General features: G+C 53.2%; 57 protein-coding genes and 1 tRNA gene (2 of these 58 cut by a window edge). 25 read left to right on the plus strand and 33 right to left on the minus strand.

The features are described 5' to 3' along the window. Together CODIS_RS06685 and CODIS_RS06690 are read right to left on the minus strand one after the other, a co-directional pair. A protein-coding gene (locus CODIS_RS06685) for a hypothetical protein (protein ID WP_154723035.1) crosses the window boundary here: on the minus strand, positions 1-625 show its 5' portion. The gene continues 32 nt to the left of window position 1, outside the view; only the first 625 of its 657 coding nucleotides appear in the window; its start codon is at positions 623-625; its stop codon lies beyond the left edge, outside the window. A 212-nt stretch (positions 626-837) separates the two neighbouring features. Next, positions 838-1,341, minus strand: a complete 504-nt coding sequence (locus CODIS_RS06690; RefSeq protein ID WP_069122623.1) for a pilin — start codon at positions 1,339-1,341, stop codon at positions 838-840. Positions 1,342-1,864: 523 nt separating this feature from the next. Between CODIS_RS06690 and CODIS_RS21700 the strand changes: the two genes are divergently transcribed. Next, positions 1,865-2,071, plus strand: a complete 207-nt coding sequence (locus CODIS_RS21700; RefSeq protein WP_162420152.1) for a transposase — start codon at positions 1,865-1,867, stop codon at positions 2,069-2,071. A gap of 58 nt (positions 2,072-2,129) precedes the next feature. On the opposite strand, the gene CODIS_RS06695 is transcribed toward CODIS_RS21700, so the two are convergent. From CODIS_RS06695 to CODIS_RS06705, 3 genes are read right to left on the minus strand one after another with little or no spacing between them, the layout of a single operon-like run. Continuing rightward, positions 2,130-3,485, minus strand: coding sequence for a sigma-54-dependent transcriptional regulator (locus CODIS_RS06695; RefSeq protein WP_069122625.1), 1,356 nt, complete (start codon positions 3,483-3,485; stop codon positions 2,130-2,132). Beyond that, entirely contained in the window at positions 3,482-5,128 is a 1,647-nt protein-coding gene (locus tag CODIS_RS06700; protein WP_083220593.1) for a sensor histidine kinase, read from the minus strand. The genes CODIS_RS06695 and CODIS_RS06700 overlap by 4 nt, the downstream gene beginning before the upstream one ends. A 5-nt stretch (positions 5,129-5,133) precedes the next feature. Next, positions 5,134-5,370: a PP0621 family protein gene (locus CODIS_RS06705; RefSeq protein WP_069122628.1), complete on the minus strand. Its 237-nt coding sequence runs from the start codon at positions 5,368-5,370 to the stop codon at positions 5,134-5,136. 225 nt (positions 5,371-5,595) lie between these two features. Here CODIS_RS06705 and CODIS_RS06710 point away from each other — a divergent pair, with 225 nt between their 5' ends. Both CODIS_RS06710 and CODIS_RS06715 read left to right on the plus strand, forming a co-directional pair. After that, positions 5,596-7,212, plus strand: coding sequence for an NAD+ synthase (locus CODIS_RS06710; protein WP_083220594.1), 1,617 nt, complete (start codon positions 5,596-5,598; stop codon positions 7,210-7,212). 344 nt (positions 7,213-7,556) lie between these two features. Next, positions 7,557-7,895 (plus strand): P-II family nitrogen regulator, encoded by a 339-nt coding sequence (locus CODIS_RS06715; RefSeq protein WP_069122638.1) that lies wholly within the window; start codon positions 7,557-7,559, stop codon positions 7,893-7,895. 23 nt (positions 7,896-7,918) lie between these two features. Here the strand turns inward: CODIS_RS06715 and CODIS_RS06720 are convergent, their stop codons facing one another. Further along, the gene (locus CODIS_RS06720) at positions 7,919-8,716 is read right to left on the minus strand and encodes an outer membrane protein assembly factor BamD (RefSeq protein ID WP_069122645.1); all 798 of its coding nucleotides are present in this window, start codon (positions 8,714-8,716) and stop codon (positions 7,919-7,921) included. A gap of 160 nt (positions 8,717-8,876) precedes the next feature. Here CODIS_RS06720 and rluD point away from each other — a divergent pair, with 160 nt between their 5' ends. The 8 genes from rluD to CODIS_RS06765 all read left to right on the plus strand — a co-directional run bounded on the left by rluD (position 8,877) and on the right by CODIS_RS06765 (position 16,996). Beyond that, complete coding sequence (rluD, locus tag CODIS_RS06725; RefSeq protein WP_069122648.1) at positions 8,877-9,848, plus strand: 23S rRNA pseudouridine(1911/1915/1917) synthase RluD; 972 nt, start codon at positions 8,877-8,879, stop codon at positions 9,846-9,848. Continuing rightward, positions 9,845-10,576, plus strand: coding sequence for a peptidoglycan editing factor PgeF (pgeF, locus tag CODIS_RS06730; protein ID WP_069122651.1), 732 nt, complete (start codon positions 9,845-9,847; stop codon positions 10,574-10,576). The genes rluD and pgeF overlap by 4 nt, the downstream gene beginning before the upstream one ends. 98 nt (positions 10,577-10,674) lie before the next feature. Then, positions 10,675-11,193 (plus strand): glycine cleavage system transcriptional repressor, encoded by a 519-nt coding sequence (locus CODIS_RS06735; protein ID WP_069122655.1) that lies wholly within the window; start codon positions 10,675-10,677, stop codon positions 11,191-11,193. A gap of 4 nt (positions 11,194-11,197) precedes the next feature. Next, a complete protein-coding gene (def, locus tag CODIS_RS06740) occupies positions 11,198-11,716 on the plus strand; it encodes a peptide deformylase (RefSeq protein WP_069122658.1) in 519 nt (172 codons plus the stop codon). 347 nt (positions 11,717-12,063) lie between these two features. Next, positions 12,064-12,750 carry a lysophospholipid acyltransferase family protein gene (locus CODIS_RS06750; protein ID WP_235615149.1) on the plus strand — a complete coding sequence of 229 codons (687 nt, stop codon included), beginning with the start codon at positions 12,064-12,066 and terminating at the stop codon, positions 12,748-12,750. A 74-nt stretch (positions 12,751-12,824) separates the two neighbouring features. Then, positions 12,825-14,150, plus strand: coding sequence for a UDP-glucose dehydrogenase family protein (locus CODIS_RS06755; protein WP_069122665.1), 1,326 nt, complete (start codon positions 12,825-12,827; stop codon positions 14,148-14,150). Between the two features lie 474 nt (positions 14,151-14,624). Further along, positions 14,625-15,914 carry an HD-GYP domain-containing protein gene (locus CODIS_RS06760; protein WP_069122668.1) on the plus strand — a complete coding sequence of 430 codons (1,290 nt, stop codon included), beginning with the start codon at positions 14,625-14,627 and terminating at the stop codon, positions 15,912-15,914. 152 nt (positions 15,915-16,066) lie between these two features. Beyond that, a complete protein-coding gene (locus tag CODIS_RS06765) occupies positions 16,067-16,996 on the plus strand; it encodes a VanZ family protein (protein WP_069122671.1) in 930 nt (309 codons plus the stop codon). Positions 16,997-17,112: 116 nt separating this feature from the next. Here CODIS_RS06765 and CODIS_RS06770 read toward each other — a convergent pair. Further along, positions 17,113-17,189: transfer RNA gene (locus tag CODIS_RS06770), tRNA-Pro, on the minus strand. 186 nt (positions 17,190-17,375) lie between these two features. Between CODIS_RS06770 and CODIS_RS06775 the strand changes: the two genes are divergently transcribed. Beyond that, a complete protein-coding gene (locus tag CODIS_RS06775) occupies positions 17,376-17,939 on the plus strand; it encodes a hypothetical protein (protein ID WP_069122674.1) in 564 nt (187 codons plus the stop codon). Positions 17,940-18,136: 197 nt separating this feature from the next. On the opposite strand, the gene CODIS_RS06780 is transcribed toward CODIS_RS06775, so the two are convergent. The 11 genes from CODIS_RS06780 to CODIS_RS21505 form a co-directional block, all read right to left on the minus strand. Continuing rightward, on the minus strand, positions 18,137-18,460 hold the full coding sequence (locus tag CODIS_RS06780) for a thiosulfate oxidation carrier complex protein SoxZ (RefSeq protein WP_069122677.1): 324 nt from the start codon (positions 18,458-18,460) through the stop codon (positions 18,137-18,139). Continuing rightward, a complete protein-coding gene (locus CODIS_RS06785) occupies positions 18,460-18,918 on the minus strand; it encodes a thiosulfate oxidation carrier protein SoxY (protein WP_069122679.1) in 459 nt (152 codons plus the stop codon). The genes CODIS_RS06780 and CODIS_RS06785 overlap by 1 nt, the downstream gene beginning before the upstream one ends. A gap of 27 nt (positions 18,919-18,945) precedes the next feature. After that, positions 18,946-21,156, minus strand: coding sequence for a tetrathionate reductase family octaheme c-type cytochrome (locus tag CODIS_RS21650; RefSeq protein WP_069122681.1), 2,211 nt, complete (start codon positions 21,154-21,156; stop codon positions 18,946-18,948). An 84-nt stretch (positions 21,157-21,240) separates the two neighbouring features. Next, positions 21,241-22,368: a rhodanese-like domain-containing protein gene (locus CODIS_RS06795; protein WP_069122682.1), complete on the minus strand. Its 1,128-nt coding sequence runs from the start codon at positions 22,366-22,368 to the stop codon at positions 21,241-21,243. Between the two features lie 437 nt (positions 22,369-22,805). After that, positions 22,806-23,774 carry a polyprenyl synthetase family protein gene (locus CODIS_RS06800; RefSeq protein WP_069122685.1) on the minus strand — a complete coding sequence of 323 codons (969 nt, stop codon included), beginning with the start codon at positions 23,772-23,774 and terminating at the stop codon, positions 22,806-22,808. A gap of 75 nt (positions 23,775-23,849) precedes the next feature. After that, on the minus strand, positions 23,850-24,665 hold the full coding sequence (gene mutM, locus CODIS_RS06805; RefSeq protein ID WP_069122687.1) for a bifunctional DNA-formamidopyrimidine glycosylase/DNA-(apurinic or apyrimidinic site) lyase: 816 nt from the start codon (positions 24,663-24,665) through the stop codon (positions 23,850-23,852). Between the two features lie 33 nt (positions 24,666-24,698). Next, positions 24,699-25,178 (minus strand): DUF4340 domain-containing protein, encoded by a 480-nt coding sequence (locus CODIS_RS06810; protein WP_069122690.1) that lies wholly within the window; start codon positions 25,176-25,178, stop codon positions 24,699-24,701. A gap of 2 nt (positions 25,179-25,180) precedes the next feature. Next, a complete protein-coding gene (locus CODIS_RS06815; protein ID WP_069122692.1) occupies positions 25,181-26,515 on the minus strand; it encodes a GldG family protein in 1,335 nt (444 codons plus the stop codon). Beyond that, positions 26,512-27,237 (minus strand): ABC transporter permease subunit, encoded by a 726-nt coding sequence (locus tag CODIS_RS06820; RefSeq protein WP_069122695.1) that lies wholly within the window; start codon positions 27,235-27,237, stop codon positions 26,512-26,514. Before CODIS_RS06820 ends, CODIS_RS06815 begins: the two co-directional genes overlap by 4 nt. Then, positions 27,234-27,866 (minus strand): AAA family ATPase, encoded by a 633-nt coding sequence (locus CODIS_RS06825; RefSeq protein WP_268805696.1) that lies wholly within the window; start codon positions 27,864-27,866, stop codon positions 27,234-27,236. The genes CODIS_RS06820 and CODIS_RS06825 overlap by 4 nt, the downstream gene beginning before the upstream one ends. A 7-nt stretch (positions 27,867-27,873) precedes the next feature. After that, a complete protein-coding gene (locus CODIS_RS21505; RefSeq protein WP_268805697.1) occupies positions 27,874-28,146 on the minus strand; it encodes an ATP-binding cassette domain-containing protein in 273 nt (90 codons plus the stop codon). A gap of 286 nt (positions 28,147-28,432) precedes the next feature. Here CODIS_RS21505 and CODIS_RS06830 point away from each other — a divergent pair, with 286 nt between their 5' ends. Then, on the plus strand, positions 28,433-30,430 hold the full coding sequence (locus CODIS_RS06830; RefSeq protein WP_069122697.1) for a hydantoinase/oxoprolinase family protein: 1,998 nt from the start codon (positions 28,433-28,435) through the stop codon (positions 30,428-30,430). A 112-nt stretch (positions 30,431-30,542) separates the two neighbouring features. On the opposite strand, the gene rpmG is transcribed toward CODIS_RS06830, so the two are convergent. The 6 genes from rpmG to purM all read right to left on the minus strand — a co-directional run bounded on the left by rpmG (position 30,543) and on the right by purM (position 34,282). Beyond that, positions 30,543-30,698, minus strand: coding sequence for a 50S ribosomal protein L33 (gene rpmG / locus CODIS_RS06835; RefSeq protein WP_068990016.1), 156 nt, complete (start codon positions 30,696-30,698; stop codon positions 30,543-30,545). A gap of 17 nt (positions 30,699-30,715) precedes the next feature. After that, a complete protein-coding gene (gene rpmB, locus CODIS_RS06840; RefSeq protein ID WP_069122699.1) occupies positions 30,716-30,952 on the minus strand; it encodes a 50S ribosomal protein L28 in 237 nt (78 codons plus the stop codon). A 99-nt stretch (positions 30,953-31,051) separates the two neighbouring features. Then, positions 31,052-31,726 carry a RadC family protein gene (gene radC, locus CODIS_RS06845; protein WP_069122703.1) on the minus strand — a complete coding sequence of 225 codons (675 nt, stop codon included), beginning with the start codon at positions 31,724-31,726 and terminating at the stop codon, positions 31,052-31,054. Positions 31,727-31,801: 75 nt separating this feature from the next. Further along, positions 31,802-32,539, minus strand: a complete 738-nt coding sequence (locus CODIS_RS06850; RefSeq protein WP_083220595.1) for a DUF3108 domain-containing protein — start codon at positions 32,537-32,539, stop codon at positions 31,802-31,804. A 7-nt stretch (positions 32,540-32,546) separates the two neighbouring features. Then, positions 32,547-33,215 (minus strand): phosphoribosylglycinamide formyltransferase, encoded by a 669-nt coding sequence (purN, locus tag CODIS_RS06855; RefSeq protein WP_069122708.1) that lies wholly within the window; start codon positions 33,213-33,215, stop codon positions 32,547-32,549. Next, a complete protein-coding gene (gene purM / locus CODIS_RS06860) occupies positions 33,212-34,282 on the minus strand; it encodes a phosphoribosylformylglycinamidine cyclo-ligase (RefSeq protein WP_069122710.1) in 1,071 nt (356 codons plus the stop codon). The genes purN and purM overlap by 4 nt, the downstream gene beginning before the upstream one ends. A 250-nt stretch (positions 34,283-34,532) precedes the next feature. On the opposite strand from purM, the gene CODIS_RS06865 reads away from it, so the two are divergent. The 3 genes from CODIS_RS06865 to CODIS_RS06875 all read left to right on the plus strand — a co-directional run bounded on the left by CODIS_RS06865 (position 34,533) and on the right by CODIS_RS06875 (position 37,095). Beyond that, on the plus strand, positions 34,533-35,651 hold the full coding sequence (locus CODIS_RS06865; RefSeq protein WP_069122712.1) for a DUF2066 domain-containing protein: 1,119 nt from the start codon (positions 34,533-34,535) through the stop codon (positions 35,649-35,651). Between the two features lie 183 nt (positions 35,652-35,834). After that, the gene (locus CODIS_RS06870; RefSeq protein WP_069122715.1) at positions 35,835-36,389 is read left to right on the plus strand and encodes a CDP-alcohol phosphatidyltransferase family protein; all 555 of its coding nucleotides are present in this window, start codon (positions 35,835-35,837) and stop codon (positions 36,387-36,389) included. A 154-nt stretch (positions 36,390-36,543) separates the two neighbouring features. After that, complete coding sequence (locus tag CODIS_RS06875) at positions 36,544-37,095, plus strand: porin family protein (protein ID WP_069122717.1); 552 nt, start codon at positions 36,544-36,546, stop codon at positions 37,093-37,095. A 38-nt stretch (positions 37,096-37,133) separates the two neighbouring features. Here the strand turns inward: CODIS_RS06875 and CODIS_RS06880 are convergent, their stop codons facing one another. From CODIS_RS06880 to gshB, 8 genes are read right to left on the minus strand one after another with little or no spacing between them, the layout of a single operon-like run. Further along, positions 37,134-38,006, minus strand: a complete 873-nt coding sequence (locus CODIS_RS06880) for a dihydroorotate dehydrogenase electron transfer subunit (RefSeq protein WP_069122720.1) — start codon at positions 38,004-38,006, stop codon at positions 37,134-37,136. Further along, entirely contained in the window at positions 37,987-39,297 is a 1,311-nt protein-coding gene (locus CODIS_RS06885) for a dihydroorotase (RefSeq protein WP_069122725.1), read from the minus strand. Before CODIS_RS06885 ends, CODIS_RS06880 begins: the two co-directional genes overlap by 20 nt. After that, on the minus strand, positions 39,294-40,283 hold the full coding sequence (locus CODIS_RS06890; RefSeq protein WP_069122728.1) for an aspartate carbamoyltransferase catalytic subunit: 990 nt from the start codon (positions 40,281-40,283) through the stop codon (positions 39,294-39,296). The genes CODIS_RS06885 and CODIS_RS06890 overlap by 4 nt, the downstream gene beginning before the upstream one ends. Before the next feature lie 6 nt (positions 40,284-40,289). Then, a complete protein-coding gene (pyrR, locus tag CODIS_RS06895) occupies positions 40,290-40,844 on the minus strand; it encodes a bifunctional pyr operon transcriptional regulator/uracil phosphoribosyltransferase PyrR (RefSeq protein WP_069122731.1) in 555 nt (184 codons plus the stop codon). After that, a complete protein-coding gene (gene ruvX / locus CODIS_RS06900) occupies positions 40,834-41,232 on the minus strand; it encodes a Holliday junction resolvase RuvX (protein ID WP_069122732.1) in 399 nt (132 codons plus the stop codon). The genes pyrR and ruvX overlap by 11 nt, the downstream gene beginning before the upstream one ends. 13 nt (positions 41,233-41,245) lie before the next feature. Continuing rightward, positions 41,246-41,809, minus strand: a complete 564-nt coding sequence (locus CODIS_RS06905) for a YqgE/AlgH family protein (RefSeq protein ID WP_069122734.1) — start codon at positions 41,807-41,809, stop codon at positions 41,246-41,248. A gap of 39 nt (positions 41,810-41,848) precedes the next feature. Further along, positions 41,849-42,709, minus strand: coding sequence for an energy transducer TonB (locus tag CODIS_RS06910; RefSeq protein WP_083220596.1), 861 nt, complete (start codon positions 42,707-42,709; stop codon positions 41,849-41,851). Beyond that, entirely contained in the window at positions 42,706-43,656 is a 951-nt protein-coding gene (gshB, locus tag CODIS_RS06915) for a glutathione synthase (protein WP_069122738.1), read from the minus strand. The genes CODIS_RS06910 and gshB overlap by 4 nt, the downstream gene beginning before the upstream one ends. 273 nt (positions 43,657-43,929) lie before the next feature. Between gshB and CODIS_RS06920 the strand changes: the two genes are divergently transcribed. The 9 genes from CODIS_RS06920 (at position 43,930) to zapE (ending at position 57,565) form a co-directional block, all read left to right on the plus strand. Then, positions 43,930-44,310, plus strand: coding sequence for a hypothetical protein (locus CODIS_RS06920; RefSeq protein ID WP_069122741.1), 381 nt, complete (start codon positions 43,930-43,932; stop codon positions 44,308-44,310). A 75-nt stretch (positions 44,311-44,385) separates the two neighbouring features. Beyond that, positions 44,386-45,108 carry a rhodanese-like domain-containing protein gene (locus CODIS_RS06925; protein WP_069122750.1) on the plus strand — a complete coding sequence of 241 codons (723 nt, stop codon included), beginning with the start codon at positions 44,386-44,388 and terminating at the stop codon, positions 45,106-45,108. A 115-nt stretch (positions 45,109-45,223) separates the two neighbouring features. Beyond that, on the plus strand, positions 45,224-45,607 hold the full coding sequence (pilG, locus tag CODIS_RS06930) for a twitching motility response regulator PilG (RefSeq protein ID WP_069122973.1): 384 nt from the start codon (positions 45,224-45,226) through the stop codon (positions 45,605-45,607). Positions 45,608-45,671: 64 nt separating this feature from the next. Continuing rightward, positions 45,672-46,106: a response regulator gene (locus tag CODIS_RS06935; RefSeq protein ID WP_417903654.1), complete on the plus strand. Its 435-nt coding sequence runs from the start codon at positions 45,672-45,674 to the stop codon at positions 46,104-46,106. Beyond that, positions 46,099-46,671 (plus strand): chemotaxis protein CheW, encoded by a 573-nt coding sequence (locus tag CODIS_RS06940; protein WP_069122753.1) that lies wholly within the window; start codon positions 46,099-46,101, stop codon positions 46,669-46,671. Before CODIS_RS06935 ends, CODIS_RS06940 begins: the two co-directional genes overlap by 8 nt. 55 nt (positions 46,672-46,726) lie before the next feature. Further along, positions 46,727-48,766: a methyl-accepting chemotaxis protein gene (locus tag CODIS_RS06945; protein WP_069122756.1), complete on the plus strand. Its 2,040-nt coding sequence runs from the start codon at positions 46,727-46,729 to the stop codon at positions 48,764-48,766. Between the two features lie 84 nt (positions 48,767-48,850). Next, positions 48,851-56,005, plus strand: a complete 7,155-nt coding sequence (locus CODIS_RS06950; RefSeq protein WP_069122759.1) for a hybrid sensor histidine kinase/response regulator — start codon at positions 48,851-48,853, stop codon at positions 56,003-56,005. Beyond that, entirely contained in the window at positions 56,002-56,469 is a 468-nt protein-coding gene (locus CODIS_RS06955; RefSeq protein WP_069122762.1) for a chemotaxis protein CheW, read from the plus strand. The genes CODIS_RS06950 and CODIS_RS06955 overlap by 4 nt, the downstream gene beginning before the upstream one ends. Positions 56,470-56,491: 22 nt before the next feature. Then, the gene (zapE, locus tag CODIS_RS06960; protein ID WP_069122766.1) at positions 56,492-57,565 is read left to right on the plus strand and encodes a cell division protein ZapE; all 1,074 of its coding nucleotides are present in this window, start codon (positions 56,492-56,494) and stop codon (positions 57,563-57,565) included. 4 nt (positions 57,566-57,569) lie between these two features. On the opposite strand, the gene CODIS_RS06965 is transcribed toward zapE, so the two are convergent. Further along, positions 57,570-57,671, minus strand: the end of a protein-coding gene (locus CODIS_RS06965) for a 16S rRNA (uracil(1498)-N(3))-methyltransferase (RefSeq protein WP_069122768.1). Its footprint extends 633 nt past the window's final position; only the last 102 of its 735 coding nucleotides appear in the window; its start codon lies beyond the right edge, outside the window — the gene reads right to left on this strand; its stop codon occupies positions 57,570-57,572.

A 57,671-nucleotide genomic window follows, 5' to 3' on the forward strand; every position in this document is an offset into this window, starting at 1 on the left:
TTATTTTGTTGGTTATCAATTTGCCTTTGCTGTTACTGTTTATTAATAAGTAAAAAAGTAAGTTATTACTACCATATTTGAGTGCAAGTTGTTCAAGTTGGAAGGAATCATCATTATGGCTAGGTAAAATCTTGTCAAATGTCATGCCTTGTGCATTGACAGTATCCTGATAATTACTAAGCAATCTATATAGCTCAGGTTTGTATGCAGGCTGACCTATACTGCCAGATAGCCAGTCTTTTACTAACTCAATTTGTTTTTTTGCATCCTCGGGGAGTTCTACATAGACGCTGATCGGTCCCTGGAAAATACTGGGCATTGCCACATCATGGCTTTCGTTATTGTTAGCGATTATGTCAGACTGAGTAACTACGTAAAAAATACCCGTGTCGAAAGCCAAATAAATCGGGCGGCCGAGGTAGATTGTTCTAACACCACCCACCAATCCAATGGTTTGAATAAGTATGATGATGAAGATATCCCGAGCAAATTGATGCCTGGGTTTACGTGGATTGGCAATAATAGCTGTCATTGAGGGGCCAAGAGTCAAATACACAAACACCAGTACCCAGAAAATTTTCCAAACTGGCATCATGTTGGTAAACGGCTTAGGATACCAGGTCATGAAGGTTAATATGAAAAAAACCGACAGAATGATTAGACTTGCAAGTAAATGAATACTAAATGATTTGAAACGAAAACTATACAAATATAAACTTCTGATTTTCATTAAAGAATGTTTTGTAGATACTGCAATGTACATTCATCCTGACGCATAAAAAGAGAAAGGGGCATAACCCCTTTCTCTTATGTATCAATAGGCTTGTTTTTTAAACCTTACTGACGGCAATTTGCCGGTAGAAATTTATCATCGATAGTTGTGGCTGAAGCGATTTTACCTGCCGGAGGATTGGCGCTACAAATCCATTCAATCGTTCCCTGTGAGTTATCATCAGCAATGTTAGTGCTGTCAATCTGTGGCATGTATGCCAAGACATTGTTTGCAGCCAATTGGGCGATACCGCCAAGCGTGATCCTGATTTGCCCCATTTCTGCGGCGACATTGTCAATATCAACATCTGTAATGAGGGAGGTTAAAATGTTACCTGCGGTAACTTCAGCATCAATAACAGTTTGATATGCGGTTATACCAGCTGTTCCTCTATCAGCAAACATATCTACCACACCTGCTTTCAAGGCGCTTGAAGCAATTGCACCCTCGGAGACTTTTGCACGAACGGTGTAGTCCTGGTAAGCGGGAATTGCAATAGCGGCCAATATTCCGATTATCGCAACGACAATCATTAGTTCGATAAGGGTAAAACCTAGATGATTTTTCATGGGTATAAAGCTCCATTCATTTGAGTTTGTTTCTAAAGTATCGGCGATCCGTATGAAATCTTTAATTCGTAGTTCACACCGGATTGCTATTTATTCCGCAGAAATCGTGCCATTATCCTTTGGTTTATTATAATATGCATGATATGTGTCTGTTTTAAATGACAAAATGTATTTATTGACTAGTCTATTTGACTGAAACTACATTAGGTGCCGCTTAATAGATAGAACGTAATAATGCGCATGTTATTGTTCGAAAGTGACAAAAAATGTCATTTATAAAATCAAATATAGGAAATACGTCTGCCTGCAACTTATGGCAGTTAACTAATTAAATCTGGGTAAACCGCCGCCTCTGGCGGTGAGGAATGAAAGGGCTCTGCCGTTCCGGCATACAGAATTATATAACATTCTTGCAGATGCCTCGTTGTTTTATTCCGAAATTCAGAATAAGCAATCTATGGAACGCTAAGGTCAGGGAATAAGGTTGATATTTAGATAGTTAAGTTACCAAGTAGGGATTGAGTTGTTAGACAGTTTTGCGATACGAAACCATATCCATATGTTGTTGAGGATTCTGTCTGGGCACAGCGTAACGCACATGTTAGGTTTTCTGAAAGGTAAGTCAGCAATATGGATAATCGGAGATTATCTGCAAGTGAAGAGGAATTTTTACCAGACGTCACTTCTGTGTCCGAAGCTGTTGTGTCAGAACAACACTAGGATTAGATGAGGATGATCTAAGATTACAGCAATGCAAGTTGTCTGCTAACCGTATATTTAGGTTGGTCTTAGTTAATACCAAATTTTTCAAGTCGATAGCGTAGGGACCTGAGTGTCATGCCAAGTTTTTTTGCAGCCGCTGTTCGGTTCCAGCGTGTCTCTTCTAGGGCCTGTATGATGGCCTCCCGCTCTACCTGTTCCATTTTATCGCCTAATGGTCGTTCGTGTGAATCGGCTGCCTGGACAATCTTTGTCTGGTGGTACTCGGGCAAATGGAGATCCTCTTCAAGCAGCTCCGATCCCTCGAGCAGAGTGAGGGAGCGTTCGAGGATGTTTTCCAGCTCGCGGATATTCCCCGGAAAGCTGTACTCCTTCAGTTTTCTCAAGGCGGGTAGGGACAGCTTTGACTTTTTTGTTCCAGTTTCACGGGCCATGCGAGTGAGGAAGTGTTGGGCCAACAGGGGGATGTCTTCACTTCTCTCACGTAAAGGCGGTAGCGGAAGCTCAATTACATTGATGCGATAGAAGAGATCCTGCCTGAATTCACCGTTTTCCACCAGTTCGGTTAGATCCTTGTGGGTGGCGCTGATGATGCGTACATCCACGGGGATCTCTTGTTGGCCGCCCACCGGCCGGACCTGTTTCTCCTGAATTGCCCGCAGCAGTTTGACCTGCATGTGCAGGGGCAGGTCTGCGATCTCATCCAGGAACAGGGTCCCTCCGTCCGCGTTGAGAAACAATCCCAGATGATCGCCGGTGGCGCCGGTGAAACTGCCCTTCTTATGGCCGAAAAGCTCGCTCTCCATGAGTTCCCGGGGGATGGCGCCGCAGTTGACGGCAACGAAAGGGTGATCGGCGCGCGGGCCCAGTTGATGAACCTGCCGGGCGGCTAATTCCTTTCCGGTGCCCGACTCGCCGCTGATGTAGACGGGGGCCTGGCTGCGGGCAAGCTTTTTGATGAGTTCACGTACCCGCTTCATGGGCGGCGAGTTCCCCAGCATAGGGGATTGTTCACCTCTTGGTGGTCTATCGGGTTCTGGGCTTTGGGTTTTCTGTTTACCCAGCTTAATCGCCTGCTGTACCAGTTTGCGCAGCATTTCAAGGTCGACGGGCTTGGAGACGAAGTCGAATGCTCCCGCCTTAAGGGCCTCGATGGCTGATTCCATGTTACCGTGGGCGGTGATCATGGCCACGGGCAGCTGCGGATAGGTTTCGCTAATATGCCGAACTAATTCGATGCCGTTGCCGTCGGGCAGTCGCATGTCGGAGAGGCAGAGGTCGAAGGTTTGCTCGGTGAGTATTTTTCGTGCCCCGGCCAGGTCGAAAACCGAGTGGGCATCTATGCCCATGCGGATCAAGGTGATTTCCAGCAATTCACAGATGTCCGGTTCATCATCAACGATCAGTGCTATCGGCTGGGTCATGCGGATCGGCTCCCGGATTGCCATTGGTCAAAATGGAGGCGAAAGCAGCTGCCGCCTGTCGGTCCTGGAATGTATTCCAGGCGGATACGATTTGTTTCGCTTAACTCTTTGGCTATATATAGCCCAAGTCCTGTACCTGTATTGCGGGTGGTGAAAAAAGGCTCAAAAATCTGTTTGGCCACCTTGGGTGCGATGCCGGGGCCATTGTCTATGACATCCACCACGGGGTGATCAAACTCCTGCAGGATTCCACCGATGATCTGTACACTAAGGTTGTCTTTCGGACCATGCTCCCTTGCATTGTTGCAGAGATTGGTCACGATCTGTCTGAGTTGTTCAGGATCGGTAGTTATCGCTGTGTCTTCAGGCTCGATCTGCAGCAGTACCTCGGATCTCTTGAATCCTTGATGCTTTATCAGATCGTTTCTGACCTTTTTCAACCAGGATTTAAGTTGGATCTTCTCCGGACTGCCCGGGTCTCGTCGGGAGAGTTGCAATACATTCTCGATGACTTGATTCACTCTGGCGGTATTGGTCTTGATGATCTCCGTCAGCCTTTGGTCCGCCGGATTCATGTTGGGGGATTCATCGAAGAGTTGACTGGCGTGACTGATCGCTCCCAGGGGATTACGGATCTCGTGGGCGATGCTGGCCGTCAGTCTACCCAACGAGGCCAATTTCATCTGTTGTGCCTCTCGGGTGATCTGGGAGGTGTCCTCAAGAAATATCAACATATCCCCTTTCTCCTCACCGCCTAACGGATTGAAATGGGCCCTCAATTCGGGCCCCTGGCGTTGAGATCGGAAATTGTAGTAACGCCGTTTCGAGCCAGAGTGGTGTTTTCTCAACATATGAGCGAGTTCCGGCGAGGCCTTGACCAGTTGATTCCCGCTGGTGGTGGTCGGCATGCCGAGCAGGTGCCAGGCGGGATCATTCATCATGATGATGGTGCCGGAGGTATCGATTACCAGTACCCCGGTGCGCATGTGCTGGATGACATAGGCATTGATTTTTGCCAGGTGGTTCAACTCATTGGCCCTGTCCTGCGCCAGTTTTTCGCTGGCCCGCACACGGCCGCTCAGCACCAGGGTAAGCAGGGCGGTGGCGAAAAAAACGGCGCCAAGGAACCCGGCCTGAACGAAGCGGGGAGATATGAAAGTCTTGCTCAGGGAGATATATATTTGATCCGTGATCACCGCCAGTGCCGCCAGGGCGGCAAACAGCAGTGCGGCGCGGCCATCTATAATCAGCGCGCCGGCAATGATTGACACGGCGATCAGCATGCCCATGCCGGTCTGAACACCGCCACTGGCATGGGTCAGCAGGAGAATGGCGCTGATGTCCACGAACAGGGCCAGGTAGGTTTGCTGCACGGGATTAGGGGAACGCCAGAGAAAAAACAGCACGGAAACGAAGGTCAAAGCGGTATAAAGTGTGCCGGTGATCGCAAACAGCTCGGGCACCACTGATCCTAAAAATGTAGGTCCGCTGCCTGAATAGAAAAAGAACATCAGGGTAAGTGAAAGGGTGATTCGATAGAGCAGATAGAGGCTGAGGGAACGCCAATGAGTATGGTCAGCTCCTTTGTCGGCTTGGCCGCTGTTTTTCAGGGTATCATCGAGTGAGTCAAGCCAGTTCAGCATGATGTTCAGGATTTCTGTTTCTCAGCCGCCTTCTGATGGGCTTTACTGCAATAATACACATCGCCGCTACAGACCGCTTCGGTTTTGGGTAGATGTAGACCGCAATAGGCGCACTGGACGCTGTCTACCGATTTAATCTGTTGCGACTTGTTGTTTTTTAGCTGGTTTTGTCGCCAGAAATGGCGGCCGATGAGGAAAACGCCCCACAGTGCCAATGCGATAAAAATATACCTGAGTCCCATCCGGTTGATTCTTTATTATGTGTGGATAGGAGTCAATCGTGATGAATGGGTCTTGCAACATCCGCGGCAATAGTCTGCAATGCTTCTGGAAAACAGCGTCTGTTTCGATTTGATCACATGCAGATTGATGGCTGACGCATGACTCGGATTGTTGTTGATTGGGCTTTCAATGGTGATCTGCTCGAATGAACCCATGGTTTCAGGTGATAGATTAGGAGTTGGCCCTTGAAGTTAAAGATAGTACTCGCCCAGCTCAATTTCCTGGTCGGCGATATAGAAGGCAATGCTCAACGCATAATCGATGAGGCCATGGCTCATGTCGGTAAGGCGGATGCCATTGTATTTCCCGAGTTGGCGATCACCGGTTATCCACCGGAAGATCTGTTGTTGCGTGATCACTTTATCCAGCGGGTGGAGCTGGCGGTTGCACATATTGTTTCGCGGGTGCGGGGTATCCACCTGGTTGTGGGCTATCCAAGACGCAGGGATGGGGAGCTCTACAATGTGGCGGGGGTCTGGCGTGACGGCGAGATCCTGGCCGAATATGAGAAGCACAAGCTGCCCAACTACAGTGTATTCGACGAAATGCGCTATTTTTCACCTGGCAGGGAGGCGGTAACCTTTGAGTTGCAGGGCGTGCGCATCGGGCTGACGGTATGTGAAGATATTTGGGAAGTGGAACCCGCCGCCATGAGTCGGGCCGCAGGAGCCCAGCTGCTGCTCAATATCAATGCCTCTCCTTTTCATATCGGTAAGGCGCCGGAGCGTGAAGAGCTGGTGCAAAACCGTGCTCGGGAGAACAGTTTTCCCATCGTCTATGTCAATCTGGTCGGTGGACAGGATGAACTGGTATTCGATGGCGGTTCATTTGTGGTGAATGCCGAAGGCCAGCTCATACAGCGCCTCGATTTCTTTACGGAGACCAGCGTTTGTGTCGATCTCTCCATGGAGGAGGACCCTACGCAACCGTCGACCGGGATGATCGCACCGCTTGTGTCGGAGGAGGAGCGGGTCTATCAGGCGCTTGTCACAGGGGTGAAGGATTATGTGCTCAAGAATGGATTCAACGGGGCCATTATAGGCCTTTCGGGCGGTGTCGACTCCGCCCTGACGCTGGCAATTGCGGCAGATGCCCTCGGACCGGATCAGGTGGAGGTGGTGATGATGCCATCCCGATACACCGCGGAGATGAGTAACCAGGATGCCGTTGCCGAAGCCGAGTTGCTGGGAGTGGAGTATCGCACCATATCAATCGAGCCCGCCTTCAATGCCTTTCTGGAGATGCTGGCGGATGAATTTGCAGGCAGAGCCGTCGATGTGACGGAAGAGAATATCCAGGCGCGCTGCCGCGGGATAATACTCATGGCGATCAGTAACAAAAAAGGACGCATCCTGCTCACAACGGGAAACAAGAGTGAGATGTCGGTGGGTTACGCAACCCTGTATGGCGACATGGCGGGCGGATTCGCCCCGATAAAGGATGTTCCTAAAACCCTGGTCTATCGCTTATGCCGCTATCGAAACTCACTGTCACAGGTCATTCCCCGGCGGGTCCTGCAGAGGGCGCCGTCCGCTGAGCTGGCGCCGGATCAGAGGGATAGTGATTCACTCCCTGATTATGCCGTGCTGGATGAGATTTTGGAGCGATATGTTGAATTGGATCAATCGGTTATGGAGATCGTTGCGGCAGGATTCGATGAGCGGACGGTGCTGCGTGTGATCGGCATGGTGGATAGTAACGAGTACAAACGGCGTCAAGCGCCACCAGGCATAAAGATCACCCGCCGTGCCTATGGGCGAGACCGCCGCTATCCGCTCACCTGGTCTAAACGAAATCGTTGAAAGTGGAAAGCCGCTTGATAAAATTAGTCTTACTTTCAAGTGGTTGTGATAAGCCCTTTTGGGGTTTTAGTGATTGACCAATTTCCCCTCGGGGGTCTGAATGCGATATCTTGTTCCAGCGCAATCAGATCCACAGGTGCAATTAATGCCCGCAAATTACCCTCTTTTCACCAGGGACCTGCTTAAAATCTCTCACCTTAATGGGCTGAATCGTCAGGATATGTACCTAATACAAGAAAATGAAACGGTTGCAGGCATGGACGCGCCGCTCCAGGGGGCGTTACAATTCCGGCGAGCCAATTACTGAACTAGAATGAATTTCCTCAGCTGGGAGCGGAATATCAATGAAAAAAGTCGAAGCAATCATTAAGCCTTTCAAACTGGAGGATGTTCGCGAGGCCTTGTCTGAGGTGGGTATTACCGGTATGACCGCCACCGAGGTGAAGGGGTTTGGACGTCAAAAGGGGCATACCGAACTCTATCGTGGCGCAGAGTATGTGGTCGATTTTCTACCTAAGGTCAAGTTGGAACTGGTGGTGGCCAGTGATCAGGTTGCGGCTTGCATCGAAGCGATCACCAATGCTGCGCGGACCGGAAAGATCGGCGACGGGAAAATCTTTGTGACACCGGTGGAACAGGTCATACGCATCCGTACCGGGGAGGAGGATGAGGCCGCAATCTGATCCTTCGAGGATCTCAGTCATGGCTATAGTGGTTCTCTGGAGATCACCTCTTTTTCCGTTTCAATTTCAGCCGGGTTATTCAAACGGCCATTCTCAAGATTGAGGGTCAATACCCGCCTCGCATCATCTGCAAGTTCGGTCATACCCAGTCTTGTGTAGGCATCGACCATGATCTCCAGCGCCCTTTGCATCGCATCAGTGCGCTGAAACCGGGTGACCACCCTGTTGGCCCGATTGGCGGCCGCCAGATAAGCACCCCGTCGCATGTAGTATTCCGCGATGTGTATCTGATATTTTGCCAGGTTGTTTCTGAGATAGAGCATCCTCTGTCGCGCGTCTGCTGAATACCTGCTGTCGGGATAACGGCGTACGAGTTTGTCGAAGTCATTGAAGGCATCGAGTGCTGCACCGGCATCTCTCTCGGATGGATCGGATGGGAGTATCCGGCTGAAGATACTCTGGTTCCGGTTATAGTTGGTGATGCCTTTCATATAGTAGGCATAATCGACATATGGGCTCTGGGGATTCAATTTGATAAATCTATCCGCCGCCATGATCGCCGATTCCGGCTCACTGTTCTTATAGTGGGCATAGATGATGTCTAGCTGTGACTGGGTGGCGTACCGGCCAAAGGGAAAGCGTGCCTGCAATCCGTTATAGTGCTTGATCGCTTCATCATAATCGCCATCCATCAGCGCGCTTTTGGCTTCTGAATAGAATTGGCTGGCACTCCAGCTTTTTGTTAAATCGATCTGATCCGGCATGGAACAGCCGCTCAGCAACAGCGTGACAAGGGTGATGATCGAGAACTTCCGGAGCATGGCTAAATCAATACCTAGGGCTTTTTTGATAAACGCTGAAGTATAACGGAACGCGTAAAGGGGTATAACCCGTCTTTGAAGGCTTCATTGAAGTGCGTAGTGTGGTTGAAACGGCTGATTTTGTAAAACTGGCACCTCAATGGGACAATACTGATCATCTATGTCGGACGCCAATTTCATTGATAAAGTTCCTCCCCGCTCAGTGGTGATCCCTGAAGAGTATGCAGGCAGCCGGCTCGATCAGGTGTTGTCCGATCAATTCCCCGAGTTCTCCCGCAGCCGTCTGCAACACTGGATAAAACTGGGCCTGGTGGAGCTGGATGGGCGTCCCTGCAAGGCCAAGCAGCGGATCCGCGGGGGAGAGCTGATCAATCTTCGGCCGATACCGCAGGATGAGGTGGAGGCAGAAGCGCAAGCGATCGAATTCGACCTTGTTTATGAAGATGAGCATCTGCTGGTGATCAATAAGCCCGCCGGATTGGTGATGCACCCTGCGGCGGGTAATCCTGACGGTACCCTGTTGAATGGTTTGTTGAACCATTACCGGCCCCTGCAACAGATCCCCAGAGCCGGTATCGTTCACCGCCTTGATAAAGAGACCAGCGGTCTACTGGTGGTTGCAAAAACCCTGCAATCGCAGCATGCGCTGGTCGGGCAGTTACAGGCGCGGAGCGTTAAGAGAGAGTATCTGGCGATCGTGCAGGGGGAAATGATCGCCGGCGGCACAGTCGATGCGCCGATCGGCAGGCACCCGGTCAACCGCCTGCGCATGACAGTCCACGAGACGGGAAAGCATGCGGTCACACACTATCGAATCGAGCAGCGTTTCCGTGCCCATACGCTGTTGCGGGTCAGATTGGAGACCGGCCGCACCCATCAGATTCGTGTCCATATGCGCCACATCCGCCATCCGCTTCTGGGTGATCCACTGTATGGAGGGCGGCTTAAGCTGCCATCGGCTATCAACGATGAGCTGGCGGCTGCGATCAAGGGATTCAGGCGTCAGGCGCTGCATGCCACCCGGCTTGAACTGATCCACCCGGAGACGGGTGAGCAGGTCGCCTGGGAGGCGCCTGTACCTGCCGATATGCAACAAATGATCGATCTCCTTGCCGAGGATGCCGGATTATGATCGATGTGCTGCAGCCTGCATGGCCCGCACCGTCGAATGTGAAGGCATTGGTTACCACGCGCCAGGGAGGATGCAGTGTCGCGCCTTATGACAGCCTCAATCTGGCCGACCATGTGGGCGATGACCCGGCCAGTGTGGCTCGAAACAGAGCGTTGCTGGCACGGGAATGCCGGTTGCCCGATAAGCCGTTTTGGCTCAGTCAGGTGCATGGATGTTCAGTGGTCTCCCCAGACAGCGCCAATCCCGGATGCCAGGCCGATGCCGTCTATACCGACCAACCCGGTGTTGTCTGTGCCGTACTCACGGCCGATTGCCTGCCGCTCTTGATCGCCGATCGACAGGGTAATGAGGTGTGTGCCGTGCATGCGGGTTGGCGAGGTTTGGCGGCGGGTGTGATCGAAAACGCATTGCAGCGCTTCCAGAGCCCCATGGAAGAGCTGGTAGTGTGGCTTGGACCCGCCATTGGAGCGGCAGCATTCGAGGTTGGGGATGAGGTTCGCGACCGTTTCATCGCCTATCGGCAAGCGTCAGCCCAGTCATTCACTAACAATCGTCCGGGGCACTGGCTGGCCGATATCTATGCATTGGCCCGCATGCGCCTCACCGATGCCGGGGTGGAGTTCATCACCGGCGGAGAATATTGTACCTTAACCCAGGACAGGCTCTTCTTCTCCTACCGCCGTGACGGAGTGACTGGTCGAATGGCTGCGATGATTTGGCGCGATTAGATTACCTGATTCAAAACGGGATCTGTTTCTGGACCAACAACCGGCACTCATTTATCCTGCATGCGGGAGTGTCTCATCATGAACTTTGAGGAGTGAAAATGAATTGGCTGATGCTGACCCTGGTGGGTGAAGACCAACCGGGAATAGTTGCCCAGGTTACCGACGCGCTCTATCGTGGCGGATGTACTCTGGGGGAGAGTTCGATGATTCGTTTGGGTGGTAACTTCTCCATCATGATGATGGTCGATGGGGGGCACGCTGAACAGACCCTGACAAACCTGATTGCACCTGTGGCGGATCGGCTGCAACTCAAATTTCATATCGACCCGATACATGGCGGTCTGCATCGGCACCGGGTACCCAATTTCCAGGTCAGGGTCAACGGCGCGGATCGCGCCGGTATCGTGGCAAAAGTGACCGGAGCCCTCGCCGAGTGTGGCTTCAATATCCTTGAGCTGGCATCGGATGTGGTAGGTGATTCGGAGAAGCCTGTCTACATCATGACCATACAGGGCTATGCGGAGGCCGAAATCGAGACACTCGAATCGGCGTTGCAACCCCTTGCGGTGGAGGACATCGATGTTCACATATCTTCCGTAGAGACCTTGATCGGTTGACCTCATGGCGATATTGGAAATATTGAAGCTGCCGGACCCGAGACTCAAGCAGCTGGCGGATGAGGTGGTCCGCTTCGATGATGAGCTGCATGGATTCATTGCCGATCTGGAAGAGACGCGCCAGGCGGGACCGGCCGCCGTCGGTATCGCAGCCCCCCAGGTGGGAAGGTCTCAACGTATCGTTATTTTGGATTGTTCCACCACCAGAAAACCGGTGCCGAACCATGGTTACCTGATTCTGGTAAACCCGGAAATCACCGAATGGGACGGCTTCGAGCTCGGTCGTGAAGGTTGTCTTTCAGTCCCCGATTATACCGGGAATGTAATTCGTGCGGAGCGAATAAAAGTGCGCTCGCAGGATCCTCAGGGAGAGGATCACGAATTCGAGATGGAAGGGTTTGAAGCGCGGGCGCTGCAACATGAGGTGGACCATCTCGATGGCATACTCTTTATCGACCGCCTGGTGAGCCGCCGCACTGACCTGTTTCAACGCAAGGTCTATCAGAAGGGCGGTAAAAAGTGAGAGGTGGAAGCTCAGCGAGCGGGTGGGATGATTAAATCCCGGAGCAATCAACGGATCAAGAATGTATTGCCGCAAATAGACGCCAATCACCGCAAACCATCGTAAATGATATAACCATGTGTATGGCGAACATGCGATCCTTTACCTGGTCATCTATTTCAGTCAACCTCCTCGAGCTTATCGAGCGCTGGTGTATGCAAAGCATTTCATTGGACAACTTTTTCTCACGGCAGATAATTTGACTTGATTTGCGGTGATTGGCGTCTATTTGCGGCTTGTTTATTTGTGTTTTATTACCTTGGGCAGGGTAAGCACTAACAAAAAGAGAAAGTGAAGCCACTTCAACAGTGAATACATTCATACTGACAATACTGCTGCTTGCCGTGGTCATGACCATAGCCGGATTGAACAGGCGTTGCCGTGAAGCTCAGCGAGCCGAATGGGGCGTCGCCTGGTTGAACTGGCTGGATGGGTTCAACCGCCTGTTTTGCCATGTTTATCATCGACTGCCAGAAACTGAATTGCGGTTGCCGCAAACAGACGGTGCGATCGTAGTATCCAATCACATCTCCGGGCTCGACCCACTGTTGATGTTGGCGTCCAGCAACCGGCCCCTGCGCTTTCTCATTGCCAGAGAGCAGTATGAGCGATTTGGCTTGCAGTGGCTGTTCCGCGCGGTGGGTTGTATTCCCGTGGATCGGGAGAACTCACCGGAGAAAGCGATGCGTCAGGCGATCAAGGCGTTGCGCGACGGCGAGATAGTGGCGCTCTTTCCCCACGGCAAGATCCATCTTGACAGCGATCCGCCACGTAAGATAAAGGCCGGAGCCGCCCGTCTGGCAGCGTTGACCGGGCTGCCTCTGGTCCCGTTGCGTATCACTGGCGTGAGTGGCCAGGGTGGTGTGATGATGCCGGTTTTCATGCGCGGACATGCGCAGATACATCCGCTTCCCGTGATCGAAGCGACCGGTCAATCGCCAGACAGCCTGAATCAGGCGATCCAATGCGCCTTGGATCAAATACCTCAGTGTTGAATGTCTGGCCTCCCGATTACTCAGCAAGTATGATTGTGCGTTATTTTTGAGGTGGGTCCTCCCAAGGGTTAACAATGAAAGTTACAGTTTTTGGTTCAGGGTATGTCGGTTTGGTTACCGGAGCATGTCTGGCAGAGGTCGGAAACGACGTCGTCTGCATGGATGTGGATGAGCGAAAGATAGCGATGCTCAAGCAGGGTGAGATACCGATATATGAACCGGGTCTTGAGGCCATGGTGGAACGCAACGCCAAGGCGGGAAGATTGCATTTCACCACCGACGCCGCCGAGGCGGTGGCGCACGGGTTGTTCCAGTTTATCGCAGTCGGCACGCCACCTGACGAGGACGGCTCGGCGGATCTCCAGTATGTGTTGGCAGTGGCGGCATCGATTGCGGAACACATGGATGACTACCGGATCATCGTGGATAAATCCACTGTTCCCGTGGGCACCGCGGATAAGGTGAGAGAACGCGTCAATGAGGCCCTGCGTGCACAGGGTAAACAGGTGGAATTCGATGTGGTATCCAATCCTGAGTTTCTCAAGGAAGGCGCCGCCCTTGACGATTTCATGAAGCCTGACCGGATTATCATCGGTACCGACAATCCGAGAACAACCGAGCCCCTACGTGCCCTGTATACCCCCTTCAACAGGAATCATGACCGCTTGATCGCCATGGATATCCGCTCCGCCGAGCTGACCAAATACGCCGCCAATGCCATTCTCGCCACCAAGATCAGTTTTATGAACGAACTCTCCAACCTGGCGGAGAGGCTGGGCGCCGATATCGAACAGGTGCGACATGGTATCGGCGCGGATTCCCGTATCGGCTATCACTTCATCTATCCGGGGTGCGGCTACGGCGGTTCCTGTTTCCCAAAGGATGTCAATGCGCTGGAGCGCACTGCCCGGGAAGTGGATTACGATGCCCAACTGTTGACGGCGGTGGAGGCAGTGAACTATCGCCAGAAACGGGTGTTGTTCGATAAGATCAGCCGTCACTATTCGGGTGAGCTGAAGGGCAAGACCTTTGCCCTCTGGGGACTCTCGTTCAAACCGAACACCGACGATATGCGTGAGGCATCCAGCCGGGTGCTGATCGAGGCGTTGTGGGATGCCGGGGCGAAGGTTCAGACATTCGATCCGGAAGCGATGGAGGAGTGTCGCCGAATTTATGGTGAACGCGAGGATCTGGTCTACTGCAGCGACCAGGAGAGTACACTCAGAGGTGCTGATGCCCTGATAGTGGTAACAGAGTGGCAGGTCTTTCGCAGTCCCGATTTCGAACAGATCAAACTCGCCCTCAGTGAGCCCGTCATATTCGATGGCCGCAATATCTATGATCCCAAACGTCTCAAAGAGGCCGGTTTCAGCTACTACGCCATCGGCCGGGGTGATTGATTGCCCCACCTGACTCCCTGTTGTCAAGGAAGGTGTTTTTATAAGTAAGCCGCAAATAGACGCAAATGATTTAAAAAGACCGCGAATGAGCGCAAATATCTTCTCATTTCCACACTTGAGTCATTAAACGGGTTCCCTCACCATCCAGGGGGTGTCGTGAAAGCTGCAGGTTGCTGTCCTATCGATCCATGCAGGGCAGAAAAAACACCATAATTGCGCTCATTTGCGTTCATTCGCGGACTTATAATTAAATTTGCGTCTATTCGCGGCTTACTTTTTAACGCACGTTACTGCGCTAGAGTGGCAGGGTGAGGGGAGTAAACAGCTGTGGGTGAGATGAGCGCTGGAGAGGGTTTCATCCGACCTTTCCATGAGGCTCCGTCGCTCTGCTTGAGGTCGCCTGCATGCAGTAAAGTAAGCGTACTCCCTGTCGCTACTTAATAAGGAACTCCTCACTCCAGGCAAACGGATTCAGTGATACATCCCGATCCCTACATCAAGCTGGTCACAGAACTTGGCGATCTGCGCCAGGTAACGGCCATTGATGATATACGGAGTGACCGGGGGATTGCTCTGGTGAAGCGGGGTGAATTGGTGGATAGCTCGAAATATGATCGGTTGGCAGGTCATAAGCTACTGCGACCATTGGACTTTTCGTTGGCTGTGGAGAATAGGGTAACGGCTGAAAAGCTGATGCGCGACGGCAAGCGGTTACTGCATGATGAACCTGAACTCGAAAAGGCCATAGATCGGCGCTTGATCCAGAGAGATCTGCTGACCCCTCTGGGGACTGTCCCACTGGAGCCACAATTGGGATTCAAGTTGACGGTTTGCCGGGAATGCTGCGTTGACCGTTATCATCACATGATGCGTGTCGCATTGATTGCACTGTATGTCGCTTCCCGCTTGAGATGGCCCGCTGACGACAGGCAGGAGCTGGCGACGGCTGCGCTTTTTCTTGATCTTGGGGAGATGCATCTGGAATCCTCGATCTTTACCAGTCGCCAGCCTTTGAGCATGGCGCAGCATCAACAGATCTATTCCCATCCCACGATTGCATATCAATTTCTGAAACTGTTCCCAAGCTACCATCCCCGCATCAGCGAGGCGGTACATCAACATCATGAAAGGCTCGATGGCAGCGGCTATCCCAATGCATTGTCAGGTAATGATGTGACTCCAGCCGCCCGGGTGCTCGGCGCAGCTGAACTTTTCACGGCGATTCGGCTGGAGCGTCAAAACAGCAGCGGCAGACTCTTCTCCACCGCAGAGGTGTTGAGATTCAATTCCGAACGCTTTGGTAAGGATATTATTGTGCCTTTGATCGAAGCGGCAAAACGTATCGATGGGGCAATGGAGAAAGAATCTGCGACAGGTAGCATCAATAAGACAATTCTGCAGGCGAGGATGAAGCTCCTGAACGACATATTGCAGGGTGCGGATGCGATCGATGTGAGCGGTAACGACGAAATGGCCATGTTCATCGTACAGCAGTTGAAACGCCTGACAGGCATGGCGAAACGATGTGGTTTTGATCTGCGTGCCCCCGCCAAGCTGCTGAACATCATCGGTGACGAAGAGAGGGCGCTCTCGGAACTGGATGCCCTGGTCAGAGAGATGATCTACCTGGTGCAAAGCACCGCCAGAGAAGCCTTGAGGCGCTGGGTCAAGGATGGAGTGCCCGAACAGGAACAGCAACCACTCACGAAATGGCTGAGGCATACGGATTTGGCCCTGTATAGTGCAGGTTTACTTTCCCAGTAATAGGTCCTGTTCCAATCAGATAATAAGCCGGATTGCTCTCTATTTGCTCCCGAACAGCTCAACTATGCTGATGTGAAGTACCGGCTGGTACCCGTTTATAAAGCGTGTTTAACTCTGACTTGGATCGTATGGAGTTACAGCGCGTGTCCCGTATGTCTTTGAAAGATGCATGGTTCCTGTTCCTTGCTCTGATCATCACAGCGGTAATTCTGCTGGGAACCAGACTGCCTGGCGAAAACCGCCTGATGTACTCACTACAGGACTCCGGCCATTTCCTGATTTTCACACTACTGACGTTGGCAGCGGTCTGGCCATTCAGAAATATGAGCGTTCGGTTTATATGGCTGGTCATGTTCCTTGTTTTGATGTTTGGTGTCCTGATGGAGGCAGTACAGTCATTCATAGGCCGCGAACCCAGTCTGTATGATCTGTTGATGGATATACTGGGTATTGCCGCAGGCGCGATCTTGTACACCGGTTTTGTACGCCACTCTTTCCCGCCCTACCGCGCCGTTGCCATCGTCATAGCGCTTTCTCTGATAGCGTTATCCCAACCTCTGTATTGGTTCATCGTCTACCAGGTCAGGGCCGATCACTTTCCCCGACTTGTGGAAATGGACAACTATTTCTCGAGGGTTTTGATCGAGGGCAGTGGCGGGGGCGATGTGCGCCATGTGGACCTACCTGTGGATTGGCCGCTGCCGACAGAATTAGACATCGACAGTTGCGTGCATGTCTCGCTGCGTGAGGGTCGCTGGCCTGGTATGGAGATGCAGGAGCCTGCAGCCGATTGGCGTGGTTATGATCACCTTGAATTGCAGATCTATTCCGATCAGTTGGACGAGCTGCCTCTTACCCTGCGTATCCACGATCAAAGGCACAACAGACAATTTGAGGATCGATACAATCGCAAGCTGTTGATCCAGCCCGGATACAACCATTTTTTACTGCCGTTGCCTGAAGTCAAGGAAGCGCCCCGCATGCGCATGATGGATATGGCGGCCATCTCGAATGTGATGATATTTGCCACACCAAAACATCTCGGCAAGGGTTTTTGCCTGTTGTCAGTCGGGCTGCGCTAACGGGTGAAGCGCCAGACAATGGGTTTACGCGGTTATATCTTGGCGGTTGAGTTGATACGCGGATCTCAATGCGACGATTGGCGTGTGCGTCATGGTATAGTGAGAAAATGACCGATTGGTCGGGGTGAGAGGATTTGAACCTCCGGCCCCTGCCTCCCGAAGACAGTGCTCTACCAGGCTGAGCTACACCCCGAATGCAAGAACCTCAGCGGAGTCAGGAGTCTACAGTAGCTACCTTCAGCAAGCAACATCAGGACATTCTCACGATAGGCTGCGCGTCGTGGATTACTGATACGTATTTACCGGAAGTGACGGCTTCGTGCTAACCTTCATGTATGGGGTTAGGCTGTTCTGCACAACAATCAGAGGGGGATGTGGTATGAAAGCAACAAAACATACTCTTTTGGCTGGAGGACTCCTGATAGCGATTGGCATGATGCTTCCCCTTGCTGGAACCATGGCCCAGGGAGGCTATATGCCTTACGGCTATGGGCAGGGATATGCCTCACCCCGTCCGTATTACATGCCGGTTATGCCTCCTCATCCCGCCTACGGTGGATACGGCAGTGCACCAGGTTACGGGTACGGCCCATACGGACAACCGTTCGGCGGTTATTATCCTCCACAGTCAGACTACAAAATCGTGCCGCATCCCACTCAGCAAGGTATGTCCGGAATGCAGGGCATGAGCGATGCGGAGGGTATGTCGGGTATGCAGAGCATGAGCGGCATGCAGGGGATGTCTGGCCAGCAGGGCATGGGCGATGCGGAGGGTATGTCGGGCATGCAGGGTGCCGAAGCTTTGCTGGCTATACCGCTATTAAGGGGCATGATGGGCACCTACAGGATATCCCCCTCCGGCGAGATTCTTCTTTACCCCATTGCGTCTGAGCCGGCCGCGGCACCAACAGCTAAGGATTCGACTGAAACGGGAACCCAATAGTCCTCACTCGAATTCCAAGGGTAGCCATTCTGCTACCTTGGGGACCCATGTTTGACTCGAGACAGCGTGAAGCATAGGGGGTTCAAGTTATTTTCCAGGTTCATCGACCGACCCAGAACACAGTTATGGGTATGCTCTTCTTGCCATTGCATTTAGTCATTCAGCGGTAGTGGCGAGTATGAGGGGAGGGTTACCCGTCAACCCACTTCTATATCCGCTTCTTTATAGAAGCGTTCGCCATTTTGTCCACTCCAAATGAAACGGAAATGCCCGCTCTGGTTGATCCTGACAAAGAAAGACAGGTAAGGATTGCCGGCGGTACCCGAGTCGAACTCGGCCTTGAACACTTCCGCTCCATTGAATTGGCAGGAGAACTCCCCAATCAAGTCTTTGGGTACAATTTCACCATTCTGCCGACGACGCCAGCCAGACTCCATCGGGTGGTTGAGCTTGGTCATGATCCGGACCACTTCACCCATCTTCGCGGTTCGGGGAACTTTTACATGCGCCTGCTCGTTCATTATCCGCACCCTCCTGCGCCGCCGGTGATCTTACTTCGTCCTTTACCCAGATAGACACTGCCATCATTCATTTCGGCCGCTACAACCACCACCTGGGTCTTGAGTAAACGGATGCGTGTTGAGACCTGGGCCTTGCCATTGGCGGGGCTCAGGTGGAACGAGGCTATCTCCGGGCTTGGATTGCGTTCGGCGACTATGTGGATTGCCTTGACGTAATCGTTTTCGTTCATGGGGCTATCCACCGAAATCCGGATGGGTACGAAGCGACCCTGGTCTGTCACCTTGGGCAGCGTAATACTGATTCGGCCTTTTTGTGATTTAACGCCGCCGGTCAGTTCTGCAAGGCGTTTCTTGGCGTCGCGCGGCCCTGCCTGGGCGGACCCGATCAGGTCGGTGACCGGAAATCCCGCAGCCGCCCAAGCGCCGCACAGTATCAATATTTGGCGACGGTTTAACATGCTTGACCTCCGATTACTCTTCTGTGGTCAGTCATTGACACTACCCCTCTCTTGTTTTTGCGCAGGTTCCGCTTCAATCTCCTCCCATCCAGTCAACATGGCTTTGATATGAGCCGTTACGGTATGTCCGGTCGTGGTCAGATAGACATGGCCGATAAAGAACACCGCAAGCAGATAAGCTGCTAGGGTGTGCATGAAGGCGATCAAGCCCAGCTCAAGGCCGCCAAGGCCCCATTGGCTCCAGTCGTTATAGAACAGATAGAGTAGTCCGGATATCCAGACCGCCGGTGCCAGCACCAGTTTGAACAATAAATAGGCGAGTCGTTGCAGCGGGTTGTGCTTATGCAGCTTGGTGGCCCGGAAGGGGTGAGGTTGGTTCTTGAAGATGTCCACCGAGTAATATCGGGCCACCGCGAGTACTTTGTTCGTGGTCGGAATGTACTGGCGCCATTCGCCGGTGGTGAAGTGCCAGAAGATGGCAAACACCCAAAGGCCGATCAATATCCAGGCAGCTAGTGTGTGCAGGTTCATGGCCTGTTCCATACCAAAAAGCGTGTAGCTCCCGTGTATTTCGAAGCCTGTGATTAACATGAACAGGATCAACAACGCCTGAGCCCAGTGCCAGAAGCGTTCGAACCGTTTGAAGATATAGATCTTCTTTTGCGGGTGGTCCGTGGTCTGCTTATCCTTGGGGCGTAACAGAAAACGCGCGCTGCCGTGCAGCAGCACACCCGCCAACGTCATCAAAAGTATGATCATGGCGATCTTGTCCATCCAGGGATGACTGTGCTGACCGGGGATATAGAGACCTTCGACATTTCCCAGCAGGCCGTTTTCACTATGGCACTCGGTGCACCTAAGCGCCTCTTCTGAGGGTGCAACCATGTGGGTGATCGGCCACAGCATTTCTGTCGAGACGAAGTCGTAGCTGCCGCTATACGGTCGGTTGATCGCCTGCATGCCGAGTTTGATCGACTGGTCCCAGTTGAAGGTTTTCCAATAGCCTTCCTCGGTGGTCGTAAGCGGCGCAACCAAGGTTTTATATTCGGCATCGTAAGGTTGTTTGCCGCGCATCACCTTGACTGGCCAAATACGCGTACCGGGTGAATCGGCGTCCCCCAGAAGCTTGTTGATCGGCACGATGGCGCCCGGGTCAATTGTGTCTTCGACCAGCGTATAAAGCACGTCACCGTTGAACCAGCGATATTCAGGACGGGTATGCATCTCCCAAGTGAAGTCACCTTTTTTTGAGTTATAGATTTCGAATCCAAAGGCATCTTCGGTGCCGAAAGGCTTGCCCTCCTGATTCATCTTGCCCGCTTGGGACCAGTCCCACCAAAGTTTGGAACCGTAGTCGCCGCGTGAATAGCGTTGTATATGACAGGTTTGACAGGCGATCCTGTCGGTGTGGTCATTAAGTTTCTCGTCCCGTCTGTGGGGTCTGGGATCATGACAGGCGCGGCAACTTACGCGACTCTTCTCCTCCCTGCCGGGTACGCTGATTTTCTGATTATCGGCAGCGTTGGGCGCATAACGGCTACCGGCCAATTCGTGTTGATCACTCCGGTGGCAGGTGGAGCAGGAGAAATTGAGGCCTTCGGCATCCATGTGCACGTCTACGAAGTAGTCAGGTGCTGCAAGGGTCGGGTCAATATCGCCGTGTTTGACCGCCTTGGCCCCACCGCCGGCAAAATGACAGCTGCCGCAGTTGCGCCGGCTGGTGGGGCCGACGTTCTGGGCGAACTTCTCGAGCTTTGGTCTTCTTTTGCCCGGATTGCGCAGTTTCTCTCTGGAGTAGAGACCGGTGGTATCGTGACAGACCAGGCAGTCCACCGCCTCTTCAGAAGAGAAGTCGAAGCTGTCGTCTTTCCAACCGTAACTGATGTGACAGGCGGTGCACGCGGCAATGTTGGGACCGGCTGCGATACAGAAGTTATTCAAAACATGCTTTTTACCCAATTTCTGCCCAGTTGCCGGATTGTCGTACTCCCATCGCCAGTGCTTCGATTTATGTATCTGTTTTGCGGCGTTAGTGTGGCACGCCAGACAGGCCCGGGTAACTTCCGGCCCTGTCAAGAACTTTGTTTGCAGCTGTTCGAATTTGCTGTGATCCGCGGTGGAACCCGGTGTCGGCGTTGCGTTTACCCGCACAGAGAATGCCAGGGCCAATCCTAGCAACAGCAAGATGGTGGTATTTCTAACCAGAAGTCTGTTATATCGATTCTGTTGCGAATACATGGCGACACCAACAGCTCGTTCATCTGCGGGGGACGTGTCAACGCCCCCCAGTGAATTGCTACAAATGGTTAAGGGTCGCTCAGCCTATTCGAGTGGCGTGGCTTTCGGCACACTGCCATCCGGATTGAAAGCGACGTTGGCGTCGAGGAAGTAGATCTTCAGATCCTCCCGTTTCATCATGACGAGGTCATAGGCCTCGCCACTACGCGCGCCAGTGGAGCAGAAGAAGACGATTGGTTTGTCCGTAGGTAGTTTATCGATGTTTTCTTCCACTTCATCCACGGTCATGATGACAGCTTTTGCAAAGGTGCCGTCCGACTCCACCTCTTCCGGATCGCGAACGTCGTACCAATAGAAGTCTTCGGGGTTGTTGGTTGCCAGCGTATTGAATGAGGCGATACTGATGGTCCCCTCGTCTTCTCCCGCTTCGATCTTCGGGGCTGCTGCGGGTTTGGCTTTAGCCGTCTTTTCAATCGCGTCACCATAAGCCTTCTTCCAGGCGGGATAGCCAGCCTGAAACAGGCGTACTTTGGTGTACCCCATGGCGACGGCCTTCACCGCAGACTTCGGACTCAGCGGACATTTGTAACCGCCGCAGTAGAAGATCAATGGCGAGTTCTTATCCGTAGGCAACCTGTCCACCAGCTTATCGAACTGCCTCAGGGGAACGTTGATGGCGCCGGGTAGGTGACCCTTTTTGAATTTTCTTGCAGGACGCGCGTCGACGATGGTCGCTCCCTTGTTTTTGTCGATCAGCATCTTGACGTGCGCAGCGCTGACGCCCGGAGGCAGACCGCCGTTTTTGACCCAGTCGGGAAAACCTGCCGCATAGACCTTGACGTTGGTATATCCCAACGCTTCGGCTTTGGCTGCCGACTTGTGGCTCAGCGGGCACTTCAGGCCGCCGCAATAGAAGATCAACAGGTTGGATTTGTTCTGGGGCAGCAGATGGGTCATCTTGTCGAACTGGCTGTTGGAGATGTTGATGGCCGGAACGATATGACCCTTGTTGTATTTTCTGGCTGGCCTGGAATCAACAATCAGCACCTCTTTCTTGGGTGGTACCGTTGCGTACTGGGTGACAAAGCTGGCATCAACGACGTCTTTGTACCACCAGCTGGGTTTTTCTTTGGCCTGTTCGGCGGCGAAAACTGGAAGGGTTAGAAATATAACGAGTGCCGTAAAGGCACTTCCTAGTGCGAGGCGTTTCATCGTGCTTCCTCTCTTTGGTTTCAATAATAAAAACCTACCCAGTGGGTTGGTTTGCATCGAGAGAAACGCTTCCTATTTAATTATTAAAATATGACGTCGAGCGCTTCTCTCGATCGCATGACTAATAAAATACGCAACCTCTGTTTTTTTTTATTGACAACCATCATCTATAGAACCGATCCACTCAGATCGATAGGCTTTTTGCAGTACTTCGTTGATTTCGATCAAGTGAGGAACTGGATATGTAGCGGAAGAAGATACGGTGAATCAGTTTCAATAGCGAAGACAGTAGCTGTGAACAGTAATGACTGGGTACCAGTTAACAAGGACGGGTATGATCGTGCCCTTCGATTCGAGACTGCCGACCGTGGGAACTCCCACTCGTCAGAATCCATAATGCAGCGATCGATGGCTCGTCATGTAATTGAGGAGACGATTCAATTGGTTCTGGCGACCGAGAAGTCCGCCAGGCTTGAGAGTGCCTGCCTGTAGGGGGTATCAGGCAGGGCTTCGAGAGCGTGTTTGGCCTGTTGCGCCTGCTGATGCGCGAGTTGTTGGGTGTAGCTGATGGCGTCGCTGTCGGCGATGGCCTGCATGACGAAATCGATCTCTTCCAGGCCGCCGTTTTCGATAATATTCGCCAGGCGTAGGCGCTCTTCTTGACCGGCGCACTTCATGGCCTGGATCAGCGGCAGGGTCGGTTTGCCTTCCGCCAGGTCGTCGCCGATGTTTTTCCCGATCTCCGTATTCTCGGCGTTGTAGTCCAGGGCATCATCCACCAGCTGGAAGGCGATACCCAGATGCAGTCCGTAATCCGCCAGCGCCTGTTGCTGATCTTCGGCAACCTCGGAGATGATACCACCAAGACGCGTACCGGCCTCGAACAGAGTGGCGGTCTTGCGTTTTATCACCTCCATGTATTCCGCTTCGCTGGTGTCGGGATTGTGCACATTCAGCAGCTGCAGCACCTCGCCTTCCGCGATACGGTTGGTGGCGTGAGAGAGGATATCCATTACCGGCATGCGGCCTACGTCGACCATCATCTCGAAGGAGCGGGAGTAGAGAAAGTCACCTACCAGAACACTCGCCTCGTTACCCCAAACCGTATTCGCGGTCTCCCGGTTCCGCCGCAGATCTGAGCCATCCACCACATCATCATGCAGCAGGGTAGCGGTATGGATGAACTCGATGATGGCGGCCAGGTCGATATGCCTCCCGCCCACATAACCGCAGGCGCGGGCGGCCAACAGCACAATCATCGGCCGCAGGCGTTTACCGCCGCTATGGACGATATAGGCGCCAATCCGGTTGATCAGCACCACATCCGATTTCAGCTGCTGGATTATCATTTTGTCGACAGCATCCATATCGTCGCTGATGAGTTCGCGAATAGTTGTTATATCCATGGCTGTCATGACTCACACAAAGTCCACGCATGCTAGGAGGGGGTGGCGAGAGTGTCAAGCAGCATCTTTCTCTCATCAGCGCTGGCAGGCTGGACAGAAGAATGTGGAACGCTGCCCGATGGATTTGCTGCGAATAACCCCGCCGCATCTTGGACAGGGCTTCCCCGACTTGCCGTAGACCTGAAGCGACAGGGCGAAGTAACCGGGATTGCCGTCCTCTTTGAGAAAATCCCGCAGGGTGGTGCCGCCCTGGGCGATTGCCTCCTCGAGTACGTTGCGGATCTCCTCTGCCAGTCTCTGATAGCGCCGGCGCGATGTCCGGTTGCTGGGCCGGGTGGGATGGATGGCAGCACGGAAAAGGGATTCGCTGGCATAGATGTTTCCGATACCGACAACGGTCTTACTGTCCATGATCAACTGTTTTATCGCGGTACGACGCACCTTGCCCCGGGCAAACAGATAGTCGCCGTCAAATGTGTCGCCAAGGGGTTCCGGACCGAGATCGGCGAGCAGGGGATGGTTGATGGCCGGTTGATCGGTCCAGAGCACCGCGCCGAAGCGTCTGGGATCACGCAGTCTGAGTCGCAGGCCATTGCCCAGCAGGAGGTCGAAATGATCGTGTTTTTGTATTGCCGCATCGGCGTCGACAATGCGCAGGCTGCCGGACATGCCGAGGTGTATGATCAAGGTGCCGTGATGAAAGGCCATCAGCAGGTATTTGCCCCGCCTGTCCACCGATAACAGCTTCCTCCCCTTCAGCGTGCATGGCAGATCCTCGGGAATCGACCAACGCAACCTGGGTTGACGGATAGTGACCTGGCGAATGCGTTGACCGGTGATATGGGGGGCTATGCCCCGGCGAGTTGTTTCGACCTCCGGCAGTTCAGGCATGTGTCTAGGTTCTCATATTAGTGTTAACAGGCCCTAATCTGTGGTTTTAGCCAGCCAGGCTTCAGGCGGTGCGATGAGGTGGTGATAGAAGCCGTCCGCAATCAGGTGCACCTCCCCCTGATGGTGGACATAACGCCAGCCATTGACCGGATCGCTGTTGCCGAAGCTGAGTGTCGTGTCATCGAGTGCCATCATGATAGGGGATGGCGCCAGGCCGTAGGGTTCCAGGTCATCCGGGGCTGTGAATCGGCTCAGGCTGGGGGTGCGGCAGATTTTCAGCAGTTGCCTGACCCTGGATTGATCGGCGGGTTGGTCGCCGCTCATCCATTGGTTCTGTCGCCGCATCAAACTGATCTCACGCCCCTGAAGATCATTGATCCTTATGCGGGTGATCTGTTGCGGATCGAGTTGGGTGAGGGGTGGCAGGGGGGCTGGTTGCGATAGCCATACCAGCAGGCCCAGCAGACCTGCGATAGCAAGCAGGAGCAGATTGATTTTGGTTCTTGATACCATCGCTATGCACGATTCCGTCGCCAGGCCATTACTGCACCGACAGCCAGGAGCATGAGCGGGAGCACAATCAGAGAACCGAGGCCGATTGTGCCGATGGCGAGCTTCGATAGATGCAGTTCGCGGTCGCTGGCTTGTGGCGCGGGTATGCCGATCAGCTGATCATCCCCGACCAGCCAGCGGGAGAGTGAGAGGCCTAGATCGAGGTTGCCGGCATTGTTGAGATAGCTGTTGGCGAGAAAGTCACCATCACCGATCACCAGTATCCGCTGTTCCCTGTCATCGTGCCGGCGTTCGAGAGCAATGCCAATCGTGAGTGGACCCGCCTCCTCACCTGCCAATGGATTGCGTTCGATCTCACCGCTCAATGGACCGGTTTCGTTCCAACTCTTATCCAGGGTTCGCAACAGGGGTGTCGCTTTCCAATCCCGCTGCTCAGAGAGTGTGAGCGCCGCCGACTGTGGAAACAGGGTCAGCAGATTGAATCCCCGGGTGGCTTCGTGATTGGAATATTCCGGGACCACAGCGATGGCCGGATTATCGATACCCAACGCCTTGACATTGGCATCCACGATCGTGCCCGGTAACTGTTCGATACCGAAAAGCTGCTGTATCAAATCACCCAGGATCCAGTTGTCCGGGTCGCTCAACAGCAACAGGTTGCCACCCTCCGCAACATATTCGGAAAGCCGTTCGATCTCACCCGGCAATAGGGCGCGGATAGGGGAGGCGATGATCAGCAATGCGGTATTGTCGGGCGGGCCGGACGAAGTGGCGAGGTCAAGCCCCGCGATCTGGTATCCCTGCTGTTTGAGTGATTGGCCGAACTCGCCGAGATCGTGATTCGCCTTGCCGGTAAGATCGCGTTCGCCATGGCCGCTGAGCCCTGCTATCCAGTAGCTGTTGTCACGGCCCAGGCGCAGGATGGCGTTGCTGAACTGCTCCTCATCCACTTTCTGGATACGCTCCTCCCTCTTTTCATAGCGCAGTACAATCTCACCGGATAGGCTGATGCCCTGTCGGCGTGCTTCATCAGGGTGGCGCAGGGGATCGATGAAGGTCAACTCGATATTCGGTTTGTGGTGCTGGTAACGGGCCACAAAGCGTTGAATGCGATCACGCAGCTTGGCCGTTTCTCCCACATATGCGGTTACGCTCAGCTCACCCGGTGTGCGTCGCAGGATATCGATGCTGGCTGGATTGAGGCTGTTGCTGCCCTGGCGGGTCCAATCCCACTGCATGTCGTAACGACTGCTGAGCCAGGCCAGCAGCACCAGCAAGAGGGCCATTACCAGATGGAACAGCAGATCGTTGAGACGTGAGCCTACCCGATTAATCATCCACGACGCCTCTTGTCGAGCCGGTATAACGCCAGGCCTAAAAAGAAGTGTATCAGTAATAGGAAGTATGCCAGATCACCGAAACGTATGAGACCGAGCTGCAGATCGAGATAGTGGGAGGGCCAGGCCAGCCAGTGCATAAAACTGCCGCCCTCGGTATTTTGATCGAGCAGTGAAATCAACAGCAGCAGGCCATAGCTGCCTGCGGCAGCGATTCCCGGGTTCTCATTGAGTGTCGAGAAGTAGAGACCGATAGCGGTGAATGCGCCGCTCAACAGAAGTAATCCGAGGGTGGCGGCTAACAGCAGTCCGAAGTCTAGCTGGATGCCAGAGGTGAGGCTTACGCAAAGCAGTAGCGGTATCAGGATGAACAATAACTGGAACATCAGGATAGCGAGAAACTTGCCCGCAAGTATGGAGAGGTTTGATAGCGGTGCGCTGCTCAGGAGGGCATAACTGCCGTCGCGAAACGACTCGCTGAAACTGCGGATGGTAATGATCGGTGTGATGATCAGGATCAGCACCGAGGCAAGACCGTAGAGCTGCAACCCCAGATGGTGGCTCAGTCCCAGGCTGCGGTTGGACGACTGCATACCGTTGAAGATCTCCAGTGTGGCGAGAAACTGCCAGCTCAGCAGGCTCAGACTGAGACTGAAGATGACCCAGGGCAGTGGTGTGCGCATCAATCTCCGCCACTCCATCCAGGCCAGATAGAGTGTCATGAATGCCCTCCGGTAGTGGCCTGCAGAAACAGCTGTTCGAGACTCATCCGTTCCGGTTTCAGCTCAATCAAGCCCCATCCCCGCGCCACAATCTGTCGTGCCAGTTCACTGGGTTGGCAGCCCGGCTCCAAGATGATGCGATAGTAGTCGGTGTGCATCTGCTCTGCCTCCGCCACCCCGGTCATCGCCTTGATCGATTGCGGCTCCGGGTTCCGGTCGAGGCCGATACGATAACAGGTCTGCGCCGGTGGTGTGAGCTCTCCGCTATAGACGCTCTTTCCCTGTTGCAGAATGGTGACCCGGTTACAGGTCGCTTCTATCTCCGGCAGGATATGGCTGGACAGGATCACCCCTTTATCCCGGGCAAGTTCCTGGATCAATTCACGAACCTGGCGGATCTGTGCCGGGTCCAGTCCGTCGGTCGGCTCATCCAGGATGACAACCCGGGGGTCGTGAATGATTGCCTGGGCAAGACCGACCCGTTGTTGAAAACCCTTGGAGAGTTTTCGTATCAGACGTCTTCCCGCCTGCTCCAGGCCACAGCGCTGCTTGGTGTGTTCCCGTGCCGCCATCGATTGTCTTCTTTTCAGTCCGTGCAGGTGGGCGCAGTCCCACAGATACTCATCCACGGTCTGGTCACGATGCAGGGGGGGGGCGTTCCGGGAGGTAGCCGATAAATCGTTTTGCCTGGGTCGGCCGGTTCAACAGGTCCTCTCCACAGATGGATATGGTGCCTGTGCTGGGTGCAAGGTCACCGCTGAGCATCCGCATGATAGTCGATTTACCCGCACCATTGGGTCCCAGCAAGCCAAGAATGTCACCCCGCATCAATTTCAGATCAACAGCAGATACTACCTGGCTGCTTCCGAAGTGACGGCTGAGTTGACTTGTTGTTAACAGTTTGGGCATAAGCGTTATAGTTGGCTGTCTGCACAGTGCGGGAAAGGCTGCCAAGGCAGAGACCTGCCAAACATATCACCCTTTGTACGCTATGCAAGACCTTGTGTTTAAACTGATACGCAAATCATACCGCCGGCCAGAGGCAATCGCTGCGGTCGATGGAATACCAACCTATGCGGCCGGGCTGAAAAGTGGGATTTGACCTCCAGGCAGTATTCTCCATACTGCACCGGTGCCGATCGATCTAAACAGAGTATGTTTCCGATATGGGTGTGTTCACTGAGATGGAGGGTTGATGAACGGCTTTGATCGCCAGAATAAAAAGGGTTATCTGCTGGGTGTCGATACAGGAGGCACATTCACCGATTTCGTTCTGTACCGCGCTGGAGATATGCGGATACACAAGGTGTTGTCGACGCCTCAGGCACCGGAACAGGCCATCCTGCAAGGAATAGATGAGCTGGGAGTTGGGACGAGCGATCTGATTATTGTGCACGGCTCTACTGTCGCCACCAATGCCGCCTTGGAGGGTAAGGGTGTGCGTACACTCTACATCGGTAATCGTGGCCTGCAGGATATCCTCACGATCGGGCGTCAGGCACGCAGTGAACTCTATAATCTGCAGCCGCACGCCAGGGCTGCGCCTGTGGCGGCGAACGACTGTCTGCAAACCGGCGGCCGTCTTGACAGCCAGGGAAAACTGGTCGAGCCATTGAGCGATGAGGAGATCGATACGCTGAAGGCCGAGGTTGCCCGCCGAAATCCCGAAGCTGTTGCGATTAACCTATTGTTCAGTTACCTCGATGACCGCTTCGAAAAGAAGATAGAGGCAGCGATACCTGAAGGTATCTTTTGTTCCCGCTCCTCCAGCGTGCTGCCGGCAAGCGGCGAGTATGAGCGGGGGATAGCCACCTGGCTCAACAGCTGGGTGGGACCGTTGGTGGAGGGTTATATCGAGCGCCTGCGGGCACGTCTTGGCGGGGCGAGAATCTCAGTGATGCAGAGCTCCGGCGAAGCGATCGCGGCGGATCAGGCTGCACGGCAGGCAGTGCGGATGCTGCTCTCAGGCCCGGCAGGCGGATTGGTCGGTGCCGGTTATGTGGCCGCGGTATCGGGTCGCAGCCAGCTTTTGACTCTCGATATGGGGGGGACCTCCACCGACGTGGCATTGATTGACGGGAGCCCCAGATTGACCCGGGAGGGGCATATCGGTCCTTGGCCTGTGGCTGTGCCGATGGTGGATATGCACACCATCGGCGCCGGGGGCGGCTCACTTGCCTGGGTGGATGCGGGGGGCATGTTGCAGGTAGGTCCGGAGTCTGCAGGAGCCGACCCGGGACCGGCTTGTTATGCCCGTGGCGGCACCAAAGTGACGGTTACGGATGCCAATTTAATCCTCGGCCGCTTGCGAAGCAGCGCTTTCCTGGGGGGGCGTATGCAACTCGATATGCAGGCGGCAGAGAAGGCGGTGGGGCAATTGGCGCAGCGGCTTGGGCTCTCTCTGCACAGGGCGGCGGAGGGAGTGATCAGGGTCGCCAACGAGCATATGGCGCGAGCCCTGCGCGTGATTTCAGTCGAACGGGGAGTTGATCCACGCAGTTATACCCTGCTCTCATTCGGTGGCGCAGGTGGGTTGCATGTGTGTGCCTTGGCCAATGCCCTGGGCATGCGCTCCGCCCTGGTGCCGCTCAACGCGGGTGTCCTGTCCGCCTTGGGAATGCTGGCAACCCGGCCGGGACGTCAGTTGGTGCATGCCCGTCTTGGACTGTTACAGGGATTGAGCGACAGTGAACTCCGGCAGGCGTTTTCCCGGCTCGCACAGGGTGGTGTGGCGGATCTTGTGGAGGAGGGCATAGCCGGGGATCGGATCGAGGCTGAATATGCCTTGGATCTGCGCTATTTGGGGCAATCCTATACCCTTACCGTCCCCTGGAGCAGCCTGGAGCGGGTGGAAATCGATTTCCATGAGCGACACGAAATCCGTTACGGGCATCGCATGACGGCACCCGTGGAGTTGGTTAATCTGCGTGTGGCCCTGCGTGGTCCGCAGACAACGATTGCACTGAATGGTACAGCCGGATCCGAGCCAGCCGAGGCTTGTGAGCATTTGACTGTCTGGGGGGTGGATAGACCAGTGCCGCGTTATGAGAGAGCGCAACTGGCTGTGGGACAGGCGCTTGCGGGGCCAGCGCTGATTACGGAAATGGCGTCAACCACTTGGTTGGAGCCCGGTTGGCGTTGTACGGCGGATAGCGCCGGTAATCTGCTGCTTGAAAAGATGTCGTCAAGCTAGGGCCTGTTTACACGATTTCGATCAGCCAGGCTGATCGGAGTCTCTCGGGATATTCGCCCGGACATAAAAAAACCCGCCGAGGAGGCGGGTCTCTTCCAGGGAAGGTTCAGATCTATTTGATCTTCGATTCCTTGTACATCACATGCTTGCGCACCTTGGGATCGAATTTCTTGATCTCCATCTTTCCCGGTTGGTTGCGCTTGTTCTTGGTCGTGGTGTAGAAGTGTCCAGTGCCGGCACTGGAGACGAGTTTGATTTTATCACGCATGACTCTGGGCTCCTGGGTTAGACTTTTTCGCCGCGGGCGCGCATTTCGGCGAGTACCGAATCGATTCCCTTCTTGTCGATGATGCGCATACCTTTAGAGGATAGACGCAGACGGACCCAGCGTTTTTCACTCTCGACCCAGAATCTGTGGGTATGCAGATTGGGGAGAAAACGACGCTTAGTCTTGTTGTGCGCATGGGAGACGTTGTTTCCCGTGACCGGGCGCTTGCCGGTGACTTGGCAGACTTTTGACATGGTCCAAACCTCGAAATAGTTATCCCTGGATGGGGGGCATTACTTTATCCCCCGGGCGAAAGGCGCGTATTTATATCAGAGTAAGGGTTAGGAGGCAAGTTAAATCATCCCGCGTTCAGCCAGCGAAACCGCTTCTCCCTCGCCAATCACGATATGGTCGAGAACACGGATATCCACCAACGCCAGGGCATCCTTGAGGCGTTGAGTAATCTGGCGATCGGCCCGGCTCGGCTCAGCCATCCCAGAGGGATGGTTATGGGCGAAGATGAGTGCGGCAGCATTCAGCTCCAGGGCTCGCCTGACGACTTCTCTGGGGTGCACATTGGCCCCGTCTATCGTGCCGCGAAAAAGCTCTTCATAGCGAATCACTCGGTGCCGGTTGTCTAGAAACAGGCAGGAGAATACCTCATAGGCATAGTGACGCAGTCTGGCTCGCAAATAGTCTTGGGTCTGTTCTGGAGCGGTCAGACTGCCGGATGTTTCAAGCTGCTCATGCAGGTATCGCCGAGCCATTTCGAGGACTGCCTGCAGTTGCGTGTATTTTGCCATGCCCAACCCTCTAGACTTGCAGAAACGTCGCTGGTCGGCGCTGAGCAGATGGCGCAGACCGCCAAATTCGGCCAGTAGACTGCGCGCCAGGTCTACCGCTGTCTGGCCGGCAACACCGGTACGCAGAAAGATGGCCAGCAGCTCTGCATCCGAGAGTGATTCCGAGCCCCGCTGCAGCAACTTCTCTCTGGGTCGTTCATCGATGGGCCAATCGGTAATCGGCATATAATAGACCTCCTTGTCTTTGATCTAGGGCCAATTGGATTAGTGTTAACAGGCCCTAGGTAATCAGGCTCCAGTCTAATCTGTACTTTCCTTTTGATCGATAGTTTCCACAACCATCCGGTATAGGCGGCCGGACCTTTTACGCTCTATTTGTACCGGCAGGTAGCCCAACGTAGGTGCGAACCAGATGGTATAGTCCGGCTTGCGTGACTCTTTGCTTCGCCTCACCCGCAGGCAGTTTATCTGGCCAAAGGGTGTTTCGATATCTTCCTCACCCTCGACAAGAAATCGATAACGTTTGATTTTTCCGCCGTCGGCCACCTGGTAGGAGATATCTTCTTTGCCCTCAGCCAGGTGCAGGCGGACCAGCAGTTGCTGGCTGAGTCTGTCCTGAGTACCGGATGTGATGGGTTGGGACCAGGTGACACCGCCGCTGGTAGTGCGGACCTTGCCTGCCTGCCAGTCAAATACCAATTCTGTGCGCTCATTCTCATTTCCCATATCCTTATAGGTATAACTGATCGGTTGGATTGTGTTCCTGGTCAACCGTCCATGACTCTCTTCGATGATCTCATCGGCACTGAACCAACCCGCAAGCATCCCCGGCAAGGTATGGGCAGTATAGTGGTACTCACCCTTCTCATTCAGGCTGAACTCGAGCATCAATTCACCCAGGGGAATGACATTGCGCTTAACGCTGAATGTGGCGGAAAATGGCTTCAGCAGCTCCTCTGTCTCAGCGTTCAATGGCAAGCAGCAAATCAGCGCCGTAATCCCCAATAGCCAGCCAGTGCGGTATCGGAGCCTGATCATCGATCAGTTATCCGATAGGTTCCAGCGGGGTGAACACAACGGGGTTTTCAAGCCTCTTTCCATTCAGTATGACCTCGCCATTCTCATCCATCGATAAGCGTTTCTCTGCGAACCAGCGTATTGCCAGGGCGTAGATCTGATGCTCCTTCCGCAACACCCTGGCCGCAAGGCTCTCTGCATCGTCGTCCTCCATTACAGCTACCTGGGCCTGTACAACCAGTGGGCCACCATCCAGTTCCTCGGTGACGAAATGGACACTGGCCCCGTGCAGTTGATCCTGTGCATCCAACGCCCGTTGATGAGTGTTCAATCCAGTATATTTTGGCAGCAGTGAGGGATGGATATTCAACATGCGTCCCGCATAGTGCCGAACAAATCCGTTCGTGAGAATGCGCATGAAACCGGCCAGGGCGATCAGGCCCGGCGAGTAGCGGTCGATTAATTTCATCAGTGCACGGTCGTAGCTTTCCCGGTCTGTGAACTCCTTGTGATTGAGGATAGCTGTTTCGATGCCGGCCTGCTCGGCCCGTTGCAAGCCGTAGACATCAGGGCGGTTGCTAATAACAGCGCGGATCTCAATGGGGAGATCGACCAGCGTGGCATCGATAATTGCCTGCAGGTTGGTGCCACCACCGGAAATCAGCACCACGACAGGTAGTTTTGACACTCCACTCATCCAAGCGGTCCGCTTATCTCAACCCTGATATCGGTGTTATCTGCGGATCTTATCGCCCCGACAACCCAGGCGGTTTCACCCATGCCGTTGAGCAGCTTCAGGGTGGTTTCAGTCTCTTTTTGCGCAACACAGACAATCATGCCGACGCCACTGTTGAAGGTGCGCAACATCTCGCTGTTGGCCAGCTTGCCCTGAGTTCGCAGCCATTCGAAGATAGGCGGAAGCTGCCAGCTGCCGCTGTCGATCACCGCTTTGCAGCCATCGGGAAGGACTCGAGGAAGGTTTTCGGGCAGTCCGCCGCCGGTGATGTGGGCCAAGGCATGAATCTCCACCTCCTCCATGAGGGCCAACAGAGGTTTGACATAGATTCGGGTGGGTGCCAGCAGTGCATCACCCAGGGTGCTATCCTGGAAGGGCTGATCCAGGTTCGCACCAGTGACCTGGAGTATCTTGCGTATCAAAGAGTAGCCATTCGAGTGGGGTCCTGACGAGGCTATGCCAATCAATGTGTCGCCCTCCTGTACCCGCTCCGGGAGTATCAGGCGGCTCTTTTCGGCAATACCGACACAGAAACCGGCCAGATCGTAGTCGCCTTTCGCGTACATGCCCGGCATCTCGGCGGTCTCACCGCCTGTCAGGGCCGCCCCGGCCTGCTGACAGCCGGCCGCGATTCCCTGCACCACATCGGTGGCGATCTCCACATCCAGTTTTCCGGTAGCGTAATAATCCAGAAAGAACAGGGGTTCGGCGCCTGCGACAACGATATCATTGACACACATAGCCACCAGATCGATGCCGATCGAATCATGGCGATTGAGTTCCAATGCCAGTTTCAGTTTAGTGCCTACCCCGTCCGTGCCTGAAACGAGCACCGGTTCCCGGTATCGATCCAGCGGCAGTTCGAAGAGTGCGCCAAACCCACCGAGTCCTGCGAGTACACCTGAACGGAAGGTCTGTTTAACGATCGGCTTGATACGTTCGACCAGTTCATTGCCCGCATCGATATCAACACCGGCGTCCCGGTAGCTGAGTGATGAGGGGTTGCTGGGTTTGGATTCATACTCCACGGGATGATACTCCGGCTTCAGGCCCTAGGTGATTCAGACCGGGATTCTAACAGAAGAAGTGGGACTCAGTGAGTGTTGTGCTTGTCCTGATTTTCATCTTTTCCGCAGGCGCGTTAATATTTCCCGTTATGCGAAGATCCGATAAGGCTGTTTCTCAGTACCGACCATGGGGCGACTCATGTTTTCCCCACTGGAAATCAAGTAGCCGAATAGTGAATATCAGAGAATCCTTGTGAAGTGTGAAAATTTAATGATTCAAACTCGACTGAAGATGGCTTTCCGGTGGTTGATGTTTTCGGCTGCTCTGCTGTCGCCGCCGTGGGTATCTGCCGAACGGGTATGGGAGCTCTATGAAGCGGAGGTTCCGGTTCACGGTCAGAGTGCACAAGCGAGGGCGGATGGAATTCGCTCGGCCTTTGCCAGCGTAATCGTGAAGGTGAGTGGCGATCGCGGCCTTTTGAACCATCCCGAAATCCACGGCGTCCTTAAAAAAGCGTCCGCATATATCCAGCAATATCGTTATAAGACGCTTGAAACCTCCAATCCTGAGGCTGCACCGGATTCACCGGATCGCCTGTTGTGGGTGCGTTTCGATGAGCGGGCGGTCAATCGTCTGCTACGCCAGAGCGGTGTGCCGGTGTGGGGTGGTACGCGACCATCCATCCTGGTCTGGTTGGGCCAGGAACAGGGTGCGCGACGTGACCTGCTGTCACTCGAGCGGGAACGGCGCCTGAGACACTATTTAAACAGAGTGGGGGAGTCACGGGGACTGTCATTTCTCTGGCCACTCATGGATATAGAGGACCGAAACGCAATACGGGTAAGCGATCTGTGGGGCGGTTTTGAAGAGAACATCCGCCGGGCCTCTGCGCGATATCAGCCTGATGTGATTCTTGTCGGCCGTATGACCCGGCAGGGCTCACGCAGTTGGCGGGGTGAGTGGTTGCTCTATCTACCCGATAAGGTCAATCGCTGGCAGACCAGTGCCGAAGGTAAAGTGGCCCTTGCCAGTGAGGGCTTGAATCAAGCCGTTGATGCCCTTGCGTTGCGATTTGCTCCACAACAGGTTACTCAGGGGGAAACCGATATCAGGATTCGCGTACACGGACTTACAAGGTTGGCAGACTTTGTATTGGTTAAAGAATATCTGCAGTCGTTGGCGATGATCGAACAACTTGATCTGCTATCGGCTGATACCGAAAAGGTTAATTTCAAGGTCCGTATTCATGGCAGTAGGGAGGCATTGGAGCGTGGTATTCAGCTTGGTTCCGTGCTCGAGCCGGTGGAATCCCTCGATTATGCGGCAGCAGTTGAAAATAAGAACCCAGAGGTGGTTGTTGGCGAAAGTCTGGTATATCGCTTGCGTTAGGGCCTCTGAAAGCATCTAACAATATGGGAAACTACACACGATTCACGCCTAGCGGGGTTGTCATTCGTACATCTAGAGTGATTACACATCGCTCATTCAGCCTTGCTGGACAAACAGTAATCCCGCCAGGACCGATTGGATGAGTGTTCACTGGCCCTAGCATGATACGGAGCCGCCATTTCGATGCAGAGTAAGGATATCCCCAACCTGATCAGTGTACTGCGCATCTTATTGACTATCCCGATTGTCTGGTTGTTGTTTGAACATGAGTTCTCCTATGCCCTGATACTGTTCGCAGTAGCCGGTATTTCCGACGGCATCGATGGCTTCCTCGCAAAACGGTTTGGTTGGCAAAGTCATCTGGGAGGTTTACTCGATCCTTTAGCCGACAAAGCCCTGCTGATGAGTTCATTTCTGGTGCTCGGAGGTTTGGGGCTGATTCCCGTCTGGCTGGTGATCCTTGTGATCTTCCGCGATCTCACCATTATGGGTGGAGCGCTCTATTATAATTTCAGTGTTGAAGAACTGGACGCTAATCCAAGCTTGATCAGTAAGTTGAACACATTGTTACAGATAGTGCTGGTGCTGTTGGTAGTGACAAATGCCGGCCCCTTTACCCTGCCTTCCCAGCTGTTGACCTGGCTCACCTGGGTTACCGGATTCACCACCCTGGTCAGTGGTATTGCCTATGTCTGGGTATGGACAAACAAGGCTCGTGACAAAGGCTGGCACGGGTGACACCGTCGCGGATTGGAGGTTGTAATATCCGCTACCAGCGTATGGCTGGATATATAGCAGATAAGTCTGTAGTACGGATGGTGTTATTCTTTGGTCATGTTTAGACTTCACGACATATCAACTGAGAGTAGATTGAAATCATGGAGGAGAATAAATGAAATACCTGACTGTTATTGTCGTTGGCGGTTGCCTACTGTTGTCTTCTGCAGCCATTTCTGAAGAGTCTGTCAAGGGTGCAGGTATAGACGGGAATCGCTATATCGGGGTTATGGTCTCTTCCCCGCAATACAAGGAGGATGATTCCAATACCGATTTTCGCAGTGCCGGCTTGCTGGTGCGAGGGGGCATGGAGTTCAATGAGTTTCTGGCAGTTGAAGGTCAGTTCGGTCTGTTTGGCGAGGATGTGGTCAATGACCGCAGCTATCAGATCGAGTACCTGTTGAGCGTCTACGCTAGGGGTAATCTCCCTCTCCTCGACAGCCGGACCCGACTCTATGCCTTAGCTGGAGTGACCCATTTTTCCGCTAATGTCCCCGGATTCAGCAGTGTGGATGAGACTGCGATTGGTTATGGTATTGGTCTCGAACTCTATGCGGACGAACAGAATGCGCTGACGCTTGAGTGGCTGCGTCATGCTGTCGGTGATATCCATAATGTCGACTACAAGCTGGAGTCGGCCAGTCTAGGGTTTGTACATCGCTTTTAGGGACTTTGTAACAGCCTGCAGGGTGCCGTGCATTGGTGTCAGGCAAACACTGTCTGGGCATCGAATACCGGCCCATCGACACAGACCCGTTTCATTGCCGGCCCCTGAGGTGTCTGCACCTCCACCACACAGCCAGCGCAACCGCCAACGCCACAGGCCATGAACTCCTCCAGAGAGACCTGGCAGGGTATATTATGGTTGGCGGCTAGTTGTGCAACCGCTTCCAGCATCGGGTGGGGGCCGCAAGCAAAGATCTCAACCTCAGACAATGCCTGCATGTTTAGGGAGCTGATCCATTGTTCGGCCAACTCAGTGACATAGCCTTGAAATACACCAGGAAAACCCTGCAGACTGGCAAGCCTGCAGCCTATCCCCCAATCGTCCAGCAGCGGCATGCTGGCGATCACACCGTCGGCCAGACCGGGAATGATGATTTGAGAAGGGATCGATTGAAAAGGAAACGGCACCTCAGAGCCGAGAATCACAAAGGGTTGTTTCTGCGGGTCTTTACGCAAGGAATCCGCCAGAAATACCATCGGAGGCATGCCGACACCACCGCCGATCAAAAGGGGTTTATTACGGCCCGGGCTAGGGGAGAAGGGATTACCGATAGGGCCCAAGAGGCTGATCTTCTCCCCGGTCGTGCGTTTTGCCAGTAGTCCGGTTCCCTTGCCGACACGTTTATACAGCAGCTCAATCCAGCCATGTTTGGCGGAGCAGCGCATGATAGAGATCGGTCGGCGCATTGGAAGCTGCGGATCACATGTGAGATGCACAAAACTGCCGGGCATTGCCTTTGCGGCGCAGTGGGGAGCGAGCAGGCGCATGATGAACTGATCACCGGCAAAAGCCTGGTGTGAAAGGATTTCAGCATCTTCAAGAAAGACGGTGTCACGTTGCATTTTCTTCATGGGTATTCTGAGAATAGACCAATCGGCCTTTCAATAGTGTGTGGGTGACCCGTGCCGGCATTTCCCAACCCGTGAACGGTGTGTTTTTACCCGCGCTGAGGAGCTTCTCCTTGTCTACAATCCAGCGATGACGGGGATCGAAAATACAGATATCCGCCGGGTGGTTTGGCGTCAATCGCCCCATCCTCAAGCCGAGTATGTCCGCCGGGCCACAGGTCAGGCGGGCAATGGCGTCGCTCAGCTCTAGAACCCCCTGATCGACCAGTTTCAGGGTCAGTGGTAACAGGGTCTCGAGTCCCGAAATACCCGGTTCCGTATCGGGGAAGGGCGATGCCTTGGCGTCAGCCTCATGGGGTTGATGGTCGGAACAGATCGCCTGAATGACGTTCTTTGCGACGGCATCGCGTAGGCCATTACGGTCACTGTCATTTCTCAGGGGGGGTCTGACATGGTGGTTGCTGTCGAAGCCCTCGATATCCGTTTCGCTCAGATGCAGCTGGTGGATGGCTACATCGGCACTGACCCGTCGCCCTTCACGCTTGGCCCATGCCATGGTCCGCGCAGCACTTGCACTGGAAAGGGCGTGAAAGTGGATTACAGCTCCAGTGGTTTCCGCCAATGCAAGATCGCGGGCAACCGCGACTGTCTCAGCCGCTTCGGGAATGCCCGGCAGACCCAGCCGGTCGGCGACCTTGCCCTCATGTACACAACCGTTGTTACTGAGGTAGTGATCTTCCGGGCGTAAAATGATCAGCAGATTGAATGTGGATGCATACTCCATGGCTCGGCGTTGAACCAGGGTATTGGCTAACGGGGTATAGGCATTGGTGACAGCTATGCAGCCAGCCGCCTTGAGTGCCGCCATCTCGCTCAGTCGATCGCCTTTCAGGGCCTGGGTAAGAGCCCCCTGGGGCAAAAGACGGCAATAGCCCGCTTTACGTGCCTTGTGTCGGATCTGTCCGACCACCGCGGGGGTGTCGATTACCGGATAGGTGTCAGGGGTGCAGCAGATTGTGGTGATCCCACCGCTGGCGGCGGCCTGGGTTTCACTGGCTATAGTGGCCTTGTGTTCCGCCCCGGGCTCCCGCAGGTTGGCGTTGAGATCGATCAGGCCGGGACAGACAACCTGTTCCTTGGCATCGATGGTGAGAGTTGCCTGAAACTCCCTTGGGGGGGAGCCGAGACAGAGGATTTTACCGCCGGCGATGTGCAGGTCAGTGATCTCGTCAATGCCGTTTGCCGGATCTATGACCCTGCCACCGAGGATTGAGATGTCTTTCTTCTTTCTCATCCCGCCACCTCCTGCATGCGCAGGTTCTGGGTGCCTATAACCTTCGAGATCACCGCCATGCGTATGGCAATGCCATAACTGACCTGCTGCAGGATTACGGATTTTGAACCGTCGGCTACCTGGGAGTCCATTTCGACACCGCGGTTGATGGGCCCTGGATGCATTACGATCGCTTCCGAGTCGGCCAGTGCCAAGCGTTTTTCAGTGAGTCCGTAAAGACTGAAATACTCATGCTCAGAGGGGAGCAGTGCACCCTGCATGCGCTCTTTTTGCAGACGCAGCATGATGATGACGTCCACATCCCAGATACCCTCTTCCATATTGTGATAGACATGAACACCGAGACTGCGCGCATCCGACGGTAGCAGTGTGCGAGGAGCCACAGCTCGAACCTCCGAGACCCCGAGTGTATTCAGGGCGAGTATTTGCGAACGGGCTACCCGGGAGTGGAGTACATCGCCGACAATGGCTACCCGCAGTCCGGCAAATTCACCTTTATGCCGGCGGATGGTGAACATATCGAGCATCGCCTGGGTCGGATGGGCGTGACGACCGTCACCGGCATTGATGACGCCGACTCCCCGATCGGCGTGTTGTGCGATGAAATGGGCGGTTCCGCTGCTGGCGTGACGGACGATGAACATATCCACATGCATCGCTTCCAGATTGCGCAGCGTGTCCAATAGAGTTTCACCCTTGGAAGTGGCGGAAGCGCTGATGTTGAGGTTGAGGACATCCGCCGAAAGACGTTTCGCTGCCAATTCGAAGGTGGTTCGTGTCCGGGTGCTGGTTTCAAAAAAGAGATTGGCGACGACCTTACCCCGGCATAGGGGGACTTTCTTAATGGTTCTTTCGGAGACGCCGGTGAATCCCTCTGCCGTGTCGAGGATTTCAGTCAGTGTCGCCCTATCAAGTCCATCGATGGTAAGGAAGTGGAGCAGTCTCTGTTCATCGTCCAGTTGCAGGGTTTTATTGCTGAAACTCATAGCCGTCTAACCTTGTTCATCACTGCGGGAACGCCGATTTGTCTTGGTGCCGATCACCAACCCGAGCGGCTCGGGCCCAATCAAGGTGATATGCTGGTTCTGCTCCAGCTCCGGGTGCAAACCGACCACGTCAGGCTGTATCGGCAATTCCCGCCCGCTGCGGTCGACCAGTGTGGCCAATATGATCGATGCAGGACGTCCATAGTCGAAGATCTCATTCAGTGCCGCCCGGATTGTCCTTCCCGTATGCAGGACATCATCTACCAGGATGATATGACGATCATCCACCGGTATAGGGAGATCGGAAGGGTGAACTTCGGGATTCATTCCGATGCGCGTAAAGTCATCCCGATAAAATGAGATATCCAGTGTGCCGAGAGGATCATCCAATTGGAGCTGGTTGTGCAGTATTTCAGCCAACCAGACACCGCCGGTACGGATACCGATCATCAACGGATCTGTTATCCCCCTCGAGTTCAACAGAGAATGAACTTTGTCCGCCATTACGTCTACCAGAGGTCTCACCTCATTGGCATCCATATACATTTTTCTATTGTTCATTTAACCAGGTTTCCAGTATGAGTTTGGCTGCTACGGCGTCATAGTCTTCCAATCGCTTGGCATTATGTCCCAGTCTGTCCCTTGCTTCGAAGGAGCTGTAACGCTCATCAGCCAGATAGACCTTGATATGAAATCGCCCCTCAAGTTGTCGGGAGAAGCGTAATGCCGGTTGTGTGGCATCTGTTTCGCTGTCATCCACATCGAGTGGCAGACCGACTACAAGGGCCTGAGGTCTCCACTCTTCAATAAGGCTCGCGATGCGTTGCCAATCGGGTTTATGATTAACCAAATGCAGTGTTTCCAGCGCGGTTGCCGTACCTGTCACCGTTTGCCCGACAGCTACGCCTATTTTACGGCTGCCGTAATCGAACCCTAGCAGGGTGCCCATCCGATATCGCTCTCTACGCGTGGCCAGTATCGCCGCTCAACAGGTTCAGGTCCACGCCGAGCAGATCGGCGGCTGCCTGCCAACGCTCATCGCTGGCCCGGTTGAAGATGATGTCGCTCTCAGCCGGTCCGCTCAGCCAGGCATTCTGAGCCAATTCACTCTCAAGTTGGCCCGCTCCCCAGCCGGCGTATCCAAGGGCAACAAGATTGTGTTCAGGACCCTTGCCGGTAGCGATGGCCTCAAGGATATCCAGTGAGGTTGTGACACTGATTTCTGCGGTGACCTTCAGTGTCGATGCCCATTCCGTACTGGAATCGTGCAGCACAAATCCCCGGTCACTCTGTACAGGACCACCGATGTAGACCGGCTGTTCGGCGATGTCGTTGGTACTGATCTGTATCTCCAGTTGTTCGAATATATCCGCCAGATGCAGATCCATAGGACGATTGATGACTATACCCATAGCACCGTCAGTGGTGTGTTCACATATATAGGTGACGGTATGGAAGAAATTCGGGTCCTCGAGGCGCGGCATGGCGATGAGGAAATGGTTGGTTAAATTGGTTTCAGGACGCATGGCCTATAGTATCCAGTTGCAGACGCCCCGCTGCAACAGCTATTGCGAGTTGAGCCGGCCGCTGCGTAAAAACTGCCAGGTGCGGGTGATATCAAGAATATCGGTCTCTTTTCTGATCTCGTTGGGAAAGGGTGAAAAGGGGGCGGCCAAACGCACGATTCGGACTGCGGCGTCATCAAGGATCTTATGGCCGGAGGAATGGAGCACCTTGATCTGTTCAACGCTGCCATCAGCCTTTACCGCCACATGGAGTACCAGATTGCCGTAGAGTCTGCTCCTTTTTGCCTGGTCAGGATAGTTGAGATTACCTATTCGTTCCACTTTTCTCCGCCAGGCATCCAGGTATGCGGCATATTTATACTCTTTTGTGCTGGCGTTTATCGACTTTCGCTTGGGCATTTTTGCATAGGCCCGGGTCTTTTTTTCCAACTCGGCGGTCACTCTGGCTATTTCCAATGCCTTACTGCTCAACAGCTGTTTGGTTGAAGGGGTGGGTGGAGGGGCTTCCCGGGGCGGCGGAGTAGGTGTCTTCAGCTTGGAGGTCGCAGTGTTGAGTAGTGGCTTTTGGGGTTGTGGTGTCACCGGTTCTGTCGGTGTCGACAATTCGGGTATTGGTAGAGCCAGCGGTGCCGCGGCCTCTGATGTCGGGGGTTTGGCCGGTTTGCTCTCCTCGCCTCCGCCCTGTTGACTGGATTGGGCAAGAAAATCGGGTTTTTCATCCGTCTTGTTCTCTTCCGTTGGGCGTCGCAGCACCATCACCTCCAGGCTTTGCTGGCGAAATTCCGGTTTGCTTTTTTCGGTTGGTTTGAAGGTGATGCCCAGAATGACGAAGGCATGGACGCAGGCAGCGGCGAAGAGACTCACGCCCAATAGATCAGTCTGTTTGCCGATGACCATCATTTGTTTAGCTTATTGCTAATCGCATCCATTAGATCTGCAGCGATATCGAGTCCATACTGGTTATCCAGTTCTCTGATACAGGTGGGGCTGGTGACGTTTATCTCTGTCAGATAGTCACCGATAACATCGAGCCCTGCAAACAGAATTCCCTTCGACCTGAGTGCCGGACCCACCTGTTCGGCGATCCATCTGTCACGCTCTGTAAGGGGTACGCCCTTACCCCTGCCGCCAGCCGCCAGATTACCCCTGGTCTCGCCTTCTGCGGGGATTCTCGCTAGCGCAAAAGGTATAGGTTCTCCATCAATCATGAGTATACGCTTGTCACCGTTTGAAATCTCAGGAATGAATCGCTGAGCCATGGCGTAACGGCTGCCATGGCGGGTCAATGTCTCTATGATTACACCCAGATTGGGATCATTCCGGGCTATCCGGAATACAGACTCACCACCCATTCCCCCCAAGGGTTTGAGGATCACATCACCCTGTTCCTGATGGAATGTGCGGATCTCATCGGCGTTCCGGGTTACCAGGGTGGGAGGGGTGCACTGGGGGAAGTGGCTGGTATACAGCTTTTCATTGGCATCGCGCAGACTGTTGGGGCGATTGACCACCAGGCAGCCGTGCATTTCGGCCTGCTCCAAAAGATAAGTCGAATAGATATACTCCATGTCGAACGGTGGGTCTTTGCGCATCAATACGACATCCAACTGATGCAGGGGCAGTATGTGTCTTTCACCGAACTCAAACCATTTCGATCGATCATCCCGGACCTGCAGGTCACAGGTCGATGCCCAGCAGACACCATCCTTTAGTGAGAGGTTTTTCTGTTCCATATAGTGAATTCGCCAGCCCTTGGCCTGTGCGGCAAGTAACATTGCGAAAGTACTGTCTTTTTGAATTTTGATGGTACCGATGGGGTCCATCACTACGCCGAGTTGTATGGTCATGGAGGCATCTTAATGGGCAAAAACAGAGTTAAGTTTTTAAATTCATTGCCGATATGGTGACTTACATATGGCAGTCAGCGACTTATTGCAAGCTTTAAGTTTCTGAATTGGGAAGTATATTCTTGATGCAGACAGGCTGTCTTGCTATTTTGGGGGTGTTATATATCAGGTTAATGGAACTGACCGGGTGTAGAGTTCCTCTGATGGTGCACCCCTATATGCTCGAGAGGGTAGTGTCGGAGTTAACTTAGATAATAATTGAGGTGTATTGCGATGGCGACACGGTATGCCCGTATCACCTGCGAATTTTATATCTTTTTGAAATTCAAGGTATTTGCGCTGTTTGCAATGCTCTTGTTCGCTCAGTTTACTGTTGCTGAGGAGGATCCCTACCTGTCAGCTATTTCGTCTGAAGCTGAAAAGGTGGAGTCAACTGAAACCACCACTGGCAGTGAAGTTGACGATGAAGATGTGGTTGACGGGCCAAGCCTGAAGGCATTCGAGGAGGATCTCAAGGCGAGTTACATGGGTAGTTTTACTTTTTATAAAAAATTGCCAAGACGCTCTCGTGAAGAGGTATTCGAAGAGTACAAAGGTGGGGCCTCGATCGATGAGATACGTAAAAAGATTATGGATCGCTTTCTCAATCAATAGGCGTCATGCGGGACCTGAAATCATCAAGTGTTATTTTTCGAGTCTAGGCCAAGTGGAAGCAGAAGGTTATAGCATATGAATTTGTTCTATTATGGAACGTTGGTAGCTTTGGTGGGTTTCTTTCCTCTGCAATCAATCGCGGATGAGTTGCAGGTAGGAAAGGAGATGGACATTAAGCTGACAAGTGATAAGCCCTATCTTCATGTCATCCACGAGGGAAAATCGGTGAAGGTGCAGCGGGTTCAGGATCCGGAGTATGTGCTCAAGGGATATTATGCGAAGACGGCGCGTAAATGTCCGCCGTTCTGTCTGCAACCGATGCAAGTGGATTCCAGTGTGGCTACAATCGGTGAGGTTGAGCTCTTCGACTTTATGGAGACGAAATTCCGAGATGGCAAAGGCATCCTGATTGACGCTCGCACACTTGAGTGGTTTGAGCGCGGCACCATCCCCGGATCGATCAATATCCCGTTCACTGTGCTCAGTAAAGCAGGTACTGCGGAAAATGATGATGCGTTAAAGCTTTTCGGGGGTAAGCTGAGGGGGGAAGTTGGCTCGATCTCACGTAAGCTCGAGGAAATAGGCATTATCAATAGCGAGGGTAAAACCGATACCTGGGATTTCACCGATGCCAAAGAGCTCGTTCTCTGGTGTAATGGTCCGGAATGCGGACAATCCCCCAGGGCAATCAAAGGGCTCTTGAGTGTAGGTTACCCTGCGAACAAAATCTTCTATTACAGAGGTGGTATGCAAATGTGGCAACTGTGGGGGTTGACGACTGTGGTGCCAGGGGAATGAACCACTCTGTATTTGTGAAAATAGGGTTGCTGGGATGTTTTTGGTTTCAGCATTGATTCAGATTCAACTAGGTCTGTGACATGAGGATTTTGATGTGAGCGGTGATGATAATGAGATGGACATCTCTGGTGTCAAGGTCATGGTCATCGATGACAGTAAGACAATCCGAAGGACGGCTGAAAGCCTTTTGAAAAAGGCAGGGTGCGAAGTCACAACGGCTACAGACGGTTTCGAAGCATTGGCAAAGATTGCCGATCACCATCCGGATGTGATTTTTGTCGATATTATGATGCCGCGGCTCGATGGCTACCAGACGTGTGCTCTGATCAAGCACAACGATGTCTTCAAGAAGATTCCTGTGATCATGCTCTCGAGTAAGGATGGACTGTTCGACAGGGCGCGCGGGCGTATCGTTGGATCGGAACAGTATCTGACCAAACCTTTCACAAAGGATGAGTTACTCGGGGCGATCAAACGCTATGTCAAGCATGCAGCATGACTTTTTAAAGACATTCTGACATCAGCCGATAAGGCAGAAAACCACCGGGTAGAGAAAGACGATGATTAAAAATATATTTCGCAAGGGTCGCGAACAATCCGTCGAAAGCGATGTGCCGGTATCGAGTCAGTCAAAGGCCAGGGTTCTGGTGGTCGATGATTCACCCACTGAAATACATATCTTCAAGAAAATCCTGGAAAAGCAGGGATATCAAATACTTGTGGCAAAGGATGGCCAAGAAGGCGTCGACGTAGCCAAGCAGGAGCTGCCCGACATCATCCTCATGGATGTGGTGATGCCGGTTTTGAACGGATTCCAGGCCACAAGACAGCTTAAGAATGATGAGTCTACGGCAAATATACCTGTCATTATGGTCACCACCAAAGGGCAGCAGACAGATAAAAACTGGGGTATGCGCCAAGGTGCCACAGAATATTTGGTAAAACCGGTGGCTCCTGCCGAATTATTGCATAAGATCAAGGCGTTGATCGATGCCTGATACAACCCTTGCGCCTCCCTCCTCTGTAGAAACACCGCAGGCTGTGGTGGGGCTCCTTGCGGAGCTGGAACAGCGTTGTAGAGACAGGGCCTATGGCCTGCCACAACAGAAGCTGATTCAGAGCTATTGGGAGGGCGTGATGTTCTATGTGGGGGAGCACCGTTTCGTTGCGCCATTGAGTGGCGTCAAGGAGATCCTCAATCACCCCTCTTCGTTAACGCCCGTACCAGGCTCAAAGACTTGGATGATGGGAGTGGCGAACGTCCGTGGGACATTGATTCCTGTAGTTGATCTGCAGCTCTATCTGATCGGTATGAAAACCCGACATGGCAGGCGCAGTCGAGTGCTCGTAATTACCCTGGGAAGCGGTTTGACCGGGGTATTGGTCGGGGAGATGGTGGGTATGCGTCACTTTGCCAGGGAGACCGCGAGAAAGACGCAGTTCGTCAACGACAAATTTTCAAAATATGTTCAATTCGAATTTGATCAGGATGGCATGACATGGCCGGTTTTCAGTCTCTCGGCACTCGCGGAAGACCCGGGCTTTCAGATTGCCGCGACCTGATGCAATGGTGAACATCGGATGAGGACATGGGCTTTAGCTTTCGGGAGAATTCAGAATGAAAGGTAGACGCGCGGGTAGTACGTTGCCCTCCAACAAGGTCATCACCATATTAGCCATACTGGTACTGGTGAGTCTAATCCTTGCACTCGTAACCTTCTTGCACACGACCCAGCGTGAATCCTACGACGAGCAGTACCTGATCCGTGCTGCCGAGCAGCAGGTGCTGGCTCAGCGAATCGCAAAATATGCTATATCCGCCGCTCGCGGTGAATTGCAATCGTTTGCGCCGCTGAAGAAGAGTCGTGACCGCTTCGACAACATCATGTGGGAGCTGAAGAACGGTACAAAAAGCCAGGGGCTTCCGGCTTCGCCCATAGAGGTAATGCCTACGGTGCGGAATCTGGAGAACAAGTGGCTTGAATTGCAGGGAAATATCGATGAAATACTGAAAGCGCAAGAGAATATTCTTGCGATCGATGAGTTCTCCGCCGTCGTTTCCGAGTTTGTCCCTCAGTTGCAGGAGTTGTCGGAAGAGTTGGCTGAGGTTCTGATCAACAGTAATGCTCCCAGACGACAGATCTATATCGCCACCGAGCAGGAGATGTTGATTCAGCGAATCAACTCAAACGTCAATCTGGTGCTTGAAGGTGGTCAGGAGACTGCAGCGGCGATCGACCAGTTCAGTCGCGATGCCGATTTCTTCGGCCGTATCCTGCAGGGATTGCTGAATGGCGACAAAGAGTTGGGTATCGCCAAGGTCGATGACAAGATCGCCAAGCAGAGATTGGCGGATGTTTCCACACTGTTCGCTACCATCAACGACAATACCACTGAGATCATCAGCAATATTCCTGATGTGTTGCCAGCCCTTGAAGCGGCTTCCGTGGTCAACAATTCATCCGACAATGTAAGTAATGCAGCAGAAGAACTGATCGCGGCCTTTGGTGAATCTCCGGGTCGTTTCTCTGTTCTCGGGATAAAGGCAGGGCCTGTAATGATCGCCGTGTTCGGTGCTGCAGCGGTGCTGTTTCTGGTCTTGTTGGGTGTGCAGTTGATTATGGATGCCCAGCGTCGGGAGCAGGCAAGTAAGCAACAGAATGAGGCAAATCAGAAAGCTATCCTCCAGCTGCTCGATGAAATGGGTGATCTGGCGGATGGCGACTTGACCGTAACAGCAAGCGTAACCGAAGACATTACCGGTGCGATTGCCGATTCTATCAACTATGCGATCGAGGCGTTGCGTGAACTGGTAACAACCATCAACAGCACCTCTGAGCAGGTCTCTGGTGCGACCCAGGAGAGTCGTGCCACGGCCATGCATCTCGCCGAGGCGAGTGAGCATCAGGCAGAGCAGATCACTCAGGCGAACGAGTCGATCAAGACGATGACCCAGGCTATCGATCAGATGTCGCAGGATGCGACCGAGTCGGCGGAGGTCGCGAAACGTTCGGTGGAGATCGCGAGTACCGGCGCGGACACCGTGCGCAATACCATCTCGGGCATGGACAATATTCGTGAGCAGATCCAGGAGACTTCGAAACGTATCAAGCGCTTGGGTGAGAGTTCGCAAGAGATCGGTGATATCGTCGAACTGATCGACGATATCGCGGATCAGACCAATATCCTGGCATTGAATGCCGCCATGCAGGCGGCCATGGCCGGTGAAGCGGGTCGCGGCTTTGCGGTGGTTGCGGACGAGGTGCAGCGCCTTGCTGAACGTTCGATCAATGCTACCAAACAGATTGAAGCACTGGTTAAGACCATTCAGGCAGATACCAACGAGGCAGTCACCTCAATGGAGGCGAGCACCTCAGGTGTGGTCAAGGGAGCGACTCTGGCCGAGGATGCCGGCGAGGCATTGAAAGAGATTGAAAGCGTATCCCAATACATCGCTGACCTTACGGGTAAGATCGCATCATCAGCACAGGATCAGTCAAGTCAGTCGGTGACTGTCAAGGATACGATGAGTGTTATTCAGGAGATCACCAATCAGACTTCCGAAGGCACCCATCAAACGGCTAACTCGATTGGCATGTTGGCGGATCTTTCGGATCAGCTGCAGAAATCCGTTGCTGGTTTCCGGTTACCTTCTTAGTGGCCGAGATCATCGATTGATGCGAAAGCAGATGCGAGTTGCCATAGTCATCCCAACAACCATCCTGATTGGAGTGCGCCAAGTATGAGTAATGCGCAAGAATTTTGTGCTCTGAATTGGGTAAAGGATGAGTTGGACATCTCCATTCGCCATGCCCGGCAGGCCCTTGAAGCCTATGTGGAGTCACCTGGAGACGGCAGTTCGCTCGCTGTATGTGGTGATCATCTGCATCAGATTGCCCGTGTCTTGCAGATGGTTCAGGTGTATGGCCCCAGTATGCTCACCGAGGAGATGGAACTGGTTGTCAGAGACATGGCAGAGGGTACGGTCAGACAAGAGGAGGATGCGGCCGAAGCCTTGATGCTGGCACTTATTCAACTGCCGGACTATCTGGAGAAGCTGCAGGGCGGTGATGCCGATATTCCGATGATTATTCTGCCATTGCTGAATGATCTGCGTGCGGTGCGGGATGCTCCACTGCTGTCGGAAGCGGCACTGTTCAAACCTGAAATCGACACGGCTCGGGCAACGGGTGAAGCGAATGCTGAGTTGCCGATGTACGCCCGGCAGATCAGGCAGAAATACCATTTAGGCCTGCTCAGCTGGTATCGCAAACGGGATACCATTCACGGCTGGCCGTTGTTGCGGGATGTTTTCACCACGCTTCATCAGCACGCGGGTACAGAGCCGGTACACCATCTGTTCTGGGTTGCCGAAGGTCTGATGCACGGTCTGATCGAGGGATCGATTGCCCCGGGAATTGCTGTCAAGCAGTTATTCAGCCGTCTCGATCGCAAAATGAAGACGATTATCGACATGGGTGAGCAGGCGCTGGTTGAGACTCCGCCGGAAGCTCTCTTGAAGAACCTGCTCTATTATATTGCCCGGGCGGAATCCGACAATACCCTGATAAAAGAGATCAAGGATGCCTATAACCTCGATTCTGTCATGCCCAGTGAGGCTGAACTGACCGAGGGCAGGTTGGGCTTGACCGGCTCCAACGCCGAATTGGCTGAGTCGATCAAGGATGCGGTTGGCAGTGAGCTGACCCGCATCAAAGATATTCTCGATCTGTTCATGAGGGATGAAAAGCCTGACATGGAAATGCTGGGTCATCTAGAGGCCCCAATTCGGAAACTGGCGGATACACTCGGCATGATCGGCCAGGGTGCATTGCGATCGAGACTCAATCGGCAAGCCGACAAAGTTAAGAATTTCGTTGAGCAGGAGGTACTGCCTGAAGAGTTCGAACTCATGGAGATGGCTGGAGACATTTTGTATGTAGAGTCCTCGCTCAGTACCCTGCATACCTTTCAACCTGTAAAAGGGGATGGGTCGACTGATGATGGTCTGGTGCAGAGTCTACCGGAAGGTGAATACCAGAATCTGATCAAACAGACGGTCAGAGAGGCGAAAGTAGAGATTGCCAAGTCTAAGGAGGCGATCATCAGCTTTACCGAGGCGACGGATAACAGCTCGGTTTTAGATAGCGTCTATGAGAGTTTCAAGCGGGTTCAGGGGGCGTTGAACATGCTCAACCTGGGTGATGCCGCTGAACTGATGTATCAAACGGGAGAGTTTGTACAATCCTACCTGATCGATGATGAACACATACCTGTCCGTCAACAACTCAACTCCCTTGCGGATGTGGTCAGCAGTATCGAGTATTATCTGGAGACACTGGTGGATGGGGCCGGTGATCGCCAGGAGATACTGGCAATCGCCCAGTCAGCATTGAATGATCTGCAGAATCTGGGCGGTGTCGAGATCACGACCTATACCGAACCGTCTGAAAACATCAATCTCGAAGAGTCGGCTGATCAGACAGAGGGCTATGAACTCGATGAGGAAGAGATCTCTGATCTGGAGCTGGGTGCCAGTAGCCTGCAGATAGAGCAGCCGCAGCCTGAGCTGGAAATCATCTCTGAAGAATCCATGGACACGGCATCTGCACAAGAGGCTGAAACTCAGGAACCAGAGCTTGAAATCGAGCAGGAACCCGAAATCGCATCTGTTGATAAGCCCGTGCTGGAGGACATCGATCCTGAGATCCTTGAAATCTTCACGGAAGAGGCGCGGGAAGAGCTGGAGACTATTCAGCAACATCTTCCGCGGTGGCAGCGAGATCATAATGACAGAGAGGCGCTGGCAACATTCCGACGCTCATTTCATACGTTGAAGGGAAGCGGACGCCTGGTTGGCGCGAAAGTGATCGGTGAGTTGGCCTGGGCGGTTGAAAACATGTTGAACCGCCTGATCGACGAGACCATCAAGGTCAATCCTGACATGATGGATCTATTGAACCGAGTCACCGATTCACTACCGGAGTTGATCAGTTGCCAGGAAAAGGGTGTATATCCGGACCTGGATGTTGAACTTATCCAACGCCAAGCCTATGCGTTGGCTGATGGCAAGCCCATGCCTGTCGCCAATCCGGAGCAAATGGAGAGCGTTGACGAACAGCCGGCAGAGGAAGAGGCACTCGAAATAGATACCCAGCCATCTGAAGTGTCTGAGGATGTCTTGAGTGAAACTGCCACACCGGTGGTTGAGATTGAAGAAGAGATAGAAGAAGCGACAGATGCGGAAGAAACAGAATCAAAACAGGAATTCGATACCTTTCTCGACGACCTGTCGAGTCTGGAAATTGACACTGATCGATCTGAAATCTCCGACCAGGACTATGAACCAAGCGCTGAAGCTGCAGTCTCCGGGACAGATACTGCAATAGATGCCGAAGAGATATTACCCGAACAGGCGGCCGAAGAGGGATTGCTTGAGGAATTCACCGATTCCGATTTAGAGATCGAGATAGATTCGGAGTTGCTTGATGTCTTCGGTGAAGAGTCCGAGGAACATATACTTGAGATCGAGCAGTTCATCGAAGGGGCTAGAAAAGCGAAGACGGAGATACTGATACCGGAAGAGGTGGTGCGTGCTTGCCATACCCTGCATGGTAGTGCCCATATGGCGGGTATCTCACCAATCGCCATGCTCAGCGATGCGATGGAGGACTATGCCAGGGCATTGCATGAGCAGCAAATGGTTGTCGATGAGGAGATCCTTGAACTGTTCGGTGGCAGTGTCGGTTACATTCGGAAACTGCTCGAGTGGTTACCTGAAGAGAGTCTACCCGAACCTCATATAGACACCTACCTTAACGGTTTGCGCAGTGCACGTGCACAAATTGAGGGTGAGGAGCGGGTAATCGTCGAAACACAGCCTGAACAGGAAGAGGTCCATTCAATAACTGACGATCTGGAGTCAGTGTCTGAAGTTGATCAGTCTGTTGAGGAAGCTGGGGAGACGGTTGTAGAGGAGCTGACGTCAGAATCGGAAATCGAGGAACCGGTTGAACCGATCACGGATGACGCCATCGTACCATTCCCTGCGGATGAAGATTCGCAACCTGGCGAGGTGAAGATTGATCTACCCGAGACAGCCGATATTCCAGCTCAGGATGCGATTGAATCAAACCTAATAGATCTGGCCAGTTACCAGCTCGATGAGGAACTGTTTGAGATTGAGGGAGATGATGAGCTGGTTGAGATTTTTGTCGAAGAGGGACGGGAGCTGTTGGACAATCTCGAACAGCACTACAACGGATGGATTGAGTCTCCTCTGGACACCGCGGTCGTGGACGAGTTCAAACGCTCTCTGCATACCCTCAAAGGGAGTTCCAGGTTGGCAGGCATCAACCCAATAGGGGATCTGAGCCATGGTCTGGAAAACCTTTTCGAACGCATGTCCCGCGAAGAGATCGAACCGGATGCCACTCTGACGAATATGGTTCGCCAGGCCCTGGATGTCCTGGCGACACAAATAGATGATGCCGAGTCGGGTGGAAACGTACGCTTCTCATCTCAACTGCTATCCAGCCTGGAGGCGCCTCTCTCAAGTGCCGGGTTGAATGAGATAGATCGGGTTGAAGTCGAGGATGAGACTATTGGCGGGGATCTGCAGCTGGCCGAGGTTGAGGATGATGACCTTGAAGAGGAACTCCAGCTAATCGATGTCGAGGATGACGTCGTTGAGGAGGAACTGCCACTGCCCGAGGACAGCGTGCTTGGAGAGGGGGAGCTGGATCTAGCTGAAATCGATGATGCCGGCCTTGAGGAAGAGTTGCAAAAGGCAAAAGAGTCGGGTTTGGAATCTCCACAGATAGAAGCGGTAGATACCTCCTCATACTATGATGAGCCAATGAGCTTTCTGCATGATGGCGACCTGTTCGAGGTGAGCGAGGACCCGGAACTGGTTGAGATCTTCATTGAGGAATCACGGGAGTTGATGGAAGCCCTGGAGGCCAATTATAACCAGTGGTGTGAGAACCGGGCAGACCATACAGGCCTGGATGGAATGCAGCGGGCGTTGCATACCATCAAGGGAAGTTCGCGTCTTGCCGGTATCGAGCCTGTGGGTGATCTGAGTCATGCCATGGAGTCCTTGCTGAACGGAGTAGTCAGGGGGCAGGTGGACATATCAGATAGAGTGTTTGCTGTTGTACGCCAGGCACTGGATTTGATTGCCACACAAACGGATGATGTCGCCAATACCGGCAAGGTCCATCAAGCTGATCCAATGATCGAGCGGATCCAGGAAATCATTGATAATGCGTCACTGGAAGAGGATTCCATAGAAGAACTCATAGATCCAAATCTTGAGGAAGAGTTAGAAGAGTTGGAAGAGTCTGAGAGGGGTGCTGATGCAGTCGCTGAATCGGCTCCTGACGATGAAGATTTGGTGATACCTTTCGAGAGCTTCAATCTTGATGGTGTCAACGAGGAAGCAAGCAATCTGACAGATGAATCCTTCATGCTTGCGCATGATGAAGTACTGCTCGATGTCGGTGAAGATGATGAGTTGGTGCAGATCTTCATTGAAGAGGCGAAGGAATTCATTGAGCATATCGAAAGCAGTTATCAGCAGTGGTTTGAAAATGTTGACGACCATACAGCCATTGATGGTGTACAACGCAATCTGCACACATTGAAAGGCAGTGCACGGTTGGCTGGCACTATGCCGGTTGGCGATCTGAGTCATGCAATAGAATCGGTGATGACAGCCATTGTCGAAAAAGAGATTGATCCGATCGAGACGGTCACTGATTCAATGAGACACGCAATCGATCACCTGGCCCAGCAAATCGAGACAATCGCGAAATCCGGTAAAGTACCTGCCTCTGATAACGAGGTTGATCAGCTGCAGAATCTGCTTGGCGGCGAACCCACGCCTTCACATGCGGATTTGGTGGAGCCGATTCAGGAAGTACAGGAGGATGAAAGCAGCGAAGAGTTGGAGTTGGTTGAAGAAGTCATTGAGTCGGCGACAGTGCTTCCGTTCAACGATGAGATTGCAAAGCTGCTTGAACCGGATAAGAAAGAGGATGAGGAAAGTTTTAAGCCCACCAAGGAACAGGTACGTGTCAATGCGGATCTCATGGATCGCCTGGTCAATCATGCGGGTGAGGTGAGTATCTACCGGGCACGACTCGAACAGCAGAATAGCGTGCTTGGGTTCAACCTGTCAGAGTTGGAGCAGACAGTTTCACGTCTGCATAATCAATTGAGAAATCTGGAAATCGAAACCGAGGCACAGATCATCTACCGTTGGGAACGGGAGCATGAGGATGACCGTGACAGGACCGAGTTCGATCCACTCGAACTAGACAGATTTTCTACCATGCAACAGCTCTCCAGGGCCTTGATGGAGACGGTCAACGACCTGGGAAATACCAATGAGTCGCTGAGAGACCTGCAACGCGAAACAGATACATTACTGTTGCAACAGTCGCGTATCTCCACTGATCTGCAGGACGGTTTGCTGCGCACACGCATGGTGCCGTTCGCTCAACTTGTACCCAGAATGCAACGCCTGGTTCGTCAGACCGCCGGTCAATTGGGCAAGAAGGCCAATCTTGAGTGTTTTGGAGTTGAAGGGGAATTGGATCGCAGCATCCTCAACCGTATGGTGCCGGTACTGGAACATTTGCTGCGCAACTCGGTTTCCCATGGTATTGAGCTTCCCGAAGATCGTCAGAAGGCAAGTAAGCAGGAGCTGGGCAGAATTTCCCTCTATCTCGATCGCGAGGCGACCGATGTGCTCATCACACTCTCTGATGATGGGAGAGGATTGGATATCGAGGCGATCCGCAAGCGCGCCCTGGAACAGGGTATGATCGATGCCAATGCCGAGATCAGTGATGATGACTTGATTCAGTGTGTGTTGTTGCCAGGATTCAGTACTGCCAAAGAGGTTACTCAGATATCAGGACGAGGCGTCGGTCTCGACGTGGTAACCAGTGAAGTCAAGCAGCTGGGTGGGTCTTTGGAGATCGATTCACAACCCGGCCGCGGTACCAGTTTTATCATTAGACTGCCACTGACCCTTGCAATATCCGATGCCCTGTTGGTTCGCGCGGGAGAAGAGATCTATGCGATTCCCCATGGCAGCATATCAGGTGTCGTGAGGATTCGCCGTCAAGAGCTGATGGCCTGCTATGAGGGGGGGCGCGAAGGCTTTAGCTACGGTGGCAAGAACTACAAGGTCAGTTATCTCGGTCGTATGATGGGGGTCGGGCAGCACGAGATACCGGAAGCGACGCGCTGGCTGCCCCTGTTGTTGTTGCAGACAGGTGAACATCAGGCTGCATTGCAGGTCGATGAACTGCTTGGCAGCAGGCAGGTTGTGGTGAAGTCACTTGGTAAGCAGGTCGGCAGTGTACGTTGGATCACCGGCGGTACTATTCTTGCCGATGGAAGGGTGGCATTGATACTCGATCTTGCTGCCCTTGTGCGTATGGATGCCACTCATGCCGCTTCCCCGCTCAGCATAGCCAAGGAGGCACCGAAAAAACGGGCAGAGGATCAGTTGCGGGTCATGGTGGTGGATGATTCCATTACCGTGCGCAAAGTTACCAGCCGCTTGCTGGAACGCCACGATATGGAAGTGGTCACGGCAAAAGACGGAGTCGAAGCAGTTGCACTGTTGCAGGAACAGGTGCCAGATATCATGTTGCTGGATATCGAGATGCCGCGAATGGATGGATTCGAACTGGCACGGCATATCAATAACTCCGTCGACTACTATGGCTTACCGATCATTATGATCTCATCCCGGGTGGGTGATAAGCATCGGCAACGCGCTATGGATTTGGGCGTAAAACGTTGCCTTGGTAAGCCATACCAGGAGAGTGAATTGCTGGATAATATCAACGAGGTCCTGGCGGAAAGCAGATTATGAGCCGAATCGTTGTCAAAGAGGTCAGAAGTGTCCTAATTCCACTCCATGAGCTTCAACTCCTGTTGCCAAATGCAGTCATTGCCGAAGTGATAGGTTATCAGGAACCCGAGTCTGTGGAACAGGGAAAGCCTGATTGGCTAGTGGGGAGCACTATCTGGCGCGGTGTGGTTATTCCCATTGTCTCATTCGAGGGTATGCTGGGTGCACGGGTCGTCATACCCGGACACCGTGGCAGAATCATGGTCATGAATACTCTGAACCAGCAACAAAAGCTCACCCATATCGGTTTGGTTGTGCAAGCCATTCCGAGCCTTGTCAGAGTAAGTGCCGACAACGTCATTCCGCTAAATTCGGAAGATGAACTCGATCCACTGATTAAACAGCGGGTGGAGTTGGATATGAACCCGGCAATGATACCTGATCTGGATGAAATCGAACGACAAGTTTTAGATGTCGTAAACTGACACCCGCCCTCATCCTGCACCCTTGTCTCTACATCAGCGCTACATAGAAATACTGCAAAAAAACGGATTTGAGCCTGATCCTCATCAGGAGATCGTAGTTGCTTCCTTTGAGCGCCTTGCCGGAGAGTTACGACGGAAAACAAGATCCAGTGGCTGGTCTTGGTTTAAGCGGAATGTATCTGTCGAGGGCATCTACCTTTGGGGTGGGGTTGGCAGGGGTAAAACCTGGTTGATGGATCTTTTTTTTCAATACACCAGGGAAGCCGGTGTCGAACGCCATCACTTTCACAGTTTTATGCGTCAAACTCATCAGCGTTTGCAGCATCGCGAGGGTGAAAGTGCACCGATGGAATTGATTGCTGCCGAAATGGCACAACGAATGCAGGTATTGTGTCTCGATGAATTCAATGTTATCGATATCGGTGATGCCATGCTGATGCGTGGCCTGCTGGAAGCATTGGAAAAATCTGGAATAATTTTGGTGACAACCTCCAATCGACATCCTGATGAACTCTATCCGGGGGGCATACAACGGGACAGTTTTCTCCCTGCCATCGAAATCCTGAAAAGCAACAATCATGTGATTGAGTTAATGGGGGATGATGATTACAGGTTACGGCTGTTTGAAGCGTCAACCGTTTATCATACGCCTTTGGGAGACAATGCAGCGAAACAGATGAAACAGGAGTTTGATCGCCTGGTGTGTGGAGATGTGGAGAGCGGCGGGCGATTCTCAGTTCCGGGTAGGGCGATCCGATTTCTAAAGCGTGCAAATGGCGTGATCTGGTGCGACTTCAATGCCTTGTGTGGTCCACCCCGTTGGCAAAACGACTACCTTGAATTGGCGCGTTGCCACCATACGGTGTTTATCTCAGATATTCCCTATCTTGACGGCACTTGGGATGATCGCACACGTCGTTTTATCAACCTCGTTGATGTGTTTTATGACCGCAAGGTCAAGCTGGTTATCAGTGCTGAAGGACTGCCTGAACGACTCTATGCCGGTACGCGTTTGGCATTTGAATTCAATCGAACCGCAAGCCGCCTGAAAGAGATGCAGTCTGCCGCCTACCTTGAGACGCCGCATATCGGCTGAGGATTCAATCAGAGAAGTCACCCCAAAGCGTTTGTACCGCGGCAATGGTCGCCAGTGGTGCCGTTTCGGTACGCATAATCCGCGGACCCAGCCGAACACCGACAAA

The sequence above is a fragment of the Candidatus Thiodiazotropha endolucinida genome (assembly GCF_001715975.1).
Lineage (GTDB): Bacteria > Pseudomonadota > Gammaproteobacteria > Chromatiales > Chromatiaceae > Thiodiazotropha > Thiodiazotropha endolucinida.

Coding starts and splice junctions, on each gene's coding strand:
- CODIS_RS06690 (WP_069122623.1), bottom strand. CDS start 1,341: ATGAAAAATCATCTAGGTTTTACCCTTATCGAACTAATGATTGTCGTT.
- CODIS_RS06695 (WP_069122625.1), bottom strand. CDS start 3,485: ATGACCCAGCCGATAGCACTGATCGTTGATGATGAACCGGACATCTGT.
- CODIS_RS06700 (WP_083220593.1), bottom strand. CDS start 5,128: ATGCTGAACTGGCTTGACTCACTCGATGATACCCTGAAAAACAGCGGC.
- CODIS_RS06705 (WP_069122628.1), bottom strand. CDS start 5,370: ATGGGACTCAGGTATATTTTTATCGCATTGGCACTGTGGGGCGTTTTC.
- CODIS_RS06715 (WP_069122638.1), top strand. CDS start 7,557: ATGAAAAAAGTCGAAGCAATCATTAAGCCTTTCAAACTGGAGGATGTT.
- CODIS_RS06720 (WP_069122645.1), bottom strand. CDS start 8,716: ATGCTCCGGAAGTTCTCGATCATCACCCTTGTCACGCTGTTGCTGAGC.
- rluD (WP_069122648.1), top strand. CDS start 8,877: ATGTCGGACGCCAATTTCATTGATAAAGTTCCTCCCCGCTCAGTGGTG.
- pgeF (WP_069122651.1), top strand. CDS start 9,845: ATGATCGATGTGCTGCAGCCTGCATGGCCCGCACCGTCGAATGTGAAG.
- CODIS_RS06735 (WP_069122655.1), top strand. CDS start 10,675: ATGAATTGGCTGATGCTGACCCTGGTGGGTGAAGACCAACCGGGAATA.
- def (WP_069122658.1), top strand. CDS start 11,198: ATGGCGATATTGGAAATATTGAAGCTGCCGGACCCGAGACTCAAGCAG.
- CODIS_RS06755 (WP_069122665.1), top strand. CDS start 12,825: ATGAAAGTTACAGTTTTTGGTTCAGGGTATGTCGGTTTGGTTACCGGA.
- CODIS_RS06765 (WP_069122671.1), top strand. CDS start 16,067: ATGTCTTTGAAAGATGCATGGTTCCTGTTCCTTGCTCTGATCATCACA.
- CODIS_RS06775 (WP_069122674.1), top strand. CDS start 17,376: ATGAAAGCAACAAAACATACTCTTTTGGCTGGAGGACTCCTGATAGCG.
- CODIS_RS06780 (WP_069122677.1), bottom strand. CDS start 18,460: ATGAACGAGCAGGCGCATGTAAAAGTTCCCCGAACCGCGAAGATGGGT.
- CODIS_RS06785 (WP_069122679.1), bottom strand. CDS start 18,918: ATGTTAAACCGTCGCCAAATATTGATACTGTGCGGCGCTTGGGCGGCT.
- CODIS_RS21650 (WP_069122681.1), bottom strand. CDS start 21,156: ATGTATTCGCAACAGAATCGATATAACAGACTTCTGGTTAGAAATACC.
- CODIS_RS06795 (WP_069122682.1), bottom strand. CDS start 22,368: ATGAAACGCCTCGCACTAGGAAGTGCCTTTACGGCACTCGTTATATTT.
- CODIS_RS06800 (WP_069122685.1), bottom strand. CDS start 23,774: ATGGATATAACAACTATTCGCGAACTCATCAGCGACGATATGGATGCT.
- mutM (WP_069122687.1), bottom strand. CDS start 24,665: ATGCCTGAACTGCCGGAGGTCGAAACAACTCGCCGGGGCATAGCCCCC.
- CODIS_RS06810 (WP_069122690.1), bottom strand. CDS start 25,178: ATGGTATCAAGAACCAAAATCAATCTGCTCCTGCTTGCTATCGCAGGT.
- CODIS_RS06815 (WP_069122692.1), bottom strand. CDS start 26,515: ATGATTAATCGGGTAGGCTCACGTCTCAACGATCTGCTGTTCCATCTG.
- CODIS_RS06820 (WP_069122695.1), bottom strand. CDS start 27,237: ATGACACTCTATCTGGCCTGGATGGAGTGGCGGAGATTGATGCGCACA.
- CODIS_RS21505 (WP_268805697.1), bottom strand. CDS start 28,146: ATGCCCAAACTGTTAACAACAAGTCAACTCAGCCGTCACTTCGGAAGC.
- CODIS_RS06830 (WP_069122697.1), top strand. CDS start 28,433: ATGAACGGCTTTGATCGCCAGAATAAAAAGGGTTATCTGCTGGGTGTC.
- rpmG (WP_068990016.1), bottom strand. CDS start 30,698: ATGCGTGATAAAATCAAACTCGTCTCCAGTGCCGGCACTGGACACTTC.
- rpmB (WP_069122699.1), bottom strand. CDS start 30,952: ATGTCAAAAGTCTGCCAAGTCACCGGCAAGCGCCCGGTCACGGGAAAC.
- radC (WP_069122703.1), bottom strand. CDS start 31,726: ATGCCGATTACCGATTGGCCCATCGATGAACGACCCAGAGAGAAGTTG.
- CODIS_RS06850 (WP_083220595.1), bottom strand. CDS start 32,539: ATGATCAGGCTCCGATACCGCACTGGCTGGCTATTGGGGATTACGGCG.
- purN (WP_069122708.1), bottom strand. CDS start 33,215: ATGAGTGGAGTGTCAAAACTACCTGTCGTGGTGCTGATTTCCGGTGGT.
- CODIS_RS06865 (WP_069122712.1), top strand. CDS start 34,533: ATGATTCAAACTCGACTGAAGATGGCTTTCCGGTGGTTGATGTTTTCG.
- CODIS_RS06870 (WP_069122715.1), top strand. CDS start 35,835: ATGCAGAGTAAGGATATCCCCAACCTGATCAGTGTACTGCGCATCTTA.
- CODIS_RS06875 (WP_069122717.1), top strand. CDS start 36,544: ATGAAATACCTGACTGTTATTGTCGTTGGCGGTTGCCTACTGTTGTCT.
- CODIS_RS06880 (WP_069122720.1), bottom strand. CDS start 38,006: ATGAAGAAAATGCAACGTGACACCGTCTTTCTTGAAGATGCTGAAATC.
- CODIS_RS06885 (WP_069122725.1), bottom strand. CDS start 39,297: ATGAGAAAGAAGAAAGACATCTCAATCCTCGGTGGCAGGGTCATAGAT.
- CODIS_RS06890 (WP_069122728.1), bottom strand. CDS start 40,283: ATGAGTTTCAGCAATAAAACCCTGCAACTGGACGATGAACAGAGACTG.
- pyrR (WP_069122731.1), bottom strand. CDS start 40,844: ATGAACAATAGAAAAATGTATATGGATGCCAATGAGGTGAGACCTCTG.
- ruvX (WP_069122732.1), bottom strand. CDS start 41,232: ATGGGCACCCTGCTAGGGTTCGATTACGGCAGCCGTAAAATAGGCGTA.
- CODIS_RS06905 (WP_069122734.1), bottom strand. CDS start 41,809: ATGCGTCCTGAAACCAATTTAACCAACCATTTCCTCATCGCCATGCCG.
- CODIS_RS06910 (WP_083220596.1), bottom strand. CDS start 42,709: ATGATGGTCATCGGCAAACAGACTGATCTATTGGGCGTGAGTCTCTTC.
- gshB (WP_069122738.1), bottom strand. CDS start 43,656: ATGACCATACAACTCGGCGTAGTGATGGACCCCATCGGTACCATCAAA.
- CODIS_RS06920 (WP_069122741.1), top strand. CDS start 43,930: ATGGCGACACGGTATGCCCGTATCACCTGCGAATTTTATATCTTTTTG.
- CODIS_RS06925 (WP_069122750.1), top strand. CDS start 44,386: ATGAATTTGTTCTATTATGGAACGTTGGTAGCTTTGGTGGGTTTCTTT.
- pilG (WP_069122973.1), top strand. CDS start 45,224: ATGGACATCTCTGGTGTCAAGGTCATGGTCATCGATGACAGTAAGACA.
- CODIS_RS06940 (WP_069122753.1), top strand. CDS start 46,099: ATGCCTGATACAACCCTTGCGCCTCCCTCCTCTGTAGAAACACCGCAG.
- CODIS_RS06945 (WP_069122756.1), top strand. CDS start 46,727: ATGAAAGGTAGACGCGCGGGTAGTACGTTGCCCTCCAACAAGGTCATC.
- CODIS_RS06950 (WP_069122759.1), top strand. CDS start 48,851: ATGAGTAATGCGCAAGAATTTTGTGCTCTGAATTGGGTAAAGGATGAG.
- CODIS_RS06955 (WP_069122762.1), top strand. CDS start 56,002: ATGAGCCGAATCGTTGTCAAAGAGGTCAGAAGTGTCCTAATTCCACTC.